This window comes from Streptomyces sp. NPDC044044 (assembly GCF_056434405.1).
Genome location: NZ_JBWKFG010000007.1, coordinates 1 through 55,492, shown reverse-complemented (window position 1 = coordinate 55,492; position 55,492 = coordinate 1). Strand labels below are relative to the sequence as shown.

54 protein-coding genes and 6 pseudogenes (1 of these 60 cut by a window edge) are annotated in these 55,492 nt (G+C 68.2%); 29 read left to right on the top strand and 31 right to left on the bottom strand.

What is annotated here, in order from left to right:
• The 4 genes and pseudogenes from AC07AG_RS25800 to AC07AG_RS25785 all read left to right on the top strand — a co-directional run.
• Positions 1–124, top strand: a pseudogene (locus AC07AG_RS25800) (IS5 family transposase); its annotated part reaches 701 nt to the left of the window's first position; the annotation flags it as partial.
• A 763-nt stretch (positions 125–887) separates the two neighbouring features.
• Entirely contained in the window at positions 888–1,097 is a 210-nt protein-coding gene (locus AC07AG_RS25795) for a DUF6243 family protein (RefSeq protein ID WP_478758025.1), read from the top strand.
• Between the two features lie 960 nt (positions 1,098–2,057).
• Complete coding sequence (snpA, locus tag AC07AG_RS25790; RefSeq protein ID WP_478758023.1) at positions 2,058–2,738, top strand: snapalysin; 681 nt, start codon at positions 2,058–2,060, stop codon at positions 2,736–2,738.
• Between the two features lie 1,472 nt (positions 2,739–4,210).
• Positions 4,211–4,591 (top strand): FKBP-type peptidyl-prolyl cis-trans isomerase, encoded by a 381-nt coding sequence (locus tag AC07AG_RS25785; RefSeq protein ID WP_478758021.1) that lies wholly within the window; start codon positions 4,211–4,213, stop codon positions 4,589–4,591.
• A gap of 212 nt (positions 4,592–4,803) precedes the next feature.
• Here the strand turns inward: AC07AG_RS25785 and AC07AG_RS25780 are convergent, their stop codons facing one another.
• Entirely contained in the window at positions 4,804–5,139 is a 336-nt protein-coding gene (locus AC07AG_RS25780; protein WP_478758019.1) for a hypothetical protein, read from the bottom strand.
• A gap of 159 nt (positions 5,140–5,298) precedes the next feature.
• Entirely contained in the window at positions 5,299–5,670 is a 372-nt protein-coding gene (locus AC07AG_RS25775) for a hypothetical protein (protein WP_478758017.1), read from the bottom strand.
• Between the two features lie 57 nt (positions 5,671–5,727).
• Between AC07AG_RS25775 and AC07AG_RS25770 the strand changes: the two genes are divergently transcribed.
• On the top strand, positions 5,728–6,288 hold the full coding sequence (locus tag AC07AG_RS25770; protein WP_478758016.1) for a hypothetical protein: 561 nt from the start codon (positions 5,728–5,730) through the stop codon (positions 6,286–6,288).
• Between the two features lie 167 nt (positions 6,289–6,455).
• On the opposite strand, the gene AC07AG_RS25765 is transcribed toward AC07AG_RS25770, so the two are convergent.
• From AC07AG_RS25765 to AC07AG_RS25755, 3 genes are all read right to left on the bottom strand, one after another.
• A complete protein-coding gene (locus AC07AG_RS25765) occupies positions 6,456–6,710 on the bottom strand; it encodes a hypothetical protein (protein ID WP_478758014.1) in 255 nt (84 codons plus the stop codon).
• 403 nt (positions 6,711–7,113) lie between these two features.
• Positions 7,114–7,530 (bottom strand): hypothetical protein, encoded by a 417-nt coding sequence (locus tag AC07AG_RS25760; protein ID WP_478758012.1) that lies wholly within the window; start codon positions 7,528–7,530, stop codon positions 7,114–7,116.
• Positions 7,531–7,945: 415 nt separating this feature from the next.
• Entirely contained in the window at positions 7,946–8,215 is a 270-nt protein-coding gene (locus tag AC07AG_RS25755; RefSeq protein ID WP_478758011.1) for a hypothetical protein, read from the bottom strand.
• A gap of 122 nt (positions 8,216–8,337) precedes the next feature.
• Here AC07AG_RS25755 and AC07AG_RS25750 point away from each other — a divergent pair, with 122 nt between their 5' ends.
• From AC07AG_RS25750 to AC07AG_RS25730, 5 genes and pseudogenes are all read left to right on the top strand, one after another.
• Positions 8,338–8,844: an IS5 family transposase gene (locus AC07AG_RS25750; RefSeq protein ID WP_478758760.1), complete on the top strand. Its 507-nt coding sequence runs from the start codon at positions 8,338–8,340 to the stop codon at positions 8,842–8,844.
• A gap of 173 nt (positions 8,845–9,017) precedes the next feature.
• Positions 9,018–9,407, top strand: a complete 390-nt coding sequence (locus AC07AG_RS25745; RefSeq protein WP_478758009.1) for a hypothetical protein — start codon at positions 9,018–9,020, stop codon at positions 9,405–9,407.
• 146 nt (positions 9,408–9,553) lie between these two features.
• Positions 9,554–10,204 carry a hypothetical protein gene (locus AC07AG_RS25740; protein WP_478758007.1) on the top strand — a complete coding sequence of 217 codons (651 nt, stop codon included), beginning with the start codon at positions 9,554–9,556 and terminating at the stop codon, positions 10,202–10,204.
• A gap of 931 nt (positions 10,205–11,135) precedes the next feature.
• A pseudogene (locus AC07AG_RS25735) lies at positions 11,136–12,764 on the top strand (prenyltransferase/squalene oxidase repeat-containing protein); the annotation flags it as partial.
• A complete protein-coding gene (locus AC07AG_RS25730; RefSeq protein ID WP_478758005.1) occupies positions 12,700–13,167 on the top strand; it encodes a terpene synthase family protein in 468 nt (155 codons plus the stop codon). The pseudogene AC07AG_RS25735 and the gene AC07AG_RS25730, both read left to right, overlap by 65 nt.
• Before the next feature lie 266 nt (positions 13,168–13,433).
• Here AC07AG_RS25730 and AC07AG_RS25725 read toward each other — a convergent pair whose 3' ends face one another.
• On the bottom strand, positions 13,434–14,006 hold the full coding sequence (locus AC07AG_RS25725; protein ID WP_478758003.1) for a TetR/AcrR family transcriptional regulator: 573 nt from the start codon (positions 14,004–14,006) through the stop codon (positions 13,434–13,436).
• Positions 14,007–14,054: 48 nt separating this feature from the next.
• Between AC07AG_RS25725 and AC07AG_RS25720 the strand changes: the two genes are divergently transcribed.
• The gene (locus AC07AG_RS25720) at positions 14,055–15,041 is read left to right on the top strand and encodes an NADP-dependent oxidoreductase (RefSeq protein ID WP_478758001.1); all 987 of its coding nucleotides are present in this window, start codon (positions 14,055–14,057) and stop codon (positions 15,039–15,041) included.
• Positions 15,042–15,236: 195 nt separating this feature from the next.
• On the opposite strand, the gene AC07AG_RS25715 is transcribed toward AC07AG_RS25720, so the two are convergent.
• Complete coding sequence (locus tag AC07AG_RS25715) at positions 15,237–15,632, bottom strand: GNAT family N-acetyltransferase (RefSeq protein WP_478758759.1); 396 nt, start codon at positions 15,630–15,632, stop codon at positions 15,237–15,239.
• A 732-nt stretch (positions 15,633–16,364) separates the two neighbouring features.
• Here AC07AG_RS25715 and AC07AG_RS25710 point away from each other — a divergent pair.
• Positions 16,365–17,324 (top strand): NAD-dependent epimerase/dehydratase family protein, encoded by a 960-nt coding sequence (locus AC07AG_RS25710; RefSeq protein ID WP_478757999.1) that lies wholly within the window; start codon positions 16,365–16,367, stop codon positions 17,322–17,324.
• A gap of 143 nt (positions 17,325–17,467) precedes the next feature.
• A complete protein-coding gene (locus AC07AG_RS25705) occupies positions 17,468–18,172 on the top strand; it encodes a TetR/AcrR family transcriptional regulator (RefSeq protein ID WP_478757997.1) in 705 nt (234 codons plus the stop codon).
• A 39-nt stretch (positions 18,173–18,211) separates the two neighbouring features.
• On the opposite strand, the gene AC07AG_RS25700 is transcribed toward AC07AG_RS25705, so the two are convergent.
• Positions 18,212–18,814, bottom strand: a complete 603-nt coding sequence (locus AC07AG_RS25700) for a hypothetical protein (RefSeq protein ID WP_478757996.1) — start codon at positions 18,812–18,814, stop codon at positions 18,212–18,214.
• Between the two features lie 722 nt (positions 18,815–19,536).
• On the opposite strand from AC07AG_RS25700, the gene AC07AG_RS25695 reads away from it, so the two are divergent.
• Positions 19,537–20,328 (top strand): hypothetical protein, encoded by a 792-nt coding sequence (locus AC07AG_RS25695; protein ID WP_478757994.1) that lies wholly within the window; start codon positions 19,537–19,539, stop codon positions 20,326–20,328.
• A 1,251-nt stretch (positions 20,329–21,579) separates the two neighbouring features.
• Here AC07AG_RS25695 and AC07AG_RS25690 read toward each other — a convergent pair.
• Positions 21,580–21,804: a hypothetical protein gene (locus tag AC07AG_RS25690; RefSeq protein WP_478757992.1), complete on the bottom strand. Its 225-nt coding sequence runs from the start codon at positions 21,802–21,804 to the stop codon at positions 21,580–21,582.
• An 87-nt stretch (positions 21,805–21,891) separates the two neighbouring features.
• On the opposite strand from AC07AG_RS25690, the gene AC07AG_RS25685 reads away from it, so the two are divergent.
• Positions 21,892–22,503, top strand: a complete 612-nt coding sequence (locus AC07AG_RS25685; protein WP_478757990.1) for a hypothetical protein — start codon at positions 21,892–21,894, stop codon at positions 22,501–22,503.
• A 10-nt stretch (positions 22,504–22,513) separates the two neighbouring features.
• Here AC07AG_RS25685 and AC07AG_RS25680 read toward each other — a convergent pair.
• The 3 genes and pseudogenes from AC07AG_RS25680 to AC07AG_RS25670 all read right to left on the bottom strand — a co-directional run bounded on the left by AC07AG_RS25680 (position 22,514) and on the right by AC07AG_RS25670 (position 24,076).
• Positions 22,514–23,003, bottom strand: a pseudogene (locus tag AC07AG_RS25680) (DUF6233 domain-containing protein).
• Positions 23,004–23,076: 73 nt separating this feature from the next.
• Entirely contained in the window at positions 23,077–23,334 is a 258-nt protein-coding gene (locus tag AC07AG_RS25675; RefSeq protein ID WP_478757988.1) for a hypothetical protein, read from the bottom strand.
• A 250-nt stretch (positions 23,335–23,584) separates the two neighbouring features.
• Entirely contained in the window at positions 23,585–24,076 is a 492-nt protein-coding gene (locus AC07AG_RS25670; protein ID WP_478757986.1) for a nucleotidyltransferase domain-containing protein, read from the bottom strand.
• A gap of 317 nt (positions 24,077–24,393) precedes the next feature.
• On the opposite strand from AC07AG_RS25670, the gene AC07AG_RS25665 reads away from it, so the two are divergent.
• From AC07AG_RS25665 to AC07AG_RS25655, 3 genes are all read left to right on the top strand, one after another.
• A complete protein-coding gene (locus tag AC07AG_RS25665) occupies positions 24,394–26,274 on the top strand; it encodes an ATP-binding protein (protein ID WP_478757984.1) in 1,881 nt (626 codons plus the stop codon).
• A gap of 248 nt (positions 26,275–26,522) precedes the next feature.
• The gene (locus AC07AG_RS25660; protein ID WP_478757982.1) at positions 26,523–27,584 is read left to right on the top strand and encodes a DUF6461 domain-containing protein; all 1,062 of its coding nucleotides are present in this window, start codon (positions 26,523–26,525) and stop codon (positions 27,582–27,584) included.
• A 265-nt stretch (positions 27,585–27,849) separates the two neighbouring features.
• Complete coding sequence (locus tag AC07AG_RS25655; protein WP_478757980.1) at positions 27,850–28,779, top strand: hypothetical protein; 930 nt, start codon at positions 27,850–27,852, stop codon at positions 28,777–28,779.
• A gap of 141 nt (positions 28,780–28,920) precedes the next feature.
• On the opposite strand, the gene AC07AG_RS25650 is transcribed toward AC07AG_RS25655, so the two are convergent.
• Positions 28,921–29,418 (bottom strand): hypothetical protein, encoded by a 498-nt coding sequence (locus tag AC07AG_RS25650; RefSeq protein WP_478757978.1) that lies wholly within the window; start codon positions 29,416–29,418, stop codon positions 28,921–28,923.
• 184 nt (positions 29,419–29,602) lie between these two features.
• Between AC07AG_RS25650 and AC07AG_RS25645 the strand changes: the two genes are divergently transcribed.
• On the top strand, positions 29,603–30,007 hold the full coding sequence (locus AC07AG_RS25645) for a hypothetical protein (protein ID WP_478757976.1): 405 nt from the start codon (positions 29,603–29,605) through the stop codon (positions 30,005–30,007).
• A gap of 224 nt (positions 30,008–30,231) precedes the next feature.
• On the opposite strand, the gene AC07AG_RS25640 is transcribed toward AC07AG_RS25645, so the two are convergent.
• A complete protein-coding gene (locus tag AC07AG_RS25640) occupies positions 30,232–30,801 on the bottom strand; it encodes a hypothetical protein (protein ID WP_478757974.1) in 570 nt (189 codons plus the stop codon).
• Between the two features lie 177 nt (positions 30,802–30,978).
• On the opposite strand from AC07AG_RS25640, the gene AC07AG_RS25635 reads away from it, so the two are divergent.
• Positions 30,979–31,515 carry a hypothetical protein gene (locus tag AC07AG_RS25635; protein ID WP_478757973.1) on the top strand — a complete coding sequence of 179 codons (537 nt, stop codon included), beginning with the start codon at positions 30,979–30,981 and terminating at the stop codon, positions 31,513–31,515.
• Positions 31,516–31,934: 419 nt separating this feature from the next.
• Here the strand turns inward: AC07AG_RS25635 and AC07AG_RS25630 are convergent, their stop codons facing one another.
• From AC07AG_RS25630 to AC07AG_RS25610, 5 genes are all read right to left on the bottom strand, one after another.
• Positions 31,935–32,747 carry a hypothetical protein gene (locus AC07AG_RS25630; protein ID WP_478757972.1) on the bottom strand — a complete coding sequence of 271 codons (813 nt, stop codon included), beginning with the start codon at positions 32,745–32,747 and terminating at the stop codon, positions 31,935–31,937.
• Positions 32,748–33,281: 534 nt separating this feature from the next.
• Positions 33,282–33,968: a hypothetical protein gene (locus tag AC07AG_RS25625; RefSeq protein ID WP_478757970.1), complete on the bottom strand. Its 687-nt coding sequence runs from the start codon at positions 33,966–33,968 to the stop codon at positions 33,282–33,284.
• A gap of 113 nt (positions 33,969–34,081) precedes the next feature.
• Entirely contained in the window at positions 34,082–34,603 is a 522-nt protein-coding gene (locus AC07AG_RS25620; protein WP_478757968.1) for a hypothetical protein, read from the bottom strand.
• A 183-nt stretch (positions 34,604–34,786) separates the two neighbouring features.
• Positions 34,787–35,929: a hypothetical protein gene (locus AC07AG_RS25615; RefSeq protein WP_478757966.1), complete on the bottom strand. Its 1,143-nt coding sequence runs from the start codon at positions 35,927–35,929 to the stop codon at positions 34,787–34,789.
• Between the two features lie 92 nt (positions 35,930–36,021).
• Entirely contained in the window at positions 36,022–36,201 is a 180-nt protein-coding gene (locus AC07AG_RS25610) for a hypothetical protein (protein WP_478757964.1), read from the bottom strand.
• Positions 36,202–37,248: 1,047 nt separating this feature from the next.
• On the opposite strand from AC07AG_RS25610, the gene AC07AG_RS25605 reads away from it, so the two are divergent.
• Together AC07AG_RS25605 and AC07AG_RS25600 are read left to right on the top strand one after the other, a co-directional pair.
• Complete coding sequence (locus AC07AG_RS25605; protein WP_478757963.1) at positions 37,249–37,512, top strand: hypothetical protein; 264 nt, start codon at positions 37,249–37,251, stop codon at positions 37,510–37,512.
• A gap of 75 nt (positions 37,513–37,587) precedes the next feature.
• A complete protein-coding gene (locus AC07AG_RS25600; protein WP_478757962.1) occupies positions 37,588–37,809 on the top strand; it encodes a hypothetical protein in 222 nt (73 codons plus the stop codon).
• Positions 37,810–37,935: 126 nt separating this feature from the next.
• Here AC07AG_RS25600 and AC07AG_RS25595 read toward each other — a convergent pair whose 3' ends face one another.
• Together AC07AG_RS25595 and AC07AG_RS25590 are read right to left on the bottom strand one after the other, a co-directional pair.
• Entirely contained in the window at positions 37,936–38,655 is a 720-nt protein-coding gene (locus AC07AG_RS25595; protein ID WP_478757960.1) for a leucine-rich repeat domain-containing protein, read from the bottom strand.
• A gap of 170 nt (positions 38,656–38,825) precedes the next feature.
• The gene (locus tag AC07AG_RS25590) at positions 38,826–39,209 is read right to left on the bottom strand and encodes an SH3 domain-containing protein (protein ID WP_389890905.1); all 384 of its coding nucleotides are present in this window, start codon (positions 39,207–39,209) and stop codon (positions 38,826–38,828) included.
• A 1,107-nt stretch (positions 39,210–40,316) separates the two neighbouring features.
• Here AC07AG_RS25590 and AC07AG_RS25585 point away from each other — a divergent pair.
• A pseudogene (locus AC07AG_RS25585) lies at positions 40,317–40,433 on the top strand (YnfA family protein); the annotation flags it as partial.
• 18 nt (positions 40,434–40,451) lie between these two features.
• Here AC07AG_RS25585 and AC07AG_RS25580 read toward each other — a convergent pair.
• The 5 genes and pseudogenes from AC07AG_RS25580 to AC07AG_RS25560 form a co-directional block, all read right to left on the bottom strand.
• Positions 40,452–41,022, bottom strand: a pseudogene (locus tag AC07AG_RS25580) (TSUP family transporter).
• A gap of 91 nt (positions 41,023–41,113) precedes the next feature.
• Positions 41,114–41,833, bottom strand: a complete 720-nt coding sequence (locus AC07AG_RS25575) for a cation efflux transmembrane domain-containing protein (protein WP_478757958.1) — start codon at positions 41,831–41,833, stop codon at positions 41,114–41,116.
• The gene (locus AC07AG_RS25570) at positions 41,833–42,168 is read right to left on the bottom strand and encodes an ArsR/SmtB family transcription factor (protein ID WP_478757957.1); all 336 of its coding nucleotides are present in this window, start codon (positions 42,166–42,168) and stop codon (positions 41,833–41,835) included. The genes AC07AG_RS25575 and AC07AG_RS25570 overlap by 1 nt, the downstream gene beginning before the upstream one ends.
• A 183-nt stretch (positions 42,169–42,351) precedes the next feature.
• Positions 42,352–42,624, bottom strand: coding sequence for a hypothetical protein (locus AC07AG_RS25565; protein WP_478757955.1), 273 nt, complete (start codon positions 42,622–42,624; stop codon positions 42,352–42,354).
• A 125-nt stretch (positions 42,625–42,749) separates the two neighbouring features.
• A pseudogene (locus AC07AG_RS25560) lies at positions 42,750–43,022 on the bottom strand (HNH endonuclease); the annotation flags it as partial.
• Positions 43,023–43,339: 317 nt separating this feature from the next.
• On the opposite strand from AC07AG_RS25560, the gene AC07AG_RS25555 reads away from it, so the two are divergent.
• Genes AC07AG_RS25555 through AC07AG_RS25545 form a run of 3 tightly spaced genes read left to right on the top strand, consistent with a single transcriptional unit; the run spans position 43,340 to position 45,608 of the window.
• Positions 43,340–43,744: a GntR family transcriptional regulator gene (locus AC07AG_RS25555; protein WP_478757953.1), complete on the top strand. Its 405-nt coding sequence runs from the start codon at positions 43,340–43,342 to the stop codon at positions 43,742–43,744.
• Positions 43,741–44,637 (top strand): ABC transporter ATP-binding protein, encoded by an 897-nt coding sequence (locus AC07AG_RS25550; RefSeq protein ID WP_478757951.1) that lies wholly within the window; start codon positions 43,741–43,743, stop codon positions 44,635–44,637. Before AC07AG_RS25555 ends, AC07AG_RS25550 begins: the two co-directional genes overlap by 4 nt.
• The gene (locus tag AC07AG_RS25545; protein WP_478757949.1) at positions 44,634–45,608 is read left to right on the top strand and encodes a transporter; all 975 of its coding nucleotides are present in this window, start codon (positions 44,634–44,636) and stop codon (positions 45,606–45,608) included. The genes AC07AG_RS25550 and AC07AG_RS25545 overlap by 4 nt, the downstream gene beginning before the upstream one ends.
• Positions 45,609–47,302: 1,694 nt before the next feature.
• On the opposite strand, the gene AC07AG_RS25540 is transcribed toward AC07AG_RS25545, so the two are convergent.
• The 4 genes from AC07AG_RS25540 to AC07AG_RS25525 form a co-directional block, all read right to left on the bottom strand.
• Positions 47,303–47,551: a hypothetical protein gene (locus AC07AG_RS25540; protein ID WP_478757947.1), complete on the bottom strand. Its 249-nt coding sequence runs from the start codon at positions 47,549–47,551 to the stop codon at positions 47,303–47,305.
• Between the two features lie 363 nt (positions 47,552–47,914).
• Positions 47,915–48,244 (bottom strand): DUF7691 family protein, encoded by a 330-nt coding sequence (locus AC07AG_RS25535; RefSeq protein WP_478757945.1) that lies wholly within the window; start codon positions 48,242–48,244, stop codon positions 47,915–47,917.
• Entirely contained in the window at positions 48,208–48,594 is a 387-nt protein-coding gene (locus AC07AG_RS25530; protein ID WP_478757943.1) for a DoxX family protein, read from the bottom strand. Before AC07AG_RS25530 ends, AC07AG_RS25535 begins: the two co-directional genes overlap by 37 nt.
• A 67-nt stretch (positions 48,595–48,661) precedes the next feature.
• Positions 48,662–49,135 carry a carboxymuconolactone decarboxylase family protein gene (locus AC07AG_RS25525; RefSeq protein WP_478757942.1) on the bottom strand — a complete coding sequence of 158 codons (474 nt, stop codon included), beginning with the start codon at positions 49,133–49,135 and terminating at the stop codon, positions 48,662–48,664.
• Positions 49,136–49,365: 230 nt separating this feature from the next.
• On the opposite strand from AC07AG_RS25525, the gene sigJ reads away from it, so the two are divergent.
• Positions 49,366–50,298, top strand: a complete 933-nt coding sequence (gene sigJ, locus AC07AG_RS25520) for an RNA polymerase sigma factor SigJ (RefSeq protein WP_478757940.1) — start codon at positions 49,366–49,368, stop codon at positions 50,296–50,298.
• A gap of 1,038 nt (positions 50,299–51,336) precedes the next feature.
• A complete protein-coding gene (locus AC07AG_RS25515; protein ID WP_478757938.1) occupies positions 51,337–51,801 on the top strand; it encodes a hypothetical protein in 465 nt (154 codons plus the stop codon).
• Between the two features lie 289 nt (positions 51,802–52,090).
• Here AC07AG_RS25515 and AC07AG_RS25510 read toward each other — a convergent pair whose 3' ends face one another.
• Positions 52,091–54,658, bottom strand: coding sequence for a helicase associated domain-containing protein (locus AC07AG_RS25510; protein ID WP_478757936.1), 2,568 nt, complete (start codon positions 54,656–54,658; stop codon positions 52,091–52,093).
• Positions 54,659–54,914: 256 nt separating this feature from the next.
• Here AC07AG_RS25510 and AC07AG_RS25505 point away from each other — a divergent pair, with 256 nt between their 5' ends.
• Positions 54,915–55,178, top strand: coding sequence for a DUF6199 family natural product biosynthesis protein (locus tag AC07AG_RS25505; RefSeq protein WP_478757934.1), 264 nt, complete (start codon positions 54,915–54,917; stop codon positions 55,176–55,178).
• Positions 55,179–55,492 lie beyond the last annotated feature (314 nt).

Genomic DNA, 55,492 nt, shown 5'->3' with positions numbered 1-55,492 from the left:
GGCGGTCGTGACTGACCGCAGTTCGGTGGTGCAGGCCGCATGGGTAGCACTCGCCAGCGCGGTCATCGTAGTCCGGCGCCTGATCCGCGAAGCGTGGGTGATCCTCCGATGGGACACGCGGCCCGCCGCCGGTGACCTATCCGCGCGTCCTCTTAATCGTCTTCTACGGCCACACCGAGATCGCCAGTCACCCGCGACTGAGCGTCAAGGGGGCAACCGCACTTATCGGCTCGAGGGGGCCGTCGCCGCGGTCAGGCAGCTGGAGGCGGGCCGTCCCCGGGGCAAGATTGTTGTGATCGTGAGCTGAGGGTGATCGCGCCGAGAGTCGGATCGTGGAGAAGGCCGAGATGGGTGGGGGGCGAGAGCGGATGGGTGGGGACGGGGGTGGTCGAGAGCGGATCGGTGGGGGGCGGTCGAGAGTGTGTGGGGGCGGGGTGGGTTTGTCCTGCGTCCTGATGCTGCGGTACGGCTGACGTACGGCGGGTGCCAGGCAGGTCAAATGCCGGGACGGGTGGGGACTGCAGGAGGGGTCTGGCTGTCCCTTGGGCCTCGTGGCGGGGTGCTGCTTGCCTGGGATCAGCGATGTCGGGCGTGGGCACTGCCGGGAGGCTGGATCTCAGCGAGGGCGCGGTGGCCCGGTACATCGGCTCCGTCTTCCGCCGGGCCGGTCCTGCGCCGGGCGCTGGCGTAGGGCGGGGCCTGGTGTCCGGGAGGGCGGAAAATTGGTGTGCGGGGCCGCTGGAAGCGGGTAACGTCATGGGCATGTTCTTCCAGAGGCTGATTTACGAGTGAGAGCGTGATGGGCCCCTGCTGACGTCTTTCGGCGTCGCCGGGCCCGTCCTCCACCGATGAATCCGTAGATCACTTCACATCATTCGGGAGAACCCGTGAGCAAGAACATCAACAATCCCGTGGGCATGGGCGGCGGCAAGCGCAAGAGGCTGTCTCGCGCCGAGCGGCAGAACAACGGCCCGCACCGCAACCTCGACCGTCAGGGTGCTGCCGAGCAGAAGGCGGAGCTGGTGCGCAAGATGCGGGAGAAGACGGGCACGGCCGAGGCTGCCGGGCAGCCGAGCGACGGCAGTACACAGAGCTGACGTACCGCCGCCGCAGGGCGGCGTCCGTATGGGGCAGGGCCAGGACCACGACACGCGGTCCTGGCCCTGCTGCCGTACGTGGGCGTAGCACCGCACCCCCTTCGAGGGGTGGCCGCGGCGGCAGTTGCTCTCGTGCGCGGCTTCACGCGGGGTGATGCGTGTTCCCCGCGCGGAGTCTCTTCTACGGGGCGGAGGATGGCCATGCGCCATGCGCGCGAGTTGCGGCTCTGGCCCACCGTCGCTTCTTCGCCTGGCAATTGCACCGGCCCCGCGGCCGGCAGAGCCGTATCGGAAACGCGGCCGCACGCCGCCATGCGCGCGTCCTGTCCTGGATGCGGCACGCCCATGCGTGGCTGTGGCGATGATGCAGTGCACCGCAACTGGTGCGCGATGCGCGCCCTCCGTGCACCGCACCCGACTTCTGACCGCCGGACCGCACCCCCCCGCTGGGCTGATGGACGGTGCGGACAGGGGAGCGCCCCTCAAAGGGACGGCCCGCACAAGGCCCTGGGCCCTGCCAGCACCATCTTCTCGCCGCGCTCGCCCCGGGGCCGGCGCGGGCGTTCGCGTTCGCCGCATGGTCAGCGCTCCTTGTCTCTACGAGATCCTCGTCCCGAGGATCGCCGCCGCTACCCTCCTGGACCTCTGGACTTCTGAACCTCTGCGCGCGCGACATCCACCGGACCGGGCCTCTTCAGCAGAGACGGAACCGGGCCTCTCCAACAGAGGCGGAGCCGGGCCTGCGATGCGGCAAGTTCCTTACGGCGCAAACCAGTTGATGCTCTGCCGCTATCACCGAATGGCATCGGTACGAACACGCCCCGTCTTCCCGATACTCGTCCCGACCGGAGGCGGCACCCGCAGGCCCCTGGTCCCGGGACCCCGGGCATTTTCGTGCCCCGGGGCTCCCGGCCGCCCCGGCCAACCCGGCCACCGGACATCGGGAAGGGACACACCCCCATGAACAGATCCCGCACCAGCTTCCAAGCCATCCTCGGCGCCGCCGCTCTGGTCAGCTCGCTCGCCGTCGCCCCCGCGGCGTTCGCGGCGCCCGCGCCCGGCGCCGCCGGGCCCGCCTCCGCGAATGCCACGTCGGCGTACGCGGGTTCCGCCGAGGATCAGGCCGCCAACCGGCAGTTCTTCGACGCCGTCATGAAGTCGGCACTGAAGAAGCAGGCGGCGCAGCCGGGCATCCAGGTCGTCACCGTCCGCTACCGCACGAGCAGGGCGCCGAGCTTCCGCAGCCAGATAGCGCAGAGCACACAGATCTGGAACTCTTCCGTCAGCAACGTGAAGCTCCAGGAGACCAGCTCGAGCGCCGACTTCGAATACCGCGAGGGCAACGACTCGCGCGGCTCGTACGCCTCCACCGACGGGCGCGGCCACGGCTACATCTTCCTGGACTACCGGCAAAACCAGCAGTACAACTCCACCCGGGTGACGGCTCATGAGACGGGGCACGTGCTCGGCCTGCCCGACCACTACTCGGGCCCGTGCAGCGAGCTGATGTCCGGCGGCGGCCCCGGCACCTCGTGCACCAACGCCTACCCGAACGCGCAGGAGCGCCAGCGCGTCAACAGCCTCTGGGCCAGGGGGATCGCCAACCTCCAGGACAAGGGTGAGCTGACGAAGATCCGCTGACCCCGCACGCCACCTGCCGGGCGCACCGGCACACGCGCAGCCGGCCTCTGTGCCGACCCGGCCGCGTGCGGTGCGCTCTCCTGCGAGACGGGGTACGCATGCTCCCTGCAGGACATCGTGCCGCGCCGCGGTGGGGGAGGGGCGTCCAGCGGCGGTTTCCCGGGCACGTACCCGCTGCTGGACCAGGGCCCGTCGTGGATGGACTTCCCCCGGTTAGCGCACTGCGGCCTGCGACGCATCCAGGATGACTGCGGCCTTCACGGTCCCCCGGGCCGTAGGTCACTGAACGCCGGTGGGGCACAAGCGCTCCTTGCCGCTGTGCCCCACCGGCCCCCATGCGCCCGGCGAGAGCCCGAAGAGAGACAGCGGTCATGCCCGACAGCCCTGCGTGGAGCACCGATGCATGGCGCTTGTTCCGCAGACCTGAACCTCCGCAGACTGAACGCCGGCGACCTGCACGTCACCTGCGCACACATCACCTGCGTACATCACCTGCGCATGTGGCCTGCGCACGTGGTCTGAGTGCGCAGCATGTGGCCCAGCGCATGGCCGACCAAGAGCCGGCAGAGGCCACATCCGCTCTCACCTGCCGGGGAGCATCCAGCAGGGTCTACTCGGCACGGGTCTGCGACAGGTCTGCTGTGCCGGGCGCATCGGCCAAGCCGGTGACTGGCCGTTCATCGTTCAGGGCGGGGGCCGCGAAGGCTGGGCCCTTGACCCGGCCCAGTGTCTGGGAGGGAGGGGTGCCGATGGCGCCGAAGCATTGATCTTCGATCCGCGGCCGGACGACCGCCAGCCTTTCTTCAGCCGCCTCGCCGCCGGTGAGGTGCAGCCGCACTGCGAGCCGGGGGCCCGGCCACGACCCCGCCAGAGCCCAGCCCGATGCCCAGTCTGATGCCTAGCCCGATCTGCTGCGCCCAGTCCTCCAAGCAGCCGGAGTCATCGCGCCACAGCACTGCACCGACGACCTGCCGATCCCGGACGAAGAGCTGCCGGCACGCGAGGAGCAACGCCGGGCGCTGATCGAGAACGGGCACCTTCCGCCGCCGCCGTGGCACCCCGCACCTCGCCCGCCGTCCTCCTGGCAGCAGAGGCGCCCGGCAAGCAAGGCGCCGACCATCGACCGATCACAGCAGCCGCGCCGCGTCCAGCCCACCGGCTGGCCGGGCTGCCCCGGATCCATGTAGCGCCCGGCGCCAGCGCCCGGCGCTGGACAGGACGACGGGATGGGGGACATCTCTTCACGCCGACGTGAGCGAAAGGCCATGCCCGCACTGCAGAGGGCTGCCTCGACATCGAAAAGCGCTTCAGCGAACGGCTGTGGCACGACGCTGGTGCTCTGGACGACGCCGGTGCTCTGACGGCATAGGTTCGCGGGGCCGGCGGCCGTGGCGGATGCATCTGCTGAATCTGCGGTGATGCAAGGATGACCAACCAACCGCACCGTTTGGCGGCGAGCGAATGAGGCTGCAATGAGTGAACTGACGAAGCCAGAGATCGACCTTCCGGAGGGCGAGGCCCCCACCGAACTGACCATCCGCGACCTTGTCGTCGGCGACGGGCTTGAGGCGAAGCCGGGCAGGGTTGTCCAGGTGCACTACGTCGGGCTCACCTTCGAGTCCGGAAAGGAATTTGACACCTCCTGGGACCGGGGCCAGACATTCAAGTTTGCCGTGGGCGGTGGCAAGGTCATCAAGGGATGGGACCGCGGTGTGAGAGGCATGAAGATCGGCGGCCGACGCGAGATCATCGTTCCTCCGCGCCTCGGCTACGGCAACCAGTCACCCTCACCGCTGATCCCGGCGGGCTCGACACTCATCTTCGTGGTGGACCTGCTCTCCGTCGCCGTCTGAGGCCCTCCGCCACCCGGCCTCTGCGCCCGGGACCAAGACCGGGAAACACCTGGATGCGGAGCGACCACAAGCTCCACCTGTGGTCATCGAGGACGTTACGCACCCGATCAAGGGGCTCATCTTCTTCGAGGGCAAGTCGTAGATAGTCGTCATCGCCCTGGGCGAGTGATGCGGGCGGGTCGCGTCACCTGCGGTGAGAAGTCGAAGGGCATCTACCTCGTCTTCGTGAACTCTGGCTGGCGCATGCGGGAGTGGATCACGCGCCAGCGACCGGGGCGAATATGCAGGTCAGAGTCGGCGGTCGTCGCAGGTGGTCGACGCACATCGGTGGCCAGAGCCCTGAACGACTTCGACCACCTGCGCAACTGGCTGCGGCGCAGACAGATCGTGCCACGCAACACGAGCAGCAGATTGTGGGCTTCGTTGATCCACTCCTCCCGGGCCCTGCCCATGCGGCGGTTCACGCGGTAGTGGATCGTCAGCCCGTTCCGCGTCCCGCAGCGCACGCAGACGCCGCCGTCCCGCTCGTAGACGATGGCCTTGACCACGTCGGTGGGCCCCGTTCGCCGTCGTCCTTCACAGCACTCGTCTCCTCGCCTGCCCCGGGCGCCAGACCGGTCATTCACGGTCCTGGTGAGCGCGCCCGGGGCGAGGCGGGGAGAGAGGACGGCAGGCGGCGCTAACGTCGCGGCGACTCGGCTTTCTCCTCATCGGCCGCGGGTGGCGCGCAGGCGCTGCGGCCCGAAGAACTCGAGCTCCCGCCCGGCCGCCGCGGTATTGAGCCCGCGGAGCACGTCCTGAGCGAATCCGCCGGGGGTATCGGTCCACAGGACGTACGTGGTGCCGGTACGCAGGTACGACGGGACCATCAGGTCGCAGATGGCGTCGTCGTCGAGGCGGGCGAGGACGGCGCGCCGCGCGCGGGCGCGAACCACGGCCAGGTGCTCGAGCTGATCCAGGCGGGCAAGCCAGTCGGGGACGCCGGACGTCCGCGTGCACAGACCAGAGTTGACGATGTTCCGGGCGCAGACGGCGAGCGAAGCGATCCGAGTGCGGGGCGGTACGGCAGTCGAGACCATGGCCGCGGACCGTAGAAACGGGCCGGACCTTGCGTCGCGGCCTGCCACACTCCGCGCATGGAGTCCGAAGTCATAGCCGCGCTCATTGCTACCCCGACGCTCCTCGTCACCGCGGCCGCGGCGTGGCAAGCGGGCCGTGTGCAGAGCCGCGGCGCGTATCACGGAGCCGTGGACGCTGTTCGGCGTACAGCGCAGCGGGATGCCTATGCCGAGCTGTGGCGCTCCGCCCGCCACTTCTTAGACGCCTTCGATGCAGCTGACGAAGCGATGGACAAAGTCCCCAACATCGAACTCGATCCTCCGCTGTCTCTGGAGGTCCAGACGATGATGGCCGAGATGTATGCGGCTCAAGACGCTGTTGAGCGGGCCGTGGACATGGTGCTGCTGGAGGGCCCTGAGAGCCTGGCAGCGATTGCATCTCGCATTCAGGCCGGCGTATGGAAACTCGGTGGAATACCGATGGGCGGCGACACACGGATCCGTGCCATGTTCCTCGTCTACGCCACTACTGCTGCCTCACTGAAAGCGAGGGGCGAAGCGCAGATTGAACTGCGCCAGGCGCGGCACGACCTGCTGCAAGAAGCCCGGAAGTACCTGAACGGAGGTCCCTCGGCTTGAGGTCAGGTGATGCGTTCTCGTCGCTCTGGGTACGTCACCTCACCTCGTCGAGAGGCGAGCGAACAGGCCGCGCTCCGCGGCGATGGAGTGCACGCACTGCATTCTGCCGAGCAGGTGAGGCGACGCGATACGGACCAGGGGTACCACGTCACCGCACCTCTTCCAGGTCAGGCTGCGCGGTGCTCGGCGAGGGCCTGCTCGAGGGCGTCGAGGATCGTCACGATGTCCTCGATCTTCACGTAGGCGATGGTGAACGACGTGAGGCCGCCCTCGTCGACGTCGACGTAGTACTCGGCGTACGTGGACTCGTCCTCGTACGTGTACTGGCCGGGCTCGGGTGTGTCAGCCGGAAGTCTTGGGCCAATAATCGTCGCCGAGGGTGCCCGCTTCGAAGTCCGGCCACCCAGCAGGAGCCACCCCACCGTTCCTGGGCCAGTACTCGTCCCCGAGGGTGCTGGTGAGCGGATAGTCCGGGTCAACGCCGTCAGTGGCCGGAGCCACCTCGGTACCGCTGGGCCAGAGCTCATTACCCGCGGGAGTGACGCCGCCTCCTTTGGGCCAGTACTCGTCACCTGCGGTGGCGGTGGCCGCGGCGAGCGCGATGGAGCCACCAACAAGAACGGCGACGACTGCATACCGGATGGTGCTACGCATGGCTTCCCCCGTGATGCTGACGTTTGCGTACACCGCTGGAACATAGGACCGGAGCCGCTCCTTCAGAACCTCTGATGTCCGAGGTTGGGCCAGTCAGCGGACCTGTGTGGACGATTGCGCTATTCCGCAGGGGGAAGTTCACGTAATTCTCCAGGCCCTGGCTTGAGAGGGCTAAGTTGCGCCGGGTAGCCCAAGAGCAGCCAAGAGGGCTGAGGAGAGCTCTTCCGCGAACAGCGCCGACCCGGTGAGCGTGTGCCGGACAGCTTCTTCATCGGGTGTCAGTCCGACAGCAGCCGACCAGGCGAGGGCGCCAGCCACGGCGGGTTCGATGGGGAATGGCTCCAGAGGTATCTCGTAGCTCTCCGCCATCTCGCGGTTGAGCAGGCCCTCCCAGCCGATGCCGTCCGGCGTGAGGGCCTCGATGAACCCCACATCGCTGTCGTGGAAGGACACCATGACCGCCGGTGTCCCGGTTTGCTGGACGAGGGTCGACAGGCTGCGCCGTCCGGCGTCGGCGAAGTCCGTCACCTGCCAGCCCTCCGCCAACGCCTTCGTGTCGTCGATGCCTGTGAACCCGGCTTCCCGCATGAGGCCGTGCAGTTCCCCTGTGGCTCGGGTCGTCAATGATCCGCCTGAGTTTCCCATGGTCAGCAAGCTAGCGGATGCCTCTGACAAGCCAGCTCGAGCCGCTCAGAAGCCAGCAAGGGAAGCCGCGACGACGGACCCCAGCGGTCTTTGTCGTTCGAGTCCCTGGGGCGCTTGTCGGGGCGGTAGCTGGGCCTGTTCGTCATCGCCTGGTGGCTGGTGTCCGAACCACGGGATCGGGGAACATGGGCAGCTCCACGACGACCAGCTCCCTCGATCCCGAACTACGCGTTCCCCATGGCCAGTTAGGAGTATTCGAGGTGGGGAACTACATGACGCTCAAACCGCCCAACCTGGGGGAAAACTTGATCGTCGACAGGCGGTGCGCACCAACTAGGCCGTCTGTTTCGGATCATGCCTAGTTAGCGTCGTCCTCCGCCCGCACCCAGGCCAGTTGCGCGTCGCTCAGCAGGGGGTCGAACCCTTCTGGGAACATCAGCATCAGTGGTTGCGGCCACATGTTCTCAGGCCCGTGCTCTTGGCAGTCCAGGGCGATGAGATGCGGCCCACCCCCACAGCCCTCGTGCAGGTAAGGGCGGTCATGGGCCTGGCAGAAGTACCCGAACCTCGTACAGTCGTCGGCATCGCTCGGCTCATAGAAGCCGGGATCGCGGACAATCTGGGTCACCGGTTCCTGCCGATTGAACCGGGGGATCGGCCGGGGGTCACGCCACAACAGTCGGGGAGGAAGCACGAGTTCATCGTGCACCGAAGCCGTTCGGTTCGGACCATTGGGTCGTGGGTCCGGTCATGTCGTTGACTGATGTGCAGTGGTCGCGGATTGAGCCGCTGCTTCCAGACCGGACTCCGAGACGTGGCGGGCGGTGGCGTGATCACCGGCAGATGATCGAGGCGATCGCGTGGAAGTGCCGCACGGGCTCACCCTGGGAGGACATGCCTTCCGAGTTTGGTTCGTGGAAGGGCGTCTACACCCGCTTGCGGAAATGGGCGCTCGACGGCACCTGGGAGCGGGTGTTCACTTCTCTGCTAGCCCAAGCGGACGCCGAGGGGGATCTCGGTGGGGTCGTCGCGGTCGATGCAACTATCGTCCGCGCCCATCAGCACGCTGCCGACGCCCATAAAAAGGGGCTGTTGCCAGCGAATCAGAGGACCATGCCCTCGGCCGGCAAAGTGCAATGTGCGGGCCCGCTTCGCGTGCTCATCACGCATCGCCTCCAGGGTGCGGGGGACGTAGGTGTGGAGAGGGGAAGCGTGCGAAGCGGGCTGCTGTGTCGTTGGCAGGCGCGGCGTCTGTGAACAGTGGTGGTCGGGCCTACCGCGCCTGCTCCGGTGCTGTGGTGGGAGTCGGCCGTCGGGCCCCGCCGACAGCCGTACTTCACCACTCTTGGCGGGTCGGGTGTTGGGCTGACGGTGGCGGTACCGGCGTGCGTCCCCGCGGCGATGTGCTGCGCGTGCTCGGAGCGTTGAAGGTGGCCACGGCTGATCAGATCCAGCGGATCGGCGCGCCACACCTGACCTACCGGCACGCCGACAAGGAGACGCCGTCCGAGCGGAAGACGGCTCGTAGCGCGTCGCATACCGGTGCGCTGTCCGACATGCGTAAGCACGGTCTGTCCGAGAACGGCGGCTCCACTACGACGGGGGAGGCGCTGCGGAACTTGACCCCCAAGGGCCTTCAAGCCGCCTCCTACGAACTGCGGCGCCCGGTGACGGAGATGGGCTCCACCGCCCGCGGTGCGGGCTCCAGCGGCGCCTCGCATCCCATGGCCGTCAACGAGACCGTGATCGCGATGCTGCGCCCGAAGCCGAACCTGGCCAAGCTCACCGAGGACCCGCCCGACGTCCAGGCCGCCGCCTAGGCCGTCGTCGACGCACCCGGTGGCATCGGCTCCATCGCCTCCTACTGGACCGAGGTGCCGCTGCCCGCCACCGGCACATGGAATACGCCCGGTAAGGGCGGCGCGGCGCGCAGGCCGACATCGTCCTCACCGCGCGGCAGGACGGGGTGCCACTGCTGTTCATCGAGGTCGACAACTGCCACGAGACCGCAGAAGAGATCGCCGACAAACTGGAGAACTACGCCCGCTTCTTCCGCCGGAAAGTGAAGGACACCGATGGCACCCAGCGCCCGATGTGGCACACCCGCGGGAACACCCCCGAAGACCGGATCGGTGATGTGCCGCACCCGCCCGTGCTGCTGGTGTTCAACCACATCGGCGCCCGCGACCCCAACCGAACGGCCCCGCGCCTGCAAGAGTTCACCCGCCATCTGTGGGCGGGGGAGCGGTACGAGGTCCACCACCTCTACGACCACAAGATCCCCATCATCGTGACCGGGCTGCGCAACCTGCGCGAACAGGGCCCGGCCGGACCGGTGTTCCTCCGCTTCGGCCGCGACCACATGCAGCCCCTCCTGGAGGCCATCGGCAACCCGCGCCGCGAAGCACACGACGTCCGCCAGCGGGCCGCGTACGCAGCCCGCACCCGCGAGCACCAGGAGCGGTTGCGCCGCGCGACGGAACAACGGCAGGCCGAGCGGGAAGCGCGCCGCCCCCTCTGCGCCGGCTGCGGTACGAAGTTCACCGACGAACGGTGGGAGGCGATCGAGCCCGCCGGGTGGGACACTCACCCGCAGCTGTGCGATGCCTGCAAGTAGCAGGCCCTCACCGCCGAACGCCTGGCCGGCCAGGCGGTGCTGGGGCACCAGGGTCAGGACGTGTCGGAGCCGTGGCCGGGGGCGGTTGGCGGTGGTAGCTCTTCCTGATGGGCGCGATGTGCTGGGGGCTTGAGTGGGCTGAAGGGTGTCGGCGTGGTCTGTCTCGCGCCGTGTGCGGTCTTCAGGCGAACGAGTGATCAGGGGTGGTGGTCGGCTGGCGGGGGCTGGGGGTAGGGATGGTTCGGCGGCGTGGTGCGCAGGAGGACCACGCACGAGTCATGGTGAAGCGTTTGGGGGTCAGCATGCATCTGTCCAGACACGCTCCTTTCGGGTCGTCTGGCAGTCCGTCGGTCGCGGCGCGACGCCGTCTTGCCGGACGGTTGTTGGAGACGGTGGAGGATGGTCTGATGCCGGGCACGTGTGTGAGCCGTGCTCTGGAGAGTGCTCTGGTCTTGCGGCTGCATCAGCTCGAGGGCGCTTCTGCGCTCTTCACGCCGGGGCGTGGTGAGCTGGTCGGCTATCTGCAGTGGGTGCGGCATACGGCGAGTGCGGAGAGTGCCGAGCAGCTCCTGGCCGGCTGGGCGCTGACGGGGCCTGGTGCGAGCACGGCTGCTGTGGCGGCTGAGCTGCAGGCGTTTCAGCATTTCTCCGCGGGCCGCAAGCACTGCCTCGCGGCGGCGGTGGCGAAGGTTTTCGGGGCCCGCCTGGACCTGGGTCCGGTCAGGGGGGGGAGGCCGACCGGCGTGGGCTCCATGCGTGGGCCTCGGCGTATCTGACGGCGGCGCAGGTGATCCTCGAGCCGGAACAAGCCGGCGAGGCACAGTTGGCCGAGCTCAGGGCGACGCAGCGCGGGCCGGGTATCTGGGAGGAGCACATCCTGTGCCACGTGCTGGTTCTGCACGCGCTTCGGCTGGTGCCGGGACACGAGGACATGGTGCGGCGCGGCATCGCGCGGCTTGGTCCGACCCAGCGGGAGGACGGCGGGTTCCCCTTCATCCGCGGCGAGGGCATCTTCGTCACGGCCATGGCGGGCGTCGGCCTGGCAGGCACCTGCGGGTACCCCCGGCCGAAGGTGCTCGCCATGGCCGACCGGCTGGCTGCACTGCAGCGGCCGGACGGAGGCTGGGGCTACGCGGTGGGCGTCGAGCAGACCGATGTGGACGACACCTCGGTGGTGGTGGAATTCCTGCGGGCCGCTGACCCTTACCGATACCGGTCGGCCGTGGCGGCGGGGCTTGGCTATCTGCGCCGCATCCGCGGGCGGGACGGCGGGTTCCCCACCTACGTCGCCGATGCGGACTCCGAAGTGACGATGACCGCGGCGGCGGCCAACGCGATCCGGCCGAGCGACCCGCAGGGGGCACAGATCCTGCGGGAGGCGATCGTCTTCCTGGCCGAACGCCAGCAGGACGACGGTACGTTCGAGTCCGGCTGGAGCCGCAGCCGGGCCAACGCGATCTGCAGGGCCGTCCTTGCCATGCGCCACGCCCCGCGCCTTGGCGAGCCGGGGACCATGGCCTTGGCGGAGCGTTTCAACAGGCGCTGCTCACGCTTCCTGCTCGCATCGCAGAACACCGACGGCGGCTGGGGCCAGCTGCCCGGTGAGGCCAGTGACCCCATCAGTACGGCCTTCTCGCTGACCGCGCTCTGCCACGCGGCCCCCGGCGGCCCCGCAGCCGGGGCGCTCGCCAGGGGCACCACGTATCTGCTGAGCGAGCAGCACGCTGACGGCGGCTACGCCTGCCGCCCGGAATCGGTGGGACCGCGCCCGATCCTGTTCGACGTGCCGGCACTGGCCGATGCGTACGTGCTCCTGGGGCTCGGCCACCTGGAGAGCGCGCATCCGCTGCCCGCCACCGTGCCCAACCAGCCCTCCCGCCGTAGGAAAGGCCCCCTCTTGCTGCCCGAGATGTATCTGCCCTTCCCCGTACGCTGCAGCCCCCTGCTGGACGAGGTGCGCACCCAGACCCGGAGCTGGGCCCAAGGGCAGGGCATGCTCACGCACGGCGGGAGCACCGAGCCCGGACTGTGGAGCGTGGAGAAGTTCGACACCCAGGACCTGGCACTGTCCGCGGCGATGTTCGCGCCCGAGGCATCGGCCCGCGAACTGGAACGGATCGCCTGCTGGTGCTTCCTGCTCACCTTCTACGACGACTACTTCCTCACCCTCTACAAGGACACCGGGGACCAGGCCGGCGCCCAGCGCTTCACCGACCGGCTCGCCGAGTTCCTCCCCCTGGACTATGAGCAGGAGAGGCCGGCACCGACGCCGGAGAACCCGGTAGAACGGGGCCTGGCCTCGCTGTGGCCCTCGGCCCGGCAGGGACGATCGACGCACTGGCAGCGCCGGTTCCGCACCAACATGCTCAACAACACCGGCCGGTCGATGCAGGAGATGTCCAACAACAGTGAGCAGCGAGTCCCGGACCTCATGGAGTACATGGAGATGCGGCGCGGAACCGCGGGAGCGCCCTGGGTCGCCGACCTCGTCGAACGTGCCCGAGGTCTGGACCTGCCGGACGAGCTCCACCTCAGTGAGCCGGTCCAGGCGCTGGTGGCCGCCGTGGCCGACCAGCGTCACCCTCTCCAACGACCTCTTCTCCCACCACAAGGAGAGCGAACTGGAAGGCGACCCGCACAACGCCGTGACGGTCGTCCAGGAGCTGCTGGCCTGCGCCGCCGCGCCTGCGATGGAGGTGGTGAACGACCTCGCCACCTCCCGCATCGGCACCTTCCAGCGCCTCGCCGCCTCCCGGGAAGTCGCCGAACTCACTGAGAGGCAACCGCAGCTGAAGCAGTACGTGCAAGGCCTGCGCGATGTCATGGCCGGCAATCTGGAATGGACGCGCCACACCGGCCGGTACACCGCCGCCCAAACGAGCCCGCAGCCGACCTCCCTTCCGGGCGGGCCGACCGGGCTGGGTACCTCCGCGGCACGAATTCCCTACACCGTGGCTCCCTGAGCCACCGAGGTCGGGCCGGGGTGTTCTGTCTCCTTGAGGTGTTCTTCGCGCTGGTGACGTAACGTCAGGATGCTTGAAGTCCCCTCACCTTCACCCTGACCGATCTGCGATCGGGGTGAAGGTGAGGAGCCGTGGATTGGCGCTGGCAGCTGTATGCGACCTGGGCGAGTTCCGTGATCTGGTGTCAGCGGAGGAACTGGAGCAGTTCGAGACCGACGCGCTCGCTGGGTTCGTTCTCGCGACGGCTTCGGGAGTCGTGGGCCGATTCAGCGGGCTGTCGGAGTCGGCGGCGCGACCGCCTCACGCAGCTCGGCGGCGGCCTGGGTCATGAGCTGAGCGAGGGTGGTGTCCGGCTCGGCTAGCCAGCGGGGCATGGCGCGCCGGTGGATCGCCAGCACCACGTCGATGATGAAGCGCGCCTTGCCGGGCTCGACGCCGCGGCGCTCGAGCGCCAGCGCCAGCGCGTCAGCGATGGCGGCGAGCTTGATCAGATCGCGCTCGGCCAGTGCCGGGTTGGCGGCGATCACTCTTCCCCGGCGCAGCAGGAACTCGCGCGGGCGGAAGATCTCCTCGGCGGTTCCCAGCGCGGTCAGCAGCGCCTCGATCGGCGTGAGGCCCGGGTCGGCCGCCTCGACCTGGGCGACGAGGTGGGCCTCGAGTTCGTTACCGGCGAAGAGGACTTCCCGCTTGTCGGGGAAGTAACGGTAGAAGGAGCGCTCCTTCAGACCGGCGGCGCCCGCGATCTGCGCGACCGAGGTGCGCTCGAACCCCTGTGTCTCGAACAGCTCGAGCGCCGCGCGCTCGAGGCGGCCTTGTGCATCGGATTCCCATCTCGGCATACCCACCAGAGTACGACAACAGCATCTGTTGTCACGATGCTAATGTCGATGACAACAGATGCTGTCATCACTCGGGAGATCGTCATGAAGGCTCTTCAGTTCGACCGGTTCGGGTCCCCGGATGTGATCGTGCTCCGCGACGTCCCACAGCCGGAGCCGGGACCCGGTCAAATCCGGATCGCCGTGGGGGCGTGCGGCCTGACACCGGCCGACTGGCACATCGTCGACGGTCTCCTCGCCGACCATCTGCCGCCGCTGCCGCGCGGGCTCGGATTGGAGATCGCGGGCACCGTCGACGCGCTCGGTGAGGGCGTCACCGGCGTCCGCAACGGCGACCGCGTGTTCGGCCCGGCCACCTTCGACGGTCCGACGGCCGGTGCTGCCGAGTACGCGCTGATGCCGGCCTGGGCACGCATCCCCGAAGGCATCACCGTCGAGCAGGCCGCCGCGTTGCCGATGGCGGCCGAGACGGCGTGGCGCGCGCTCGACGACCTCGGCGTCCAGCCGGGTGAGCTGCTGCTCGTCCACGGCGCGGGTTCCACCGTGGGTGAGGCGGCGGTGCGCTTCGCGCTGCACCGGGGTATTCGGGTGATCGCCACCGCCGGGCCGACCCGGGCAGCAGCTCTGGGTGAGATCGGCGCCCAGGTGGCCGCCTACGGCGAGGGCATGGCCGAACGTGTCAGGGCACTGTCCGGAGGCCACATCGATCGTGCCCTCGACACGGCGCCGACCGGGGGCCGGATCGACCGCGCCGACCAGCCCAGCCCGGCCGGCGGCTCGCTACCGACCCTGATCGAGCTGACCGGGGATCCCGACCGTGTCCTCACCGTCTCGGACTTCGCCGCCGCGGCCGAGCTGGGCGTCCGGACCACCACCGAGATCCGCTATGAGCAGATGGACGAGTTCGCCCGGCTCGCCGGCGAAGGCATCTTGGTCGTACCGGTCGCCCGCACCTACACGCTCGACCAGGTCCAGGAAGCGGCCGAGCTCAGCCAGTCCCGCCGACCCGGCGGCAAGCTCATGCTCGTCCTGTGAACGCCCTGCTGGCCTGACAAGCGATACCACCTCTAAAGGGTGCTGCACAGAGCCGGAACGATCTCCAGCTCCCGCCCGCAGACGCCGGTCGTGACGGTGGAAAACGGTGCACAAACGGGCAGTTGACCCTGCGCTGGGTGGCTGAACACGAGCGAGATCACCGATGTGCGACACCCTTGAGAGGTGCGGCCCCGCTCACAGTCGGCGGGTGAGCTCCTGGCGGTCGGCGAAGTTCTCGTAACCTGCCCGTTCGAAAGCCATGATCATCGCAGTGTTGGCCGCGTCGCAGTCGCCGCGGATCTCCTCGGCGCCCGCTTCGACCAGCAGCCGCGTGCCGCGGGCCACCACCGCCGTCGCGTAGCCGTTGCCGCGACAGGAGGGTGATACGGCCACCAGGCCGATCACGGCGGTCGAGGGGTTTCGGGCGGGGAGGCTGATGGCGGCCGGCGTGCCGTCGGGGGCGTAGCCGATCTCCCACCACTGGTGTTCGTAGGTGAACTCCTCCATGTCCGTGAAGAGGCTCTCCGCGGCGCGCCGGGCGCCGTACCGGGCGACCCGGGCGGCGAGGTGGGCGTCGGCGCTGGTCGGCAGCGCCTCGGCGAGGAGGGCGATGAACGGCTCACGGCCCAGACCGGGCAGGGAACGCCAGTTCAGCCGGTCGTCATGCGACGTGAGTTCTCCCCCGGAGCAGCGGAAGCGGCGGCCGTCCCGGGCGCGCTCGAAGCCCGCCAGACGGAGAAGCTCGGCGCGCCGTTCCGGTTCCGCCTGGAACTGCGGCGGCTGCGTCGGCGAGTCGATTGCCCATCGAGGCGGTCACGTACCCATATCGCCGCCGTGCCGTCCGGGTTGCTCGCCCGCGCAACCTGCGCAGTCAGAGATGGGGCCTGCTCACCGGAACGGGGACGAGACGAAGGGACAACGAGCACCTCGACAGCTGCATCGGTCGGCGGAACTACCCGAGCATGCCCGTCGATCTTGCTGCCGCACCGGGAAACTCCAAGATCCCCGACAGAGTCAAGGCCGATGGCAGGCCCTGCGCGAAGATCCACCGCTGACGGTTCTCACCGCCCGAGCTGACCCTGCAGAGGGACACGAGGGCAGGGTCGGCTATACCGTCCGCCATTTTCTCTGTCAAGTCGAACTTGTTGAGGCGGGAGGCGCCAAGCTGCGCGACTCCGTCAGTGCGGGCCTGGTCGACGGGAGAGCCGCCGCAGGGACACTCACTCCGGATTGCGACACTTCGAAGCATGAGTTACAGTGTATAACGTAAGTGTTCGTCAGTAAGGCGAATGTGTTCCGTCGCCGTCTCGAAAGGGCTGGATCATGGCTGCAGCACCGGGTTCACTGCACACTGTTCTGGGGGCTGGCCCCGCGGGCACCTCCGTCGCGCTGGAGCTCGCGCGGCGTGGGCACTCGGTGCGGCTCGTGGACCGCGGCGGTTCCGGTGAGCCGCTGGAGGGCATCGAGCGGATCGCGGGGGACGTCGGCACGCTGGAGGGGGCGCTCGCAGCGATCGAGGGGGCGGACGTGGTGTACCACTGCGTCAATGTCGCCTACCACCTGCAGGTCGACGTCATGCCTGGCATTCAGGAGGCGGTCCTGGGCGCTGCGGAGCGGACCGGCGCGCGTCTGGTCGTCCTGGACACGCTGTACCCCTACGGCGAGACGCACGGCGAGGCCATGACGGAGGACACCCCCTGGGGGGCGACGACGGCCAAGGGCAAGATGCGTGCCACGCTGGACGAGAACTACCTCACCGCACACAAGGAGGGCCGCGCGCGGGTGGTCCTGGGGCGCTCGGCGGACTTCGTGGGCCCCCGGGTGCTGAACTCCACACTGGGCGGGGCGGTCTTCCCTGCCGCGCTCATGGGCGGCGAGGTCCTGGCGCTCGGCGACATCGACCTCAAGCACAGCTACACCAACATCCTGGACGTGGCCCGGGGCCTGGCCACCCTCGGCGAGAACCCGGAAGGCGACGGCCGCGTGTGGCACCTGCCCACCGCCCCCGCCCGTACGACCCGTGAGATCTTCGGCGTGCTGGGCGACCTGGTGGGCCACCCGCTGGAGACCGTCGCGATGGACGAGCCGCGCCCGTTCGGTCCGTTCGACGAGACGTTCATGAACTCCTACGCCGAGCTGTTCTACCAGCACACCGAGCCGCAGGTTATGGACTCCACCGCCATCCAGCAGAAGTTCGGCATCGAGCCCACCGCGATCGAGACGACCCTGACACAGACCCTGGAGTGGTACCGGGGCTTCCTCGCCGCCCAGGCCAAGGGCTGAAACCCACACGTGCCCGCACAGGACATATCCTCTCCCGGCGGCGGATCAGGGAGAGGGCGTCGACGTGTAGCGACAGCGATACATTGACGCATCCGGGATACCACCGGGCCGGGCGATCCGGCGCCAGCAGCAGGAGGTGTGGAATGGCGGCCCGCGTCAGCAGTCCGCGTGAGCGCTATCGCGAGCAGACCCGCGCGGAGATCAAGGAGGTTGCCGTCAGGCAGCTGGCCGCCGGCGGCGTCGAGGGCGTGGCACTCCTGCGTATCGCGAAGGAGATCGGGACGTCCGGTCCGGCGCTGTATCGCTACTTCGCCAGCCGCGACGAGCTCCTCGCGGAGCTGGTGCTCGACGCCTACCAGGGCGCGGCCGACGCCGTCCACGCGGTAGACACCCGAGCTGGCGGGCGGGCCGTGCTCCACGCCCTGACCGGCGCTTACCGGGCGTGGGCCGTGGCGCAGCCGCACCTCTACCTGCTCATCCAGGGCACCCCGGTGGCGGGTTTCACCGCGCCGGCCGAGACCGTGCTGAAGGCGCGCTCGGTCCTGGGGCCGTTCTTGTCCGTCTTCGCCGAGGGGCGGCCGCCAACCGCCGTGGACCCACTTCTTGAACAGCAGCGGACATGGCTGGACGACGAGCCCGAGGTGGCGTCCTGGGTCCGGCAGTGGACGGACCGGCCCCCCGGATCTGCGGCGGCCGTCGCGCTCGCCGGTGCGGTGATGATCTGGCCGCAGATGCACGGCGCGGTCAGCCTGGAGATCGCGGGCCAGTTCACCGGCATGGGACACGACCCTGCCACCCTGCTCGACGTACAGACGGACCTTCTGGCCGACACCTTCCAGCTTCCCTGACCGCCCGAACTCCCTCGCCGCTCAACGGAGCACCGCACCTCAGGCAGCCCCGCCGACACCCGTCGGCGGGGCTTTCCGCGCTGCGCCTGGCTCGCGCCGGTGCAGCACGTTCACCGTCCGGCGGATGCGCCGCATCGGAGAGCCGGACAGGCCAGCGGACCGGGCCCAGTACCTGGTGGCCCGTTCGTCCGCGCCGAAGCCGAACGAGCCGATCCGGAAGGCGCCGGGGTAGTTCCGTGCCGGGTGGGGTGCGGTTTCGTGCCAGACCAGCAGCCGGTCAACGCCTGCTTCGTCCAGGGCCAGGACGGTCCGCGCGGGGGCGGTGGCCTCCATGGCTTCGCTCAGAATGCGGCCGGGACTGCCGGCGCCGGTGTCGGCGATGTTGCGGCTCTCGAAGCGACTCCGGCCTCCCCGGCGCGGCTTCTCCAGCGTGAGGCGGTAGAGGCGACTGGTGGGTGTCGCAGGGTCGGGCAGCAGCTGGGGGACGGGGAGTTCGGAGATTGTGGTCGGGTTCAGTCCGAGTTCCGCCGCGATGAGCACGCTCAGCGCGGCAGCCTCATTGCGGCTGAGGAAGAGGCGCTTCCACGTGTGTGCAGCACCCGTCCCGCCCAGTACGCCGCGGTATCGGTCGAGCGCACGCATGCCACGGCCGGTCTTCAGCGGAGCCTGCGGCGCGTTGCCCGTGCGGGCCAGGACGTCGAGTGCTTCGCCCAGCAGCCACTGATCGCCACCCGGTTCGGCCTCCCCCGATCTCCACGCGTCGAGGCGGACCGTGTTGTCGCGGATCCGCAGCAGCGCGGCGCGAAATGTGCGGCGCGCAGTCAGCCGGATGTCGCAACTCTGGGTAGCGAGAAGCTCCTACGGACTCCCGGTCGCTCCGATGCACGACAGAACGGGCCGGGCCCGTGACGTCGGCGCCCTGTGCCCGCGCGCGACCCGGACACGCCGGAGCTGAACGAGGACGAAGACGAGACGACCGCCTCTACCCGATATCTGGTTCTGCCTGGGCAGCCGCGCCGACCCCACGCGCAACTTCGCTCCGCGGGCCTCGTTACCGCTCTCTCGGCCGCGCCCGTGGCCGGTGGCACACGGATGGGCGCGCAACGTGGTGAGACCCCTAGAGGTCCACCTCGCCAAGGACCTCACCGCCTCTGTTCGGGGTTGTCCGGGGTGACACTCCGGCCGTCGATCCGCTTCTCCATGAGGTCGCGGGGCCCGCGAAGAAGAAGCCGAAGCCGCTCGCGCAGCTGCTCGCGTGGTGGCGCACCTCCGCGATCCTCCGCTTCGGCCAGCAGCTCGTCGACCGCCTCGTGCAGAGCTGCCGGGCCGTTGGTGCCGCGATCCGAGCACGGGTGGATCCCGCCGTGGACGTGGCGCTCGCCGCCGTCGACGTCGCCGCGGTCGTCTTCACCGTGCGCGAGAACTTCTCCCGGCGCCATGTCCTGGCCGAAGCGCGCCGGCACCTGCTGGAGACGCTCCGCGGCCGCGAGTTCACCCGCGGCCTGGACGACTACATCGCCCACCGGGCCCTGCTCCGCTACTCCCGCCGCCGCACCGTCGCCCAGCCCGGCCGGAAGGCCCCGACGCCGGACCGGATCACCTACACCGCTGACGTCCCCGTTCCGGACCGGTGGTGGATCGCCCCCGCCGCAGGCGCACCGCCGCGTGAGTCCAGCCGGTACGAGCGGGCCCGGGTCGCGAGCCTCGCCGTGCAGAACACGATCCACGACGCCCGCAGCCGAGCTGCCACCGCCAGCGAGGCGACGGCCGCGACGTCGGCGGCCGCACCCGCCGACCACCGCGACCTCGAGGGCGAGACGGCGGCCGCGCCCCACGCCGTCGACCATCCCGGCCGTGAAGGCGCGCTCACCCCGGCGCAGAAGGCCGCCGCTGTCCACGACCACCAGCAGGCCGCGATGCCCGAAGAGCACCTGGAGGGCCGTACGACGGACGCGGCGACCTGGCTACGGACCCCAGAGAGCCTGGACCTTCTGGCCGCCTTCACCCGCGAGGCCGAAGCTCGCCGCCGCGACGTACAGGACCACGCTGACCGGGCCGCGCCCCCGACTACCCGGCCCGATGCCGCGCACCGCCAGGAGCACGAGCAGCACCGACACGATGGCGATCCCGGCCCCGCACCGGGCGCGCACCCGTGAAGGACCGCCACGCCGTCCACTTTTGGGTGTGCGCGATGCACCGCACCGTGTGTGCCCGGTGCGCGCACCGGCGAGGTCGTGCACTCTGCGGTGCGCACCTCGGTGCGTGCGACGGTGGCCTCTACTTCCGGTGCACCGCACTCGGTGCGCACACGGAACGTGACCACATCGGATGCCGGGCACCCGGCGCGCACCCCTTGTCCAGCTCCGCTACCCCGCGCCCAGGGCGCCGCTCTCGCAGAAAAGCAACCCTTGTCCAAGTACGGATTTTCGACGTTTCCCCTTGACCACGTCCGCTACCGCTCCGGAGACGGCCCGCACCGGCCCGCGATGCACGGCATCGCAGGGGAGATCTCTCCCTCCCACATGGTCACGGTGCGTGGTCTCGATGCGGGCGCGCACGGTGCGGTGCACCCGGCATCGGGTGCGCGCCATCGGGTGGAGTGCCCGGCACCGAACCCGGCGGAGGCCACCGTGGTGCGCACCGCGCGATGAACGACGTCGTCGGTGCGTGCACCGGATGCGCGCGGTGCGGGACATCGTGCGCATCCGGTGCGCGGCCTCCACGGTGGCGCGCACCTGATCGGCCCTGAACGGCATGTGATTGACGTCGATCGGCCCACGCAGCCGATCAGCGTCAATCGCGATCTGATCGCAGAACCGACGCTGAGCTGCGCAGACCGATGGAGCCGATCAAAAGGCGGCCCCCCTCATCGAGCACCAGGAGCACGTCGTCGCACCGCTGTGGCTCCGGTCACGGACAAACTGATCGGACAAGGGGTGACCGTAGGGCGTAACGGACAGCGGTGGCGGTGGCAAACAGACAGCGGACAAGGGGTGCCTTCGCACGGTGGCCCCGGCTCGTACGCCACACGCGTGCGGGCCGGACCTGCCACCGTCCCGGCCTGTTGCAGCCGGAGAATGCCGAGACAGCGATGAACACCGCACCCACCCCGAGCACTGCGCACCGCCCGGCCGACACCGCCGCGACAGCGGGCCCCGCTACGAGCCCTGCGGCAAGCCCCGCTCCCGGCCCCGTAGCCGTTGGCCACCGCCTGAGCGTTGTCCCTGATCAGACCGCCCACCCGGCCGGTCCGGACGATTGCAACTCCTCTTCTCCTTGTACTGATGCACCAGGAGAAGCGTCCCGGGCCCGCAAGGCCGCGGCGGCGAAAGCGGGCGCGGAGATCCGCGGCGAAGTAGAGAGGTGCGGGTGGAGAGCTCTTTTACCCTGCCCAACACGTCCGCTGCCTACGATCTGCCCTCGGTCAGCTGGCTGGCGGTGTTCTCGATCCACAGCAGCGTCCACTCGACACCGGCCTGCCACCCGGGTTCCGCGCTGTCATAGCGGCCTTCGGCGTCGGCGCGGATGTTCGCGGCGAGGGCGCGCAGATCTTTCTGCAGTCCCTGCCGCTTGGCCGTGTCCATGGCCTGGATCATTTCGTCAGTGATGTCACCGGGGCGTAGTGCGCTCATCGCCCCACCTTGGACGGCGTCCCCCACCGATGGCCATATCTCCAGGGCGCAGTCCTGTGACGGGCGGTGGCGATAGCGTCCTGCCCCATGACCACCACCGACACGATCGCGGCCCTGGCTCTGGCCGTCGCGGTCGTCGCTGCCGTTGCCGCCATCGGCTCCTGGAGAGCCGCGCGCAACGCTAACGGGGCTGCACAGACCCTGTCCCGGATTGAGCAGCAGCGCCTGCACGCCGATCTCACCCCGCACTTCCGCTGCACGGTCGTGGCCAACGAGGCCCGCTCCACCGCCATGCTGCGGGTCCACCTCGAAGGCCCGCCCGGCCTGCTGTCCCACGGCGCCATCGAGATCACCGCGTCCCTGCGCAACGACAACCCGCACCGCGGCGATGGACCCCAACTCGCGGGCACCTCGACTCCCGAAGAGGTTCGCGCACACATCTGGGGGCCGTGGAAGTTCAGCGCGGACGGCCGCGACGACACCGGCCGGACGGTCGCCCCGCAGCCGCTGGCGATCGGCGAGTGGACGCGATACGGCCTGGCCCCCACCTCCCCGCCGCTGTGGTCGACGACCAACATGGACGACTGGCGCCGCGACTACGCGGACGAGCCGGTGCGCCTGAGCATCACCGCCAGGTCCAAGGGCAGCCAGTGGATCGTGCCGCTGGAGGTCCCCGTCACCATCGAGACCGACTCCTGACCACAGCAGGTCAGGAGTCGGTGATGTGGTCGAAGCCGCGCAGCATCGGCGTCAGCTCCTGCGCACAACCGCACAGCGTGCACAGCTGAGTCCCCGGGTTCTCCGCGACGTTCAGCGCCTGTTCCACACCGAGCAGCGGCGCGCCCTGCGGTGCTTCCTCGCAGTCCGACGCGTGCAGCACACCGCGGGCCGGGCCCCGCCCCTCGCGCGCATTTGCCAGGACCCAGCCCGAAGGCCGGCGCTCACCGAGGACCTCGCGGACCACCGACGTCGGTGGCGCCGGCGGAAGAGGCTCGGTGGGGACCTGGTCGTAGTCGATGCCGTCGACCGGCCGCAGCACGCGGCCTCCACGCTGCCGTCCTCGAGGTCCCGGTACGACGGCAGTCCTACGACTACACCCAGCCCCTCCCGGTCTGCCGTCGTCTCCACAGCCGTGCCACGACCTCCTGCTCCGGCTGCCCGAGCACCGGGTCGGCGGGCAGCACGACCCGCACCGGCACCGGCCCGGCCGCGTCATCGGAGGGTGTGGTCACGACCCCACGGTAAGCAGTACCCGCTGCCAGCTGACGGATGTCACCGCTCGGGCAGCTTGCGGCGAAGAAGGTTCATTGCCTTCTCCACGCCCCCGAGCTGGTCGCCCAGCACCCGCATACGCCAGTCCATGCGCTCCATCCGGGCAGCGGCCGCCAACGATGCGTACGTCTGCGCCAACTGTGCCGCGCCCGCCTCGCCCGCCATCGCCTTCTTGACGTACCGCGAGGCCATCGCCTCGTACCGCTTCGCGCGCTCCAACGCGCTCTCGTACTCGGTCGCGTCTTCGTGCTCGGTCATGCAGCCCCTCCCCGGTTGATCTCTCCTCACCGTTGTACCGACCCCGCCGCACAGGCGGAGCGACTGGGGATTTTCGGGCCGGAAAGTTGTCCATGTGACTTTGAACGGTAGTTGGCGGGTGCTGCAGCCGGACCTGCTGGTCGCGTGGCGCCTTTGATCTCTGGCTGGCGGGTTCTTCGATTGATAGTTGGCGGCTCGGAGACCCCGTCAGTCACTCAACGTGGGGTGAGTCTCCGCCCGCCGACGTGGATCAGAAGTGCGTTGCGATGCCGAAGGCTCGGCGGAGTTGTGCCATGTCGTGACGATCGCGTTCCGACGGCTCGTAGCCCTGGTGGAAGTAGACCTGCTGTTCGGCGGACAAGCACGGGACTGGCGTCCCGTGGATGGTGCCCGTCACGAAGCATGAGGACGGGTAGGTGAACGGACGCTCGGGTTCGGGTGATGCCTGTACTGCTGAGCCGTCGTTGGCGAAGACCAGCGGGTGGAGGTCGATCTCTCGTCCGTCCGGTGCCGTCACGACGAATCGGATGGGCCTCCAGTTCAGGGTCTCAACGAAGCCGGCCTCCTGGAGGGCAGCCAACACGGCGTCTTCCTGGTCCTGCCGGTGCATCAGGTCCAGGTCGCGGTGGTCTCGCGTCTGCTCGCCGATCAGGGAGTCGATCCCCCATCCTCCACCGATCCAGACGTCCGCCTTCGCCTGTCGTAGCAGGGCCAGAACGAACAACACGTCTTCAGCTGTCATCACCTGACGCAGGCTAGGAGCGTTCACCCAGCGCCGCGAACGTTTTCCTGGCCAGCCTTCCGCCGGCTGGTTGGTGTCAGTGACGAGTTCGGCGTGCGCAGCAAGAGCACATCTTCGAACTTGACCGCACCCACAGTCACCAGACCGATCGCTCGCCAACCAGAAAAATCCGCCAGCTAACGATCAAAGTCACATGTCCACAGATCGCGGCTCCGGGCCCACTTTTCGCCGCGTTCTATCCACAGGCCAGCGGCTTTACGGTTCGTGTCCGCTTCCGGGTGTGAGGTGCCGGGACGCATACCGAAAGGGCACGGCCGATGGCACAGACGAAGTTCGACAAGCAGGTGGAGGAGACAGCCGAGTCCCTCATGTTCGGCATCGGACGCTTCCTGTCCGGGCGGCCGATGGACGGGATCAAGCGGACCGATGCCACGTTCTGGCGGGCGGGAACCCGCGTCCTGCCGAAGGTCGAAGGCAAGGTCAGCCGGTCCTCTTACCGGGCCGGGTGGAAGCGGCTGACCTTCCGCATCAGCACGCTGACCGCTCTGGGTACGGGCGGCTACCAGGCCGGGTGGATCCACCAGGACGCCACCGTCGCCACGGCGAAGGACGTGTGGGCGAATCCGGACCCGGCGCTCGCCGCGCTGGAGCAGACCGGGATCGCCGCAGCCTCCACCGCGGCCGCCGGTACCGCCGCCTACCTGGCGCTGACCCGCAAGCGCCGCGAGCTCCGGCGCGAGTGGGTGCTGCCGCTGCACGACGCGCTCGCCCTGCCGCTGCAGCTGCCCGAGCAGACCGACCCGCGCCGCTACCTCCACATCCCGCGCAACTTCTCCGACGACGACGCGCAGATACGCGTCGACGTCCCGCGCCGCCTGAACTTCTCCAAGGACCTGGTCGCCGACATCATCACCACCAAGCTCGCCCTGGAGGGCGTCACCTTCTCCTGGCACCTGTCCGGCAGCGAGACCTACGTGACGGTGAAGAAGACCCGCAAACCCCCGGCCAAGGCCGCGTTCAGGGACGCGAAGATGCGCGAGCTGGTGGCCAAGGCACCGGAGTCCGCACCCGTCATCGGCATCGGCGCCGGCGGCCATCCGGTCTCCGTCGACCTGGACGCCGAATCGCCGCACATCCTGGTCAACGCCTCCACCGGCGGCGGCAAGTCGGTGACCCTGCGCTGCATCGCCTGCCAGATGCTCCACCATGGCTCGCTCGTGTACGTCCTCGACACCAAGCGGATCTCCCACCCATGGGCGAACGGGCTGCCCGGTGTCACCTACTGCCGCGACATCGCCGACATCCACGACCAGCTCATCGAGCTCGGCATGGAAGGCCGCAAGAGGGTGCGCCTCGCCGACGAACTCGGCATCGACGCCCGCCCGGACGCCATCGGCCCGCGGCTGCTGATCCTCCTCGAAGAGGTCAACGCCACCATGAAGCAGCTGGCGCGCTACTGGGAGTGGACCCGCGAGTCGGGCGATCCGAAGGTCTCCCCGGCCGTCGACGCCCTGAACGAGATCCTTTACATGGGCCGCCAGGTCCGCATGCACGTCCTCCTGGTCGCCCAGTCCGCGACCGCCCGCGCCCTCGGTGGCCCGGAGGCCCGCGAGCAGTTCGCCACCCGCATCCTCGCCCGCTACAGCGTCAACGCCTGGCGGATGCTCGCCCCAGAGATCCACCCGGCCCCAAAGTCCACCAAGCACATCGGCCGCGCCCAGGTCGTCATCGGCGGCACCGTCCGCGAGACCCAGGTGCTGTTCTTCACCGACGCCGAAGCCCGCGAGTGGGCCACCACCGGCACGGCGCGCGCCACCAGGCCCGTGCAGCCCGGCCCAGCGCAGCTGCACAAGACGCCCGCCGGCTCCCTCACCACGGTCACTGACCCCGCGAGTCTCCCGGCGAAGACGGCCACCGAGGCAGAGCTGGCCACGGCCGCCGAACCGGTCGACACAGCCCCGGCGACGTCGACGACCGCCCGGGCCTACGACGACCAGGCGGTGGGACTGCGCCAGGCCGCCGAACACTACCTATCCGGCATCACCCTCGCTGCGCTTCGCTTCGCCCGCGCCAACGACCCAACCTTCCCGACCGCCGCCGACAAGCGCGGCGCCGAACTCCTCTACCGCGTCGGTGACCTCAAGAAGTGGGCACGCAACCGCCCCCGCGGCGCAGTCGGGACCACCGACCTGGCCTGACCCGCACGGAGCGCGCGCCGAGTCCGTGAACGGGACCCCGTCTGGTGAGGGGGTGTCCGACCGGCACGTTGAGCACGCCCTGGCGTCCTGGAAACGAGGGCCAATGTCAGACACCGTCTCGGAACCTCCGGACCAAAGGTTGGAGACGGCGTCTGAGGAGTGCCCCCGCTACCTTCCTGTCGAGGTCGCGGCCGCGCGCTCGATGGGACCGGGCTCCGACTGTCAGTGGCACAGACGAGAATCCCCGCATGACCTCACCCCAGCACCTTCAGGGCCTCCTCGCCGAGTTAGGACTTGAGCAGGCAGCCACGTTCACGGCCGTGCACGGTGGTGACGAGGACGCTGTCATCCGGCTCTTCGGCGGCAACCCCGAGCAGTGCCGCCCCCTGCGACTGGAGGAACTGCGCGAGCACTACGACAGGGATCTCATCCTGGTCTCCCGGTCAGGACCTGCCGTCATCGTCGTGGAGAACAACAACTATCAAGGGTCTCGCGAGGAGGTGCTGCGCCCGCTCTCTAGGCACGGCCGCACCGCCAGCGCCTACTGGAACGTCAACGCGGTCTCCCAACTGAGCCTGGCCGAGGACGGGCTGATCTCCTCCGCCTTCGAAATGCTCGCGCCCGAGGACATATTCGGCGCGCGCCCCGACGCCTGGCAGCCCCTGTTGCAGGGCCTGAACCTGGAAGACGATAACAACCTGTGGGGCGCTGGCCTGGCGGCTGTCGAGCGCGCGACCGGTGTGCGCTTCGACAACTCCTGGGTACGCGGCCTGCACCGCGCTGTGGAGATCACGCGGGTGCCTCAGTACCTGCTGGGGCAGGGACTCATCGACTCGCCCCTGCTCAAGCGGGAGCCCTTCATCAGCTATCTGGCTGGCCTGGGACCCTCGCTGCTGCAACCGATGCGGCACCACGCGCTGGACCTGGCCCTCGCACATGCCGGCCTGCGCGAACACCCTCTGGCCGTAGCAGCACTTACAGCCGCCACCCTCTCGGCCGACGCGAGAGTGCGGCTGCGAGAGGACCTCACTGCCGCACACGACCAAGCGCACCCCCGGGCTCGCGCGCTGCTGATCGGCGAGCCGGTGGACTTTGAACCCGAGTGGGAACGCCCCTCCCACCTCGTCTTCCGCCAGGCCATCGTCTTCGGTGTCCTCGCCCAGTGCGTCGCTGCCCATCTGCCCACCCAGGCGGACGGGCTCCCGGACATCCTCAGCTCCTTGGCCACGGCGATGACCGGGGACGGCGCACGCGTCGAGGAGTTCTGGATGGTCAAGCACCTGCACGACGCGGCACGAAGAGCAGCCTGACCCGCGCAGCCGGACACCGAACCGTGAGACCCCGGCGAACTCACCGGGAAGAACCCGGCCGTCAACCACAGGAGAACCTCCCTTCCGAGGTCGCAAGATAGGTTGTCAGACCCCCTCCGTAGCCTTGGCGCTGAGTCATCTGCGACAGGAGGGCAACGTGGCCCGCAGCGGGATCAATAGACGCGAGCTGGACAAGTGGACGAACAGTTTTGTCAAGGAGACCAACAAGAGCCTGGAGCGCGCTCAACGACGGAACCCTCTTCGCGTGTCTGCACAGCTCGATGCCACCGTCAGCGCGCATTCCGGCGGTGAGGTGACCGAGAGCAGCGGCTATCTGGCCCGGTTGCTGCTCTTGCTGGACACCCGGACCGGGCGTGGCGCCAGCATGGAACAGATCGAGCAAGAATTTCAGGAGGACCTGGTCCCCCTCGCTCTTCAGCTGGAACAACGAGGCCTGGTGAGGGCCTTGCGGGCCGCGTTCGGCCTCTACGCAATCCACCTCAGCGATGAGGGCCTGGTCGAGGTGCACCGGCTGAAGGAGCTGCAGAAGAACCGCGCCGCCCGCTTGCGTCACACCATGGACGCCTTCCATCGGTGGCTGTACGACACCGCGGGCGACCAGTCGCCCATCGACCCGGTGTTGTTCCTTGACACACCTTGGTCGTTCTTCGCTGGAGCCGAGATTCCCCAGGCCGACCTTCAGCAGGTGCTCGTCCACCTGGCAAAGAACGACCTCATCGAACTCACCGGCACGGACGCCGTCGCGGTCGCCATCACACCCCAGGGCGTCAGCTGCGCCCTGTCAGGAGGAAGCGTGCACGACCACATCAACCAGCCCCGCCCCGGCACCACCTACAACAACTACATGCCGAACGCCAAGGGCGTCATCATCGGCGAGCAGCAGCACTTCACCCAGAACAACACCGACGGCATCGACCCGACGCTGTTCGCCCAGCTCGCCGGATACATCGGTCAGGTCAGCAACACCCTGGGCATGGCCGAGACGGACCGCGTAGAGCTGGAGCGTGTCGCCCAGGACCTCCACGCGGAGGCGACCTCCGAGACCCCCGAGCCGGGCCGCCTGCGCCAGTTCGCCACCCAGCTCAAGGACAAGCTCCTGGAGGCCGGCACCACGATCGCGGCCACGATGGGCGTGCAGATGGCCGACCAGGCCCTCGCCGCGCTGGTGCAGTAGCCCCCCTCCAAAAGTTCCAGGTGGCCGTTGGTGCAGAGCGGCCACCTGAAACTTCGGCACCGCCCGGACCAGGCACCGGTAGACGGCCAGAGGGAGGATATGGCGGTCACCTCCGCAGCAGGCACGCGTCCTGGAGTCAGTTCAACTGCTCCGTACAGCGCCCGCAGCTGGCAGACCCTCGGAGACCTCTGCCTGCGCATGGAGCACGGGCCTCTCTTCCACGCCATGCTGCTGACCGCTCAAGGAAGCCGTCACACGGTGACGCCGAGACGGTCTGTCACTGCATAGCGGCGTCGGTATCCGAAGCCTGCTGGGCAGACTTTGCGGCCTGTTGCTTGAGTTCCATCCGGGAGCCGCCACGAGCTCCGCGCCGCTGAACCGCTCCCAGAAGCGATCTTGGGCGACGGCCGCGGTACGGTCGAGCTCGGTGGCGTGCAGCGTGTTCACCCGCTCGATCTGCTCGGGGGTGTAGCCGGGGCTGTCGGGGCGACTGCGGGGCCGCCAGATCTGGGAGTCGTCGAAGCCCTCCAGGGGCTCGACCGACCACGGCAACGTGCGGGCCAGGGCGGCGCGTTCGGCGGCGGCCTGCTGCCGCTCACGCTCAGCGGTGATCAGGTTCTTGGGGAAGTCGGTGCTCACCAGCCGATATTAGAACGCGGTCGAACGGATGCTGACTGACTCGCCGGAGACGGTTACCCAGACTGGGTAACCTCCCTCTGACCTGCTCGGTAACCGATAGAGGGCGTCGTGACAGCCGAGCTCTGGTCAGCTTGTGATCGACCATGGCAGGCTCGTCCCTTCCAAGCGGGGAAGGACGGCCGCGATGAGCGAGACGCCGAAGACCGAGCGGATCGTGTGCCCCGACTGCCAGGCCTGGCCCGACCGGGCCAACGTCTGCTTCGGGGTGGTACTGCCGATCGAGACCTGGCACACGCCCGACTGTCCGCAGTGGACCATCATGCAGATCAACCTTGAGGCAGGCTCCCAGCGGATCAGGGAACAGGACACGTGGGCCAAGGGCGTCTTCCCGGCGGCGCACGAACGCGTCCAGCAGGCGGCCGCCGCGATCGAGTCGGGCACGCCTGCCCAGCCGTTCATCGACGCGCTGACCGAACTGGTCCAGGCCCAGGCCGACACCACCGGCTTCGTCGTCCTGCACCGGTGGACAGAGATCCTGGAGCGGCACTTCCCACCCCAACTCCCCGATCCCGACCACACCACCGAGTAGCCCAGACCACGCCCGACTCTGGTACCGGCGTAGGTACCAGCGTAGGTACCGGCGTGACTACCGGCGTAGGTACCGGCGTGATCGGGTAACCGGCAGCGTTCTTGCAGGTCAGTGCGCAGTGGAGGGGTGTGAAGGCTGCTGACACCTCTTCTTCCTTGTGGAGAAGAGGCTGATCCCTCCTGGTCAGTGGTGGAGAGCGGTTCAGCGACGGTGCGACTCCGGCGTTACGTCGTGGCGAGCTCCGGCATCTCAAGGGCGCCAGCGACCTTGCGGGCCAACTCCGCCACGTGCGGCGGCAGGTAGCTGTCCAGCGAATCGACGTCGTCGCTCAGACGGGCGCGCAGCCCGTGCAGGCACGCCTCGGTGAACAGCTTCTGCGGGTCGTCCTCCGGGCGCTTCGCCTGCTCGGCCTCGATTTGGCCTTCGCGGTGCTCCTCACGGATCGTCGGGGTTCGCATAGCCTCGTACGAGAGCGCCTCGCCCAACAGGCCCGCCACGTGCGCGCGGCAGTCCTCCTGCGGGCCAGCGGACCGTAGCTCCTGCTGACCGACCTGGAGGTATCTCCGCAGCGTCTCGGGAGCCATGCCGGTGCGCTCGCAGTACGCGGCGATCAGCATGGCCACCATGTTCATGGTGTCCGCCGCGTCTGTGGCGCGGTACAGGGTCATCCGCTTCCAGGTGTGCGCCTGGTCGGGCTCGGTGTACCGCAGGACTTCCTGGCCGTTCTGCACGGCCTCGGAGACAAGCTGGTGGATCGCCCGGCGCAGCGGCTCGGGCATCGGGGTGGAGTCCATGGCCGTACGGTAGAGGCGCCACACACCCGAACACCACGGCCGCGCGCCCTCGCCGAAGCTGCCCTCCGCGAAGCCGACGGCCGCCCGCCGGCATCGTGGGAAGGCACCGCCCGCTGCGCCCGTGCAGAGGTGTGGCGCTGCCTGCAGTCGGGAGTCAGGCGGAGCACAATACGGGTCGTGCATACCAAGCCCTCTGCAGACCTCCGCAATCAGGAACTCACTGAACTGGGCCGTTACTTCACGCCTAGCGAGGCCGCCCGCGCCCGCGCTCTAGTTACGCAGCTCGGCACGTTCCTCCTGCACCAGCACGCCAAACGCCTCCGCAAGCTCAGCGCGCGCTTCAGCGACCGACCCCACAAAGCTGCGGCACTGAAAATCTGGCTGGCCACCCTCTCAAAGGAGAGACAGGGCAGCTTCGCCGAACTCGCCGCCTTCGAAGCCGCTGCCCTGGTCCTTCCCGCGAGCGTCGACAGCGCCCATTGGTACAGCGGATGGAAGATTCTCCAGGACTACCCGGGCTCGACACCCGATACCCTGCGCACTCAGGCCGGTGAACTGGAGTGCTTGTACGCCCAAGCGGTGCTGCGCCGCAGCAAGGGAGCACAGACTCGGGAACAGGCACTGGAAGGCGAGGCACCGGTGACGGCAAGAATGCCGGGGCGCCGGGGTCCGCGTTCGGCCTCCAGGCCCGTCACGACGCTCGCTGCTTCCTGAGCTGCCTGCTCCGCCTCCAGGTTGCCGGCGGGTGCGCTGGGTGAGGCACCGATCGAGCTGGGACCCAGCCACTGGGCGATGGAGGTCGGCGCCGACCGGCTCCGCGGTCCGCGCAGGTACTCCGGGCAGTCGGTCTTTCCAGGCGTCTGCTCGGTCCGCTGCTGCGGTCGCTGGACTCGCAAGAACTGTTCACCGAGGCGTTGACCGACAAGGAATGAAGCGGCCTGCGGAGTTCGTCAAGCGGGCCCTCTACACGCGGCTGCGGCTCGAACTACCCGGCGGCAGACAGCGAGCTGGCCAAGATCACCGGTGTCTCGGACGCGGAGGTGTGGACCCCGACCAGCGTGAAGGCCGAGACCGACCCGGTGAACGCCTGATCTCCGCCGAAGGGGTCGGTCCGCCAGGACCGGCCCCCCACCTCATGATGTCTTTTTGAGTTCGCCCGTATAGGTATCGAATGAGAGCTTCGGGATGACTGGGTAGGAAACGAAAGGTTTCCCATCGTCAGTTATCTCGGACTTTCCCTTCTTGCCATCGGCAGTCCAGTGCAGGGTCGCAGTCCATTCAACGACAGAGTCGGTATTCCCGGTGAGTACAAACTTTTCTGGATCGACAGTCGAAACCTTGTACGGGAAGTCGACAGGCTTGGACTCGTCCTCTCCACTTCCATCGCCTTCATACAACAAAAACTCAGGTCTTGAGAGATCCAGGTCGACAGCGTAATAACGCTTAGGGAACCCTCCTCCGCACTGCGATCCGACAGACATCACCGTGCCAAGCTTTGACCTCTTCATGATCTTCGGTTCCAGGCGATCCAGCACGACAACTTTCTCCTTGTTGCCCTCGACGATCACTTCGACCCCATCTCCGAGGGGCAAGCGCGAACCCGAGGACTTGTGGATCTTCTCGACGCGCTTCCGCGCCTCCTCCCCAAAGGGATCTTTCACACCCTGCATCTGATCTCTGATCTGAGCGCTGATCTCTTCTGGTTCCTTCTTCAGAAGCCATGAGGCACACCAGGGATCTCGGTTCACGCTCTCCGTGACAGTCGGCCTCGTTGGCTCTTCACCGCCAAGCACGGCGTCGTAAAGCGCATTACCCCCCTGCGTTAGCCAGGCGCCAGCCACTGTGACTACCACAGCAGTCACACCCCCGGCGAATACTGGCTTTTTCCACCACGGTTTCGCACTATCGCCAGAAGTGGAAGCCTCGTCAGTGCTCTGGGTGCTCATTTTCCCCCATTTGATTCCCAGTTACCACGCGATTCATCGCGCGGAACTGAGGCGGTGATTTTCCTGTACGCGACCTTGACGAGCTGAAGGCCCGCCTTGATTAGGATCTTGATGCTGACGAGCTACGAATCGATCAATGCGCCCTCGAAGATGCTACTGAGCTTGCTGTCGCCCACGGGCGTGAATGGCCAAACGATGCGGTTCCGTGCTTGGTGCAGATGATCGTTCTGAAGGCCGCAGCTCGCTACTTCACACCGCCCAGTCGAGTCCGAGGCCGGCGAGCGCCTGCTGGCCAGGAGCGGTTTTTCTGATCAGTAATTGGCGGTCTGGCCTGCACTGATCAGTTTGTGGTGCCTCGGTGGGCGGGGATTGCAGTGTGCCAGTAGCTGCAGTGATTGTGGGCGCTGTGCTGGATCAGCGGCCTGGCCTGTGGCTTTGTCAGTCAGCTGGTGAGCGATCAGGTCGTGTCATCTGCGCTGCGCAGGGTTCAGGTTCAGTGGTAGTTGGTATGCGGCGTCGCGAGATCGCCTCGTGTTACACGCTGTCGGCCCATGAGGGGACGAGGTAGGTGTGGACGTCGCCGAGTGCGAGACGGAGCGGGCCGAGGAGGCGGTGGGCGAGGCCGGGGGAGAGGTCCTCGATTGCGAGGGCCGTAGCGGCGAAGCACACGGCTTTCTGTTCGTCTGAGAAGTCCCGTACGTGCTTGCCTTGGATGCGGGCTGCCCGGTCAAGTGCTGCTTCCGTGTGCTTGATCAGCGCGTTCTTCAGCGTGGCCCGGTCGGCGGTCCTGGCGAGGTCCTGCGCCTCATACCAGGCGGGGTCTTCACGATCGGTCGGCCACGCCTTGTTGTAGGAGCGGCGCAGGGTGAGGACTTCGTCCCACATCAGCTTCTCCAGTGGGGTGAGCAGTGCTGCCGCTGTTCGCCCTTGGGGGCCCAGCGCCCACCAGGCCGGTACCCGAAACCATATTCGCTGGCTCCACGTCCGTCCGGAGCGTTCCTGGTCGTCGTCATTCGGGACAAGAGTCAAGATCCACAGCCCGAATGGCATCTCGGCCGTGAACGGCAAGTAGTTGGCACCTGATGCATATGGTGCGGCGCGGTGCCACGGTTGCTTGTGGCGCCACAGCGGCACGCCGGGTGTTTCCTCGACGAGGATGCCGCGGCGATCGCGTAGGGAGGCGGCGTAGTCGATCGGGTCGTCTTCGAAGCCGCGGGGCACGCTCGCCGGTGTTGCGCGTTAGCGCCGCCAGGCCGGGGCCACCGACGGAACGGAACCTTTGGGGCCAGGAGCCGCCGACACCGGAATCGAAAATGGAAAACACTGCTCCGGGGTCAGGTCGCGACGTCGGTATCGATCAAGCTTGTGTCCCAGTTCTGTGGTGCTGCGGCGGCAATGCGCTCGACCAGCCTTCCGCAGAAGACCGGCACGCTGACCAGTGCACGGCCGGTCGTGGACGTGTCGATGGCGTGGGCTGTCACGTCCGGGGTCAGCAGTACGGTCCGGCCGTTGACTGCGCTGGGCTTCGGCAGGCCATAGCCGTGCAGGAGGGAGCAGCGCAGCCTGTAGATGATCTGCGCGTCTTCCTGTGTGATGCCATGCGTTGTGAGCAGCAGCTCCCAACGGGCCCGGACGCCGTTGGAATCACCCGACAACGTGTCCAGAATGACCATTCCCAGACTCAGGCCGATCCGCGATTCGTTGCCCTCGCCGTCACCGGTTACGAGATCACGGCCGTTCGCCTGCCGCATGTCCCGCAGGGCGAGAACCAGGCTCGGGTACAAGTTGGACGCACGCGGCTCGCACCGGAGCATGGACGGCGCGGGATCGCTTCCACGGTCAAGCTGTGTCGTCATGCTGGCAAGGTAGTCCGATTAGGGCGTAGGGCGGGAGCCCAGGCGACGCGTCTCGATCCTCAGCGTCCAGGCTGCCACCCGCTACACCTCCGCTGGAGGCCTTGCCGCCGGGTGACTACCAGTCGCCGCGAGGCCCCGGGCCGGCCGAGGGCACGCCGAGCCGGTACAGGCGTGGTGACAGGGTCATCCGCCTTTGAGTCGGTGGATCTCTTCCTGAAGCTCTCTGATGCGCTGCTGGGCGGCTTCATGCTGGACGTTCAGCAGACTGAGCTGGTCGCCGGGGTAGGGGGAGGAACGGAGAGCATTCTCGTAGAGCTTGAATAGATGCTCATGTGAGTACTTGGAGAGCGGAACACCGTCCTCCCGGGCTGTGCGCACCAAGTCCTCGATGAACGACCGCGGGGGGACGCGCTTGCCACTGAGATACCGGGAAAGGGAGCCTGGATCCATATAGGTGCGGGCGGCGTAGTGACGCATCGATATCTCCAGCGAGGCGAACAGTGTGCGTAGTGCGTCGGCGAGTTCCCGCATCTCGGGCCGGATGCTGCGGTCGAGGGCCTCGTGCCTGTCGATGAGCCCGACGTACTGCTGCTCCTTGACCGTGCCGGACCCTTCCTCTGTCGGCCGGAGAGGCAGACGCGGCCTCACGGAGGCTGAAGGGCGGAGCGTTGCGGAGATACCGGTTCCGGACACGTGACGCCGAGCGAGTTCCTGCGAGGCGATCTGGTGCCACATGTGCAGGAAAGCGCGTTGTGCCTGTTCGGCGGTGACGGCGATCGGCACGTCCTGACTGAGCCATGACCGGTTCGAGTAGGCATGGTGCATGCATGCGAGCACCAGACGGGAGGTGACGTCTCGGCTGGGGAGACCGGCGCGCCCGGGGGCCAGCGCGTCGCAGAGAGTGGTGCGGCCCAGTCCTGCCAGGCGGGCGAGCTGAGTGTAGGAGGGCATGCCGGCCCACAGCCTCAGCTGGCGCAGGGATTCGACGAAATCTGCCGCAGACGCCGCTGTACTCGCGGTGGGCGGCACAGCGGCCCAGGCGCCTGCCTGTGACGGCAAAGCGTCTCCTTGCGCGAGCAGCCACTGTTCCGTCCAGTGCTGCTGGTTGCCGTGGCACGCCGTTGCGTAGGCGAGAGTCACCTCGAGTGAGGGAAGACGGTCGCCGGCGGCGGCCTTGGCGAGCGTGCTCACTGACACCATGCCGCCGATCCGCCGGGACATGGCGCCGTAGGTCGGGTTTCCCGCCTGTCGGCGCAGAGCACGTAGCTGCAGAGCGAAAGCGGCGAACGGAGCATCAAAGGCTATGGGTTTTTCAGGTCGTGGCATGGATGGCCGCACTCCTTTCCCGGTATGCGACAAGCGGCGGTGCCACCACTGGTGGCACCGCCGAAGCGGACATCAGACCGAGAGGGGAAGGCTCAGGCGGTGCGCCCGAGCTCCCGGGCAGCGGCGCCCGCGGCGATCACCGCGGCGATGGCTGCGCTGATGTCGTAGCCGAGAAGGACGAGGACGACGACGATGACGATGACGATCACCGGCAGGTAGCCGGGAAGGTCGACACTGCTGCCTTTGGGCAGGTGAATGCGGCATGTGTACATGAAGAAAGATCCCTTGGTCCGGACATGGTTGATGTGGCGTCAGGAGTTGCCGCTCGCGACGCATGGTCCACTTTTGCAGGTGGACAACCCGGCCGACAGCAGATCGCCCGTCCTCGTTTTCCGGATGCGTACTGCCCCTGGAGCTGGCGTGTCCGCGCTGTGCACCCGTTGTCCGCCACTGTGACAACCCAGCCGGACAACCCTGCGCATCTGCGCAGATCACAGCCTGAGTTGTCTGCGAACGTCCGCCGGCATTCGTCAGCACGTTGCGGCTGTTGCAATGCCTGAGCCGAACCGAAGCTATATCCAGTCGCCGCCTTCTGGCTGAGAAGCCAGGCGACGCGGCCTGTTCTCCCTTGGTCCGGACAGCACGCCGCAGCGTTGAGGGGAATTACATCCGTTGCCGCGGATGCCTCCTGCGCGCCTGGGGACAGGAACCAACGCCTGCCCCCAGGCGTCACGCATTGCTCACGTTCTCTACTGGCTTCGGGAAGTCGGCCTCACAGCAACTCCCATAATCGTCAGTCGACCTCACTCGTCATGGGTCACCAGCCATGGCTGGCGGGGAAGCAAACTCGAGGCTCCTACGCCCACTCGATGCCCAGCTGCCGCAACGCGTCCAACTGCTCCGCGCTGAGATTGTCGCGCCGGGTCTTGGTGTTGGAGATCCATACGGATCACCGGCTCCGTCTCTCCGTCAACCGCGATCGGTTCACCGTGCCCGCGCGGCACCGCCCAGCCCGCGCCTTCCCGCTTCCTGCTCCACCCACTGCGTCAGGGCCGCCAGGCCCTGCTGGAGGGGTCGTTGCGCGGCGCGAGACCCGGAGTCGGTGCTCCGGTGCGGCCACGCTGGCGATCCAGGCGTTGAGCCGGACGCATACACCGAACGTGCCTGTGCCATCGTTGGGCGTCCCTGCTGGCCATGCGGGAGGGCCGCGACGCGATCTCACTCTGCGGCTGCGGCTCGACCAAGGGGAGCGCGATGCGCTGCGCACGCTGGGAGAGGATTCCGCGTTCCGCGGAGCGACGGCACGATGGCGCTCCTGCATGCGGCAAGCGGGATTCGCCACCGCGCAAGACCCCCAGCGGCACGCAGCGACGCTGCAGGCCGGCACCCCCCTCGCCGAACAACCCGCGGCCCGCGCCGACGTGACCTGCAAGAGTGCCACCGGTTACCTGGAGCGCGTGTACGCCAGGCTCGCCGTGCTTCAACAACGCTGGCTCGACGCCAACCCCCAGCCGGCGGCCGAATGGCGCTCCCTGCGTCAGCGGGAGAATGAGGCTGCCACCAAGGTGCTGAAGGCCGTGTGACGTTTCGGGCGGGCAGCCGCCCGGACGCCCCACCAGTCGAGCAGTCGAGCACGTGCTGTGTCGGAGCGGCCGCTCATGGCGGCCCGCGACTTTCCTCGCCTGCGTGTCCTGGCCCTGACCGTCGTCACCAGCAGGACCGGCTCCGACCTCGCTGACCTCGGGGTCAATGCCTCGGCCGAGGAGCAGGTGCTGCGCCTGGCGCTCATCCCGGCTGCGGTGAGAGTCACACTTCCGCGCGCCGAGAGGCACGAGTGCCTGGATGAGATCACCACGGTGGACAACAGCTTCGGAAGCTGACCGCAGGACTCCGGGATCGCGGCTCAAGCTCATGAGGCTTGTCGGCATCACCGAACAGACCGCCATGCGCTACGTCGCTGCAGCGTATCCGGAGCGGACAGCCCGGCTGCCCCGCTGATCGTCCGATCAGTCCCAGTCGGACGGCGGCTGCTTGACCCCGCCGCCTGTGTGCGGCAGCTGCACGTAGTCCTCGGCGCCGGAGGGCAGGGCGGAAACGCATGCCGCCGAGCAGGCGTTGACCAGGAGAGGCAGGACGTCGGTGGCCACCCGAAGGGAGATCCACACTTGGTGGAGCCCAGCCTGTTCGATCGGCCGATCGCAGACACTGCATCCACGGATGGCCGTGGTGCCCCAGCGCCGGGCATCAAGCGCTGACAGGTCGAGATCAGCAACGGCGACTCGCGGAGGCTGCAGTCGAGGGAAAGGAGGACGGAGCTTGTAGTTCCCGAACAGTGCGCGGGTGCTCACCGTGCTCCGGACCAGCTGCGAGCATCTGGTGATCTCGTAGGGGAACCAGTGCAGCCGGTACGAGGTGTAGGGAGTGAGCTCCTCCAGGCTGGTCATCGCACCGATCTCGGGCGGTATCCGGACCAGGTTGCTGCCGTAGAGCACGAAGTGCTTGACCGCCGTCAGCTTGGCGATGCGTGCCGGCAGAGTGAGGACCTGCCGGCGCTCCTCGGCGCTGAGGTCGACCAGAGGTCGGAACTCCTCCCGCCCGTCCTCCGCGGCCTCGTCGATCAACTCCAGCAGACGTCGCCACCCAGCGGTCGAGGTGTCCTGATGTTCGGCGTGGAAACCGACACGGGCTCGCGGATGCGGCTTGGCCTGGTCGAAACACACACTCATCCCGGTAGGAAGCGCGTCCTACAGATGCCGGGTCCGATGTGTCGCCCCATCGGTTCACAAAGAGTCTCGGCTCTCCCCCATCCACCATGTGGCCAAGATACGGATACTACGGGGAGCGGCAAATGGAAGACGTCGAGCACCTACTCACCGAGGCCCCAGCCGCCTCCCTGTCACTCGCAGGGATAGCTGGTGATGCGGACGGTGTACGCCGAGGAGACCCAGCGGTTGGTGCCCACCTTGCGGAAACCGTTGGTGGTGGACGCCGACGCGAGGATCGTGGAACCGTTGGCGTAGGACCCGACGACCGAGTAGCCGGTGCCGGGACCGCTGCGGATCAGCAGACCGCCGCTGGCGTTCACCCTGTAGTAGCACTGGGTCGCGAGCACACCGGCCGGCGCGAGCTCCACAGCCGCGCCCGTCGTGCGGGCGGGCGCGGCGGCCTGAGCCGTGAGACCGCCGCCGAGGAGCGCGGCGGCGGACAGGGCCGCCACGGCCGCCGTGCGGGCGGCGGAGCGACGCGGTGACATGGTGCGGCGTGCTGCTGTGACGGTCATGGAATCGATTCCCCTTGCGTCGTCGGTTCTGGGTGCGGAACACGTACGTAGGAGCAGGCCCGGGCCTGGCCGAGCGGTGTCACCGCTCAAAGACGCCGGAGCCGTGCACGACGTTAGCGCCATCGGGGCGAACAGCCGCCTGACACACGAGAACTCCCCAACCGGAACGGGGGAAGCGGCCCGTTCCGGTTGGGGAGTTCGTAAGACGCTGAATCACGCAATTGAGACGTCAGACATCTCGATCAACAGCCCGGGGGCCTCGCTCGTTTCGCTTCACGGACCGTCACCCGATCGGTGGCCACATCGAAGAAGCTCAACGAGGCGAGGCCGCGGCCGACTGGAGCACAGTCAATCGGACGTTGCGGATCTTCCGAATAAGGGCGCCCCGGCCGGGTCCCGGCGGTTGATGCCCCATGAGTGCGTGGCCATGCCAAAGCGCAGACGCCCCGAATACGCCGCTATCTGCGTAAAGGCCTGCCACACGCCGTTTGCTCCTGTACGCCGCAGCTCATGATCTACCCCGACCCGTCAATCGCAATCCCAGACGATGACAAGCACGGGCTACAGAGCATCGGGCAAATCGTGGACTACCCGAAGGCCAGGGCCACGAAAGTCCCAGTCAACCCGGAAAGCTAAAAGCCCCGGCATCGAAGCTGCTGACTTGGTGGCACCAGGCGCCGCAGCCGGTCGCGAACTGAGAACCCGTCCTCGAACCTCCGGCCTGCACCGAACTCCACCATCTGGAGCCGATAAGCAGGCTTTTCGGGTAGATAGGTGACGGGCCGTGGCGTCCGGGTGACCGTCTGCGCGAATTGTCAGAACGGGCTGTGAGGGTGCTGGATGCTGGAGGAAGAACGTTCCTCCTGTGATTGGAATTGTTTCTGTCCGGCGAGGCGGCGGTCGTGCCTTATCGAGGGGCCCATGGCCGTCGCACCGCTGAACGCACCGTCGGTCGGCGGAGCTTCCACCGTGGCGCGTGTACGAGATCAACAGGGGTTCAAGGATGGGCTCTGACGGCTGCGGCATGACGTGTAGAACGCAAGTGTTGCCCGACGGGCTGCGGCTGACGTTGCCGGCCACGCGGACGAAGCTGGTGGCAGTCGAGCAGCAGTGCTGTCCGGCATGGTCGCCGACGGCTACCGGCCCGACCGCTTCGACGTTGTCGGCGCGCTGGTCTGCCTCGGTGGGATGGCGGTCATCATGTACGCCTCGCGCTGCCACTGAGTCGGCCGCCGCCGAGGATCAGGCCAGCGCTTGGGCGGCGTAGAGCGCTCCGAGACTGGCGGCAAGGGCGCCGAGCAGCAGCCGAAGTGCGGTCTTGGGTAGGTGATGCTGAAGTCGGGCGCCGAGGTATCTGCCGATTAGCCCGCCTGTGCCACAGGCCAGGCCCAGCCACCAGTCGGGCGCGACGGGCCCGGGGCTCGCCAGGGCCAGCACGGAGTACGCGGCGGCCCCGGCAACGGAGGTAGTGAAGGTTGTGGTGAGGGTGGCCGGTGTGATGTGGGCCATGGCATGCCGCGGGCGGCGAGGATAGGCCCGAGCAGGGAGCCGCTGCCGATCCCGTAGATCCCGCCGACCACCCGACTGTCAGGCCTAGTGCGGCGAGCACGCGCGCCGATGGCTCGGCCGCGTCCGGCCGCCGCCGGGCGGGGCGCAGAGTGCGCAGGCACAGCCACACGCCGAGCGGGAGCAGGAAGGCGGCGGCCAGGAGGCGGAAGACGCCGGGGCCGGGGAGGAGGAAGACAGTCCCGGACACGCTGACCGGCGCGGTCACCGTCGAGATCAGCAGGCCGGCCGCGAACCCGGCCCAGATCGTCCACTCACCGTTGCCCCCACCGCTCCTTGATCGCCCGGTCAGTATCGGCGGACCAGGTGGCGGGAGGGGCGTGGTGGCAACGAGATGTTCAGGAGCAGCAGGTGCAGCCCGGCTTGCAGCCGCACGCGTCCGCCTCGGCCGCGGCGGGCCCGCCGGGAGCCGGGGTGTGGGCGGTGGGTGCGCAGCAGCCCTTGCCCTGCCAGGCGTTGCGGCCCTCCTTCACCGCGATGGCCGCGATGATCAGGGCGGCCATCGGATCGGCCCAGGACCAGCCGAGCGTGGAGTTGAGGATCAGGCCGACCAGCAGCACGGCAGACAGGTACGTGCACAGCAGGGTCTGCTTGGAGTCGGCGACCGCGGAGGCGGAGCCGAGTTCACGACCAGCCTTGCGCTGGGCGAAGGAGAGGAACGGCATGATCGCCAGGGACAGGGCGGCGATGACGATGCCCGGGATCGAGCGGTCGGCCTCACCGGTGCCGACCAGGGCTCGGACGGCGTCGATGCTCACATAAGCGGCGAGGGCGAAGAAGGAGACGGCGATGATCCGCAGGGTGGTCTTCTCCCGGTCGTCGAGCACAGCGTGGTCGCGGGCGGAGAACTGCCAGGCGATCGCGGCGGCAGAGGACACCTCGATCACGGAGTCCAGCCCGAACCCGATCAGCGCCGTCGAGGAGGCCATCGTGCCCGCGGTGATCGCGACGACGGCCTCGATGACGTTGTAGGTGATGGTCGCGGTGACCAGCCACCGTATGCGGCGCGCGAGCGCGTCGCGGCGGGCCGGGGATGGCCCGAGGGATATCGCGGTCATCAGCAGCAGCCCTTCGTGGCGGCGTCCGGGCAGGTCTTGTCCGACTCGACCGCGACCACAGCGGCGAGCAGGTGGTCCAGGGCGTGGCCGAGGCGTTCGTCGGCGAGCTCGTAGCGGGTGCGGCGCCCATCGGGCACGGTGACCACAAGGCCGCAGTCACGCAAGCAGGCCAGGTGGTTGGACAGCCGAGTCCGGGAAACGTCGAGCGCGTCGGCGAGATCGGCCGGATAGGCCGGCGCCTGGCGCAGGGCGAGCAGGATGCGGCAGCGGATCGGGTCGGCGAGCGCGCGGCCGAAGCGGGCCAGCACCTCGATGTCGGAGGCAACAGTCAGCACCCCACGACAGTACACATAAAGCTGAATTCAGGAAACCCTGAACTCATGGATAGGGGGGGGCGATCGGCAGGGAACGGGAGTCGCGTCCGGCGCGGGCAGTCCCGCTACCGGCGAGGAGTGAACGCAGTGCGGGCCGCCGCCCGGTCAGGGTGGCGGCCCGCCCCCACTCTGTCTGCCCGTGGGCTAGCTGTTCCCGCGGCGTTTCTTCCGCGGCAGCGCCCGGCCACCTGGCTGTTCCTGCTCCTCGGTGTCGGTCGGGTCACTCCCAACGCCGCTCCCGGAGCCGCTTGGGGAGCTGTTCCCGCCCCCGCTCCCGCTCCCGCCGTTGCCGTTGGAGTCGGGGGCCGGGCCCTTCGCGTAGGTGACCGGGGTCTTCGCCTTCCGCGGCAGCGCCGGGCCGGCCACCTGCCTGGGCGAGGGACCGCTCTGGTCAGGTTCCGGTTTTTCCTCGGCCATGGTGGGCTCCTTTCACCGCGATGGATAAGGCGATCAAGCTTTTCCCGCGTCCACGTGTCCCCAACCGCAGTGCCGCCAGTCCTCACCCGGGCACGGGCGTTGGGGCTCAGCGTCGTGCGGCCGGGTTACCGGGCGAGCTGCACCCTGACCGGGGTGTTCGGGCAGCGGGTCGCGTTCTCGGCCAGGGCGGCCTCCTCGCTCGGGTCGATGGCGAGCTTCCAGCGGGTCTTGATGGCGACCCACTGCGCCACGTACTGGCAGCGGTTGCCTTCGGCCGGCGGCATCCAGGTCGAGGGGTCCTTGTCGGCCTTGCTGCGGTTGGACTTCGCCGTGACGGCGATCAGCGCCCGCTCGTCGCCGAGGTCGTTGGCGTATGCCTGGCGTTCGGCCGCGGTCCAGTCCTTGGCGCCGACTGGCGGGGGGGCTACTTCAAGCGTGCTGTATTCCGGGGAACTGACGCCGCGCGGCTCACGATGTGACGCAACCGCAGAGCCTCAAACAGGCACTAGGAGCGACGGCGATGGGCCTGTCGGGGGTGTTTCTGCCTGTCATCTGCGGCTTCGGCGCCGGGAAGAACTACGGGACATGGGTCGGCTCCACCGCGCAGCGCCATGCCTGCACATCTCGCAGGGTGGCGCCTCCTCAAGTCCGGCGGATCGCAGAGGGCTTGCCACACGATTAACCTAGAGAGCTAGAGTGCTAGGTAACTAGCTAAATGGAGGAACCGGTGATTGAGTTCCACCTGAACACCCGGTCCGGCCTGTCTCCCTACCAGCAGCTGGTCCAGCAAGTGCGCCATGCACTGCGTCTGGGACTGCTGAAGGAGGGAGACAAGCTGCCGACGGTCAAGGACGTGGCGAAGCAGATCGCGGTCAACCCGAACACGGTGCTCAAGGCCTACCGCGAGCTGGAGCACGAGGGGCTGGTTGCCGCCCGGCCCGGCGTCGGAACGTTTGTGACCCGGACGCTGGCCGACGACACACTCGCCGCCCACGGCCCACTGCGCAGGGACCTGCAGCGCTGGCTGACCAAGGCCCGACTGGCCGGACTCGACGAGGAAAGCATCGAGGCGCTGTTCGTGAGCACCTTTCGTAACGCAGCCGGAGAGGACGTAGCGTGAGCGCTGTCTTGCGAGCCCAAGATCTGGGCAAGAAGTACAAGCAGCGCTGGGCGCTGCAGCACTGCGACCTGGACGTTCCCGCCGGCCGCGTGGTGGGCTTGGTTGGCCCCAACGGGGCTGGAAAGTCGACCCTGTTGAATCTGGCCTCGGGCCTGCTCACCCCCACGGTCGGCAGCATCGAGGTGTGCGGAGGCACTCCCGCCGGCAATGTGGAGCAGCTGGCCAAGGTCGGCTTCGTGGCCCAGGACACCCCGACCTACGCCTCCTTAAGTGTCGCCGACCACCTCGACTTCGGCAGACGGCTGAACCCGCACTGGGATGATGCCGTGGCCCGGGAGCGGGTGCGCCGGCTGGGCCTGGACCTCAAGCAGCGGGCCGGAAGGTTGTCCGGCGGTCAGCGCGCGCAGCTCGCCCTCACGTTGGGCATCGCCAAGCGCCCGGAGCTGCTCATCCTGGACGAGCCCGTGGCAGCCCTGGACCCGCTGGCCCGGCGGGAGTTCATGCAGGATCTGATGGAGGCCGTCGCCGAGCACGAGATGAGCGTCGTACTCTCCTCGCATCTGGTCTCCGACGTGGAGCGCACCTGCGACTACGTCATCGTCCTGGTCGACTCCCAGGTGCAGGTGGCCGGCGACATCGACGACCTGGTCGCCTCCCACCACCGGCTCACCGGCCCACGCCGCGACCCGGCCACCCTTCCCTCCGGCCTGCACGTCATCTCGGCCAGCCACACCGACCGGCAGACCACGCTCCTGGTGCGCACCGACACCGCGGTCCACGATCCGTCCTGGACCGTGAGCCCGCTCGGTCTGGAGGACATCGTCCTCGCGTACATGACCCGCCCCGCGGACGCCTTCCGTGATTCCCGACCCACCTTTGAGGTGCTGCGATGATCTGGCTGACCTGGCGACAGTTCCGCACCCAGGCCACGGTCGTCTATCTTGCCCTGGCCTTCCTCGCGGTGCTCCTGGTGGTCACCGGTCCGCAGCTGGCCGACCTGTACGCCGGTGCCGGAGACGACCTGTTCGGCCGGATCACCAGCGCCGACCAGAGCGTGTATTACCTCGGACTCCTGGTCACCGTGCTCGTACCGGCCGTCATCGGCATGTTCTGGGGCGCACCTCTGATCACCCGTGAGCTGGAGAGCGGCACCTTCCGCCTGGCGTGGAACCAGAGCATCACCCGCGCCCGCTGGCTGACCACCAAACTTGCCCTCACCGGCCTGGCCACCATGACCGCCGCCGCCCTGGCCAGCCTCATCGTGACGTGGTGGAGCAGTCCGATCGACCGGGCCGTCAACAGCGGCGGGACTGGCGCGGATCCCTTCTACCCGCGCATCGATCCGCTGGTATTCGCCGGGCGCGGCATCGTGCCGATCGGTTACGCGGCCTTCGCTTTCATCCTCGGTGTCACCCTTGGTGTGCTCATCCGCCGCACCGTGCCCGCGATGGCCGCCACCCTTGCCGCGTACGCCGCCGTGCAGATCGCCACGCCCCTGTGGATCCGGCCTCACCTGGCCCCGTCCGTGAACACGACCCTGCCGTTCACCGAGGCCAGGCCGGTGAGCATCGGCGTCGACGCCGTGCGCGAAGTGGACTTCGGCCAGCCCGGCGCCTGGATCTTGTCCGAACAGACCGTCAACGCCTCCGGCCAACCGGCAACCTTGCCCGCCTCGCTCACCGACTGCCCGTCCATGTCGGACTGCGCCGATGCCTTGTCCAAGGCCGGTTACCGGCAGCAGGTCGCCTACCAACCCGCCGGGAACTTCTGGACCCTTCAGTGGGCCGAGACCGGCCTCTACCTGGGCCTTACCCTGGCCCTGACCGGGTTCTGCACCTGGTGGATCCGCCGCTGCCTCACCTGACAGACATACAAGCCAACCTACCGACTCAACCGCGAGTAGCAGCCAAGACTTGGCTGCTACTCGCGGTTGAGTCGGTCAGTCCATGAACGCCCGCCGGCTAGCTTCCAGCTCTGTGAGTCGGGCCTCGAGGTAGGCAGTCCAGTCGTTGGCGGCGCGGTGGCGCCATTGCTGGGCGGTGATGATGTGCTGGCCGAGTATGGGAGCGGGGACGGCTGGCGGCAGGTCCAGGGCAAGTTCGATCAGGGCAGTCGTGCGGGTCTGGTGGATCGGGATCTGGCGAGCTGCGAGCCGGCGTGCGAGGACGACTGCGGAGATGTGCTCGCCGGGCCGGGCCCAGGGAGAGCCACCGGTGGGGCGAGTTCGCAGCCCAACCAGCCACCGGTCGACGGACGAGTTCCTGCGCCGCGTGCAGGAGCGGGAACCTCGCGCACCCCGATCGCGCGCAGAACTGTATGGCTCCTCGCTGTGGTCCATGAGGACCGAGACGGACCCTGACATCACAGTGGTCCTAGCTATCGCTCGGGAGCTCAACGAGGAGCGCCAGGAGCACGAGGCCAACATGAAGCGGATCGATGGACACCGCCCTCGGACGGTATCCATCCCCTCTGGGGGGGGGCAGCAGAGGAAGTGACGACAGAGAGGCCCCCTCCCGTGTCAGGAAGGGGGCCTCTGCCGTGCAATGCGCCCTGTTTGTCAGACGGACCCAGTAGCCTGCTGGGAGTGAACAGCTCTCTGGGAGGGGGTGTGATGACTGAGAGTTGGGGCGCTGACTCGCCAGTGTCGAAGGTCAGGGACTATATCGATCGGCTGAACCTGGCCGTTGTGCGCGGGGAGACGCAGCACGTCATGTGCGGCCTCCGCATGGAGGACCTCGATGTCCGCCCCGCCGAGAGCCACCCACATGACAGGCTAAGGACCGCCGCGCTTCGGCTCGAAGTGGCTGGCACTGCGGCCGAACGGCGAGCTGCCGCGCGGGCACTCGCCGAAGCGCTCGCCGAAGTAATCGCTTGTCTTCTCCGGTTCTTGATCCGAGTCCTCATCCTGCTGCTCTCGCGCCTGTTGGGGCGGGCCGCCGCGGACGATGTACCGGTGTGGAAACCTGCGCCCATCGAGGCCACACCACAGATCGCGCCCAGAGGGCCCAACTCTGCCTTCCCCGTGACGACTCACCGGGGCGGGCACCACCGCAGCACGCTGGGGAGCGTTGTACTAGCTGCCTGAGTGGCCCGCCGACCATGCAAGGTCGGAAGGTTCAGATCAATGTTTGCACTGCCGGACACGGCCCCCTGGTGGGCCGTCTTGGCTGTTGTTGTTTTCGGCCTCACCGTGCTCGGGGTGTGCGGCCTCGTTCGTGCCGTGTGGCCGCAGAACTCTGCCCACCGCAAGATTCTGTTGCAAGAGCGGCAGCAGGAGCGGGCTCGGCGGCGACGGGAGTTGGGCGGAAAGCAGTAGCGTGCGACACGGCCAAGGCCGTTAGAGAAAAACAGAAAGGCCCCACCTCATAGAGGTGGGGCCTTTTGCGTCTTAGGGGCGTCGCAGAAGCAGGCGGAGAACTGGCTCAGCCCGTGCGCGAAATCCCGGATCTTCGTGGGCGACTGCCGTCATAGCGAGAACGCCGACCAGTGCGATTAGTACCAACGCAGGCGTTAGAGTCGTGAGTTCGAACATGTCTCCGAGCTTGTCGTTTAACCCCATCAGGGGGTGACGTAGTCGCCCCAGCCGAAAGTGGCGACGTAAGCCCGTCGAACGGCTTCTCCGCCCCGTCCGCCCCTGATGCGGATGACGGTCAGCGCGAGGACGAACCAGGCGGCAAAGCCCCCCGCGACGATCAAAGTCCAGCGAGGGCCCGAGAAACTGGCAATGACGACCAGGGCAATGATCGTGACGACCAGCCCGATGTGGCCGCCACCGATATCCGTACTCGACCTGCCGCCACCTGTCATCAGGGTCTCCAGTCTCCCGCCGAGGAGCACGCCGTTGTGCGCCAGAGCAGGCTACGGGGCTCGGTCAGTGATGTCAGTGCCGCTCCCAGGACGGGGTTTGGTGCCGGCCTTGTGGTGGGCGGGGCGGCTGTATGCCTCGCCGGTGGGGAGGACTCTGCCCATGTCGTGACGGGTGGCGGAGTGTCGGTTCTTCGAATCCGGTGGCCGGTCGGGCCCGGGACGGGATGCTTTCGGTACACCGGCCGGTGAGCCGGCCGCACGAGAGCACACCGCCCGGTGTGTGCCGAGTGCGCAATGTGCGATCTAGAGCGGGAGTCGTTATAGCCCGATATTAGAACGCGATCGAAACTTCCAGATACGCGCTCAGAACTTGAAGCCGATGACGCCGTAGCCCGGTCGTGCCGCCGCGTGCCGTATCCAGCCCAGACACTGCATGGCGGCTTCAGCGACCTCGGGCTCCAGGGGCGGAGCCTGCCCGCCCGCATCGACGGCCTGCTTGGTGGCCTCAAACTGTGCCAGCGCCCGTACACATTGGTCGTGTGTCCAGGGGAGGCGAAAGACAGCGACTTGGTGCCGGGTCGGGTCTGCCGGTCCAGTACAGGGCGGTGCGGTCCAGCCGTCGGCCTGTGCTCCGCGGTGTAGCCGGACAATGCCCCTCAGGCCGTGAGGGACTCGGGGCCGATGCGGCCCCACACCACGAAGGCGGCCAGGACGAGGTAGACCAGGTCCACCACCATGAATTTGGTCTCGTGACGCCGTATGCGGGTGATCGCCGCGCCGGTCATCATCAGCACCAAGCCGAGGGCTGCCAGCGGGACCAGAACCGGTGCGGTGCCGAGCAGGGCGGGCAGGACCAGGCCCACCGTGGCCAGCACCTCGAGGGCTCCGATGGTTTTGATGCTGCCGGCGCTGAAGTCCTCGGCCCAGCGGGCGCTGGGGCCGCTGGAGGCGATCTCCTCCTTCGGCGTGATCACCTTGAAGGCGCCGCCGAGCAGGTAGGCGGTGGCGAGCAGTCCGGTGATGATCCACAGGGCGAGGTTCATGGGATGAATCCCTACATGGTGTCGGCGCGGGCGCCGGGGGCGGAACGGTCGCGTGGCGGGTGGATGGTCAGCCGTGCTGGCCGGGCTGGTAGCCGCCCGCGGGCTGCTGGATCATGACGTTTCCGCGGTTGAAGGCGTTGATGATGGCGATCTGGGCCACCAGGTCGGCGAGTTGGTCGTCGTCGTAGTACTTGGCGGCGTTCGCCCAGACTGCGTCCGGGACCCCGCCGGCCGTGTCGGCGATGCGGGTGCCCTCTTCGGTCAGCTCCAGGGCGGCGCGTTCGGCGTCGGTGAACACCGTGGCCTCGCGCCAGGCCACGACCAGGTGGAGACGTACCGCGCTCTCCCCGGCGTGCGCGGCGTCCTTGGTGTGCATGTCGATGCATCCGGCGCAGCCGTTGATCTGGCTGGCGCGGAGCATCATCAGTTCCCGGGTGGAGGCCGGGACGGTCGACTCCGCGAGCGCCCTGCTCGCGGCGATGATGTGCTTCATGGCCTTGGCGGCGACGGGGCTGGTCATGAAGTTGAGTCGAGCGTTCATCGTGTACTCCTTGTTCCTGTTGATCGCTGTCGCCCTCTAAGACAGGGCACCCCGGCAGCCTGTGACAGGGGCCGATGTGACGTGCGTCTCCCCGCCGGACTGAGATGGTCCGCCGACGGCCCACCGAACCCCTGGGATACCCTCTGGGCATCTTGTGGATCTTGGAATGGGCAGGCGGGGCGGCGCGCTTGGACTGAGCACCGCCGTCCGCGAGTTGGGGGAGGGGTCCCATGTCGGGAGCAACGGATGTGACGGACGAGGCTGGATACCGGCCGCTGATGTTCTCCATCGCCTACGGGATGACCGGGTCGGTAGGCGACGCCGAGGACCTCGTCCAGGACGCCTTCCTCGGCCTGACCCGGGCGCACCAGGCGGGTACCGCGATCTCCTCACCAAAGGCGTACCTGACCACAGCTGTGACGCGGCTGGGGATCAACCACCTGAGCTCGGCACGGGTACGCAGGGAGACCTATGTGGGGAACTGGCTGCCCGAACCGGTCGTCGTGACCAATGACCGGCCGGGACCGGTCGAGCACGCCGAGCTGGCCGACTCACTGTCCATGGCCTTCCTCGTGCTGCTGGAGTCCCTCTCCCCGGTGGAGCGGGCGGTGTTCATGCTGCGTGAAGTATTCGGGTACGACTACACGGATGTGGCGAGGACCACCGGGAAGTCCGAGGCGAACTGCCGCCAGATCTTCGCCCGTGCCAAGAAGCGCATCACCGCGGCTGGGCCGGACGCGGACAGTGTGCCGCCCCCTGCCAAGCGGGCCGAGGGCGAGGAACTCGCCCGCAAGTTCTTCGAGGCGGCCGAGGGCGGCGACCTGGACGCGCTGCTCGGCATGCTCGCGCCCGATGTCGTGTACTACGGGGACGGCGGCGGCAAGGCGCGTGCGACCAGGAATCCGGTGGATGAGTCGCAGCGCGTCGGGCAGCTGCTCGTCGGTGGTTTCCGCCGGATTCGGAGCCTCGGTGCCGGCCTCCGTCCGGCCTGGGTCAACAGCCGCCCCGGCGCCGTGACCTACGACCCTGAGGGCCGGGTGGTCAACGTGGTCGAGCTCGACATCGTCGACGGTGTGATCCGGGCGATCCACTCCGTGTCCAACCCCGACAAGCTCGGCCACCTCGGACCGGTGTCCGACATGGCACGGCTGTCGGAGGAATAGCCCACCCGGCCCGCAGCACTGGGAGCGCCAGGCCGAACGCGAGCACCAGCTCCTGGAGGAGGACCAGGCCGCACAGAAGGCCGGCGGATGGTTCTCGCGCCGCCGGCCCTGACAGCCGAGCCTCCAGAAGGCGGTGACACGGCCCGGGGCAACGGCGACGACATTCCCCCGGCTCGACTCCTTCCTCGCGCCAGGGAGGCTCGGAAGAGGCAGCGCTGCGCATCGCCCCGGCGCTACCGTGACCTGACGACAGCGGGGCCGGAAAGGATCACCCTGTCCGGCCCCGCTGCTTGTTGCCGGCTGCTTTTACCGGCTGAAGGCGGATGCGCGGCCCTCACGCGAACTCGAGGCCGTCCAGCAGGACGTCCTCCAGCTCCTTCTCCCAATGGCCGCGCAGACCGAGGGGGTTGGTCTCCATCCGCTCCAGGATGACCAGGGTCTCGGGCTGCATGATCAGCGCCTATCGGCCGTGCGAGGCCAAGACGGTCGCGGCAGCGGACCAAGCCGAACGCGACCGCCTGGAGGCGGGGGCCGCCGCGACCGCCGAGACGGCCCGCGGCTGCGCTCCCGCTTCCGCCGTGGGTACGTGCGTCCGGCGGGGCTTGAGGTCTCGAGATCAAGGCCCAGTGTCACCGGACACTGCACCTCAGCTTCAACTGGAACCGTATGAGGGAGCGATCGTCGGTCCTGGCCTGCGTGATACTGGGAGCGCCGATGCCGAGCCCGGCCGTGACAGCGGATCTGTGCCCCGGCGGTCAGGCGCTTGGCGGTCGCTCCACCTCCACACCGAGAGCGACCAGTCGGCCCACGGTGTACGCGGCGAGTGACTCGCGAGCAAGATCGAGGTGCCTCAGCTGGGAGCTCGCTTCCAGGAGGAGGTCCTCGGGCAGCGGGCATCCGGCTTCTACACATGCACTCAGAGCGGACGTCGCGTCCCCCAGTGCCTGTTCGAGAGCATGCACGTCCCCCCCCGTGATCGTTGCGCCTCAAGGCCTGCATCATCGAGCCGTCGCGCATCAGCGTCCGGGCTGAACCGGCATGCGCGAACCACAGACCGTCGTGGAGCGCTTCGTCGAACGCCTCGTTGACGGCCTTCCTGGCGGCACGGCGCGCTTCGGAGAAAGATCCCGGGTCGACGGGTCGACCGTGCCACAACTCGTTCACGGTGTCATCGAGGAGCAGCTGCCACGCACGGGTGGTCGACCGCATGTTCTTCAGGCGATCTGTCACGGCCGTCTGTCGGGCGGCAAGCTCGGCAGCTTGCTCCCGCTCCGCCGCTGTCGCTCTCTCCCGTTCGGCGACGCGCAATTCGAACTGCTGCTGACGTTCGAGAAGTTCGTCCTCGCGGCGCTGCTGCGCTCGCTCTCGCTCCTCCTGCCGCAGCAGCGCCTCTCTCCGTTCCGCCGCCTGGCGCCGATGCAGCATCAAGGGCCCGAGCACCGCACGCCCCGCCCCCACGACTGCGCCGCCGACCGCGCTGATCAACGCGAACCACGCTGCTGAATCCGCCATGCAGTTGATTCTGCCCAGAGCCCGCGCCCACCGGGTCCCGAACGAGCCGTGCGCTCAGATGCCGCACTCGATCCCCGCCAGCAGCGAGCCCACACAGGCAGGGCCAGTATAAAGAATGTCGGCTTTGTCAGCCGGTGCGCGCCGCCCTTCACCAACCTGCCGACGAACCGCACCTGGTCCTCAGTCCAGTCGCCCAGTCGCAGCCACGGCCGCTCCCGGCCCATCAAGTAGTCCGACACGAGCGCCGCGACGGTCACCACCAAGACGTTCGCGTTCATCGTCATGTCCATCGCATGCCGATCTGGGAGAGCTGTTCCATCCGTTCCGGTGTCAGGGTGGTGGCCCGGCTGCGCTGGTTCCCGATCCATGCCCCGAGCCGGATCTGTCGCTCCTCCTGGCCCTCGCCGCTGCCCTCGGCCCCCTCGCCGATGACGATCCGTTCGACATGCTTTCGGGGTACCTGTAGGTGTCCTTCGCGTTCGTAGAACTGGCGGGCGGCCTGGTAGTTCATGGCCCACTTGTCCGCCTGCGTACGGCGCGGCTTGGGCTTCTCGTCCTCGCTGGCGGGTGTGATCCCGAGGACCTGTTCGCTCATCCATTGCTGCACGGTCGTGAGCTGATCCCAGCCGAGCTTCACCGACTGCACCCACCGCCCCAGATCCTCGCCCTGGCGCAAGACGTTGCCCGCCGTGGTGGGCAACGCCTCGCCCGCGTCCAGGTGGAGCCGGACGAGGTGGAAGCAGCGCTGCCACGTCACCGGCCAACTCGGGCACCAGGATGCGTCGATCTCCTCCAGCTGTTCGCGCCGTTCGTCCGACAGCGCCCCGGCCGCCGACTGAACCGGCAGGCCCTCCGCACGCCGCTGCCCGTTCTCCTGCGCCTTGCGGGCGGCGGCCCGTGCGTTCTTCAGGAAGATGCCCACCTTCGCGCCCTGGTAGGTGGCGTCCAGCGGGGCCAGGAGGTGGCCGTGTTCGGCGGCCCATCCGCGCGCGGCGGACAGGCCCTCCTCCCACGCGACATCGAAGTGGGACCAGACCATGCCCAGTTTCTCCAGCTGGGCGATGCGGTCCCCGTCCATGTCGCCGCGGGCGTAGAACCGGCGCGCGTCGGCGGTCCACTGCCCAAGGGGGAATCCGGCGAGCGAGGCAGGCCACCCCGTGGCTTCTGCCTTCGCCTGTGTATCCCGGTTGGCCTGGTCGTCGACGGCGGGCACCCGGTATGTGAATGGCACGCGGAGGTCACCGTGCAGCCGGTTGTAGATGACGGCTGCTTCCACTCCCCGCCGCCAGTGTTCGTGTTCGGGGTTGAGGACGCGCAGGTTGATGAACGCCGCCAGGGCGGCCGGGTCGCGCGGCGTGGAGAACTTCAGCAGCGCCTTGGCGGGGGCGCTGACGCCCCCGGAGCCCTCACCGCTCCCGCCCGTGCTCTTCTCGCTGTCGTCCTTGTTGACGGACCTGTAGACGCTGGGGGCCTGCTGTTCGGCGAGCTGCTCCACTACGCGGACGTCATGTGCCCGCAGTGCCTCCAGCAGCTTGGCCAGCCCGCCGTACGCCCGGGAGGTGAGCATGTTGTCCGCCGTCTCGCCCGGCCCGAGCAGTACGGGCACCACCAGGCTTGCCACCTTGCCCTCGCCCGGCTGCATCCGCAGCGCCCGGCCCACCGCCTGGACCAGGTCCGGCATCGACCCGCGCACATCCGCCCAGTAGACGGAGTCGCAGTTCTTGGTGTCGACGCCCTCTCCGAGGACCTTCACGGACCCGAGGTAGCTCTTCTCCACGACGGTGCCGTCGTCTGCGATTCCGTCGGTGAACTCCTCGAGGACGCGGCGGCGGTGCAGCGGTTTGTGGTCGCCGCACAGCCAGTTGGCCCAGATCGTCTTGGGGTACAGCTCTGGCTCGGCGTCATGGAGCTGCGCGGTGACGTCGGGGAGGCCGGCCGCGAACGCTTCGGCCTCACGGACCTGGTGGTGGAAGACGAGCGTGCGGCGGAAGCCCTCCTCCGCAGACGCCTTCACCAAGGCGGTCTGCAGCGCGGCGAGACGCACTCCGCGCACCTCTGCCGAGCGCCCTTCTGCGCCCAGGAGCTCGGCGGCCTGGAGGGCGGTGTCGGTGACGTCGACGCATACGACCTGGTAGGGGGCACAGATGCCCCGGTCGATAGCCTCCGAGAGCGTCAAAGTGAACGCCCTGCTGCCGAAGGGCCCATTGGGGTCGTCTTCCATGCTCGCGACCAGCTCGCCCGGCGCGCCGGCCTCGTCCTCGTCCTCGAGCTGCCACATCCGGGGCGTGGCCGTCATGTAGAGGCGGCGCAGCGATGGGATCCGGGTGTTGTCGTGGACGACGGCCCACGGCTTGCCGATGCGGCCCGAAACGCGGTGGGCTTCATCCACGACGATCAGGTCCCACGCCGCCAAGCCCGCGGCGTGCGCTCGCTCCAGCGTGCCCAGCCCGAGGCTGGCGTAGGTGGCGTAGACGGTGACCTTGTCCAGGCCCCGCGTCCACTCCACCAGCTCGTCCACGTCCGTGGTGTTGGGGAAGGACGCCTCCTCACCCCGCAGCGAGGACACCCCGATCATCGGCCCTCGGCGGCCTCCCTCGCGCCATGCGGCTTCGGTCTGCGCCAGGAGGTCCAGCGAGGGTACGAGTACCAGCACGCGGCCTGCGTGGAGTTCCTGCGTGCTGCGGATCGCGACCCGGGTCTTCCCGGACCCGGTCGCCATGATTACTTGCGTGCGGAGTCCTCGTTCGGGCGCGAGTGATCGTGCAGGCAGTTCGAGGGCGCGCACGACCGCGTCAGTGGCTTCTCGTTGGGCTGCCTCGCGTGGGTCAGCGCGGCCTGTGGTGGGCATGCTTCGCCTGCCTTCTGCTCGGGTGTGTCCAGTCCAAGAGGAGTCGTAAGGGCTGTGGTTGGACTGACGTGACCGGCTGACTGCTCTGCCCGTCAGGACCATCGGTAAGGCTGTGGGATGAATCTTGCTGAATCTTCGGAGCGACCCTGACGGGTGGACTCTGATTCCAGAGTCTATCCGCTATTCAGAATGAAGCACACTGCCCTCGCCTGAGCGGCACTGTTTTCTGCTAAGCACCCCGGGCACCCGAAGAAGCATGAATCGCGACGCAGTCATTCAAGCCGCTTCCGGCAGTGACAGCAGCCCCGTCCTCATCCCGATCCTGTGCCTCTTCCTGGTCATGGGGCTGGTGCAGGTCATACGGCCTCAACTGCTTTGGAGGATGAACAGAAACATGCAGAGAGGGTGGGTGAAGGATCCGGATGCGACCGAACCTACTGGCAAGGGGTATGCGATGGCGCGAGTGAGTGGGGTGCTTGTTCTGGGATTCGCGGCCTGGATGCTGGTGCACCAGATGTGATCGGCTCCTGTAGCCAGCCTGGCCCGCGTCAGCGGGTCTCAAGGTCCTGCAGGCGCAGCCGGAAGGACCGTCAGACGGGGGAGCGCAGCGGACCCGCCGGCCAGGCTGGAGCGAAGCGGAAGCCTGGCAGCGAGACGGAGTCTCGCCGGTCTGGGAGCGCAGCGGACAGACCGTCACCGGCCTTGCGAAGCAAGGCCGGTGAGCGGGTGGCGCAGCCACCCGCCTCCGCTCGCGCGGAGCGCGAGCGCAACACTCGCGCGCAGCGCGGGTGTTCGCTTGCACATCGCGCAGCGATGTGGTACCCGCTCCGCGGG

Excerpts from the sequence above, each read along its gene's own strand:
- AC07AG_RS25615 (WP_478757966.1), bottom strand. The coding sequence starts at position 35,929 with ATGCCACGACCTGAAAAACCCATAGCCTTTGATGCTCCGTTCGCCGCT.
- AC07AG_RS25595 (WP_478757960.1), bottom strand. The coding sequence starts at position 38,655 with ATGAGTGTGTGTTTCGACCAGGCCAAGCCGCATCCGCGAGCCCGTGTC.
- AC07AG_RS25785 (WP_478758021.1), top strand. The coding sequence starts at position 4,211 with ATGAGTGAACTGACGAAGCCAGAGATCGACCTTCCGGAGGGCGAGGCC.
- AC07AG_RS25685 (WP_478757990.1), top strand. The coding sequence starts at position 21,892 with ATGACCACCACCGACACGATCGCGGCCCTGGCTCTGGCCGTCGCGGTC.
- AC07AG_RS25510 (WP_478757936.1), bottom strand. The coding sequence starts at position 54,658 with ATGCCCACCACAGGCCGCGCTGACCCACGCGAGGCAGCCCAACGAGAA.
- AC07AG_RS25515 (WP_478757938.1), top strand. The coding sequence starts at position 51,337 with ATGCGCGAACCACAGACCGTCGTGGAGCGCTTCGTCGAACGCCTCGTT.
- AC07AG_RS25590 (WP_389890905.1), bottom strand. The coding sequence starts at position 39,209 with ATGACCGTCACAGCAGCACGCCGCACCATGTCACCGCGTCGCTCCGCC.
- AC07AG_RS25505 (WP_478757934.1), top strand. The coding sequence starts at position 54,915 with ATGAATCGCGACGCAGTCATTCAAGCCGCTTCCGGCAGTGACAGCAGC.
- AC07AG_RS25670 (WP_478757986.1), bottom strand. The coding sequence starts at position 24,076 with ATGACAGCTGAAGACGTGTTGTTCGTTCTGGCCCTGCTACGACAGGCG.
- AC07AG_RS25605 (WP_478757963.1), top strand. The coding sequence starts at position 37,249 with ATGCGGCAAGCGGGATTCGCCACCGCGCAAGACCCCCAGCGGCACGCA.
- AC07AG_RS25720 (WP_478758001.1), top strand. The coding sequence starts at position 14,055 with ATGACAACAGATGCTGTCATCACTCGGGAGATCGTCATGAAGGCTCTT.
- AC07AG_RS25775 (WP_478758017.1), bottom strand. The coding sequence starts at position 5,670 with ATGGTCTCGACTGCCGTACCGCCCCGCACTCGGATCGCTTCGCTCGCC.
- AC07AG_RS25645 (WP_478757976.1), top strand. The coding sequence starts at position 29,603 with ATGAGCGAGACGCCGAAGACCGAGCGGATCGTGTGCCCCGACTGCCAG.
- snpA (WP_478758023.1), top strand. The coding sequence starts at position 2,058 with ATGAACAGATCCCGCACCAGCTTCCAAGCCATCCTCGGCGCCGCCGCT.
- AC07AG_RS25540 (WP_478757947.1), bottom strand. The coding sequence starts at position 47,551 with ATGACAGGTGGCGGCAGGTCGAGTACGGATATCGGTGGCGGCCACATC.
- AC07AG_RS25710 (WP_478757999.1), top strand. The coding sequence starts at position 16,365 with ATGGCTGCAGCACCGGGTTCACTGCACACTGTTCTGGGGGCTGGCCCC.
- AC07AG_RS25630 (WP_478757972.1), bottom strand. The coding sequence starts at position 32,747 with ATGAGCACCCAGAGCACTGACGAGGCTTCCACTTCTGGCGATAGTGCG.
- AC07AG_RS25575 (WP_478757958.1), bottom strand. The coding sequence starts at position 41,833 with ATGACCGCGATATCCCTCGGGCCATCCCCGGCCCGCCGCGACGCGCTC.
- AC07AG_RS25770 (WP_478758016.1), top strand. The coding sequence starts at position 5,728 with ATGGAGTCCGAAGTCATAGCCGCGCTCATTGCTACCCCGACGCTCCTC.
- AC07AG_RS25675 (WP_478757988.1), bottom strand. The coding sequence starts at position 23,334 with ATGACCGAGCACGAAGACGCGACCGAGTACGAGAGCGCGTTGGAGCGC.
- AC07AG_RS25555 (WP_478757953.1), top strand. The coding sequence starts at position 43,340 with ATGGAGGAACCGGTGATTGAGTTCCACCTGAACACCCGGTCCGGCCTG.
- sigJ (WP_478757940.1), top strand. The coding sequence starts at position 49,366 with ATGTCGGGAGCAACGGATGTGACGGACGAGGCTGGATACCGGCCGCTG.
- AC07AG_RS25620 (WP_478757968.1), bottom strand. The coding sequence starts at position 34,603 with ATGACGACACAGCTTGACCGTGGAAGCGATCCCGCGCCGTCCATGCTC.
- AC07AG_RS25530 (WP_478757943.1), bottom strand. The coding sequence starts at position 48,594 with ATGAACCTCGCCCTGTGGATCATCACCGGACTGCTCGCCACCGCCTAC.
- AC07AG_RS25640 (WP_478757974.1), bottom strand. The coding sequence starts at position 30,801 with ATGGACTCCACCCCGATGCCCGAGCCGCTGCGCCGGGCGATCCACCAG.
- AC07AG_RS25660 (WP_478757982.1), top strand. The coding sequence starts at position 26,523 with ATGACCTCACCCCAGCACCTTCAGGGCCTCCTCGCCGAGTTAGGACTT.
- AC07AG_RS25750 (WP_478758760.1), top strand. The coding sequence starts at position 8,338 with ATGTCGTTGACTGATGTGCAGTGGTCGCGGATTGAGCCGCTGCTTCCA.
- AC07AG_RS25760 (WP_478758012.1), bottom strand. The coding sequence starts at position 7,530 with ATGCGGGAAGCCGGGTTCACAGGCATCGACGACACGAAGGCGTTGGCG.
- AC07AG_RS25665 (WP_478757984.1), top strand. The coding sequence starts at position 24,394 with ATGGCACAGACGAAGTTCGACAAGCAGGTGGAGGAGACAGCCGAGTCC.
- AC07AG_RS25565 (WP_478757955.1), bottom strand. The coding sequence starts at position 42,624 with ATGGCCGAGGAAAAACCGGAACCTGACCAGAGCGGTCCCTCGCCCAGG.
- AC07AG_RS25545 (WP_478757949.1), top strand. The coding sequence starts at position 44,634 with ATGATCTGGCTGACCTGGCGACAGTTCCGCACCCAGGCCACGGTCGTC.
- AC07AG_RS25600 (WP_478757962.1), top strand. The coding sequence starts at position 37,588 with ATGGCGGCCCGCGACTTTCCTCGCCTGCGTGTCCTGGCCCTGACCGTC.
- AC07AG_RS25525 (WP_478757942.1), bottom strand. The coding sequence starts at position 49,135 with ATGAACGCTCGACTCAACTTCATGACCAGCCCCGTCGCCGCCAAGGCC.
- AC07AG_RS25690 (WP_478757992.1), bottom strand. The coding sequence starts at position 21,804 with ATGAGCGCACTACGCCCCGGTGACATCACTGACGAAATGATCCAGGCC.
- AC07AG_RS25705 (WP_478757997.1), top strand. The coding sequence starts at position 17,468 with ATGGCGGCCCGCGTCAGCAGTCCGCGTGAGCGCTATCGCGAGCAGACC.
- AC07AG_RS25610 (WP_478757964.1), bottom strand. The coding sequence starts at position 36,201 with ATGTACACATGCCGCATTCACCTGCCCAAAGGCAGCAGTGTCGACCTT.
- AC07AG_RS25700 (WP_478757996.1), bottom strand. The coding sequence starts at position 18,814 with ATGCGTGCGCTCGACCGATACCGCGGCGTACTGGGCGGGACGGGTGCT.
- AC07AG_RS25725 (WP_478758003.1), bottom strand. The coding sequence starts at position 14,006 with ATGCCGAGATGGGAATCCGATGCACAAGGCCGCCTCGAGCGCGCGGCG.